63 protein-coding genes and 1 riboswitch (1 of these 64 cut by a window edge) are annotated in these 56,917 nt (G+C 41.7%); of the genes, 22 read left to right on the top strand and 41 right to left on the bottom strand.

The features are described 5' to 3' along the window. From dapD to TY49_RS09165, 3 genes are all read right to left on the bottom strand, one after another. On the bottom strand, positions 1–456 hold the 5' portion of the coding sequence (dapD, locus tag TY49_RS09175) for a 2,3,4,5-tetrahydropyridine-2,6-dicarboxylate N-acetyltransferase (protein WP_041965609.1). 255 nt of this gene lie to the left of the window's left edge; only the first 456 of its 711 coding nucleotides appear in the window; it begins with the start codon at positions 454–456; its stop codon lies beyond the left edge, outside the window. A 148-nt stretch (positions 457–604) separates the two neighbouring features. Next, positions 605–1,498 (bottom strand): transcriptional regulator CcpC, encoded by an 894-nt coding sequence (gene ccpC / locus TY49_RS09170; protein WP_041965608.1) that lies wholly within the window; start codon positions 1,496–1,498, stop codon positions 605–607. 76 nt (positions 1,499–1,574) lie between these two features. After that, entirely contained in the window at positions 1,575–3,059 is a 1,485-nt protein-coding gene (locus tag TY49_RS09165; RefSeq protein ID WP_232310423.1) for an MDR family MFS transporter, read from the bottom strand. An 87-nt stretch (positions 3,060–3,146) separates the two neighbouring features. Between TY49_RS09165 and TY49_RS09160 the strand changes: the two genes are divergently transcribed. Beyond that, positions 3,147–3,332 carry a hypothetical protein gene (locus tag TY49_RS09160; protein ID WP_041965606.1) on the top strand — a complete coding sequence of 62 codons (186 nt, stop codon included), beginning with the start codon at positions 3,147–3,149 and terminating at the stop codon, positions 3,330–3,332. A 77-nt stretch (positions 3,333–3,409) separates the two neighbouring features. Here the strand turns inward: TY49_RS09160 and cbpB are convergent, their stop codons facing one another. Beyond that, positions 3,410–3,856 (bottom strand): cyclic-di-AMP-binding protein CbpB, encoded by a 447-nt coding sequence (gene cbpB, locus TY49_RS09155; protein ID WP_041965605.1) that lies wholly within the window; start codon positions 3,854–3,856, stop codon positions 3,410–3,412. 155 nt (positions 3,857–4,011) lie between these two features. Next, a complete protein-coding gene (locus tag TY49_RS09150; RefSeq protein WP_041965604.1) occupies positions 4,012–4,248 on the bottom strand; it encodes a YkuJ family protein in 237 nt (78 codons plus the stop codon). Positions 4,249–4,431: 183 nt separating this feature from the next. Here TY49_RS09150 and TY49_RS09145 point away from each other — a divergent pair, with 183 nt between their 5' ends. Next, positions 4,432–5,394, top strand: coding sequence for an MBL fold metallo-hydrolase (locus TY49_RS09145; protein ID WP_041965603.1), 963 nt, complete (start codon positions 4,432–4,434; stop codon positions 5,392–5,394). Between the two features lies 1 nt (position 5,395). After that, entirely contained in the window at positions 5,396–5,635 is a 240-nt protein-coding gene (locus TY49_RS09140; RefSeq protein WP_041965602.1) for a glutaredoxin family protein, read from the top strand. A 239-nt stretch (positions 5,636–5,874) separates the two neighbouring features. Here TY49_RS09140 and TY49_RS09135 read toward each other — a convergent pair whose 3' ends face one another. From TY49_RS09135 to TY49_RS09125, 3 genes are all read right to left on the bottom strand, one after another. Beyond that, on the bottom strand, positions 5,875–6,546 hold the full coding sequence (locus TY49_RS09135) for a DUF3993 domain-containing protein (protein ID WP_052442143.1): 672 nt from the start codon (positions 6,544–6,546) through the stop codon (positions 5,875–5,877). A 286-nt stretch (positions 6,547–6,832) separates the two neighbouring features. Continuing rightward, entirely contained in the window at positions 6,833–7,078 is a 246-nt protein-coding gene (locus TY49_RS09130; RefSeq protein WP_052442142.1) for a hypothetical protein, read from the bottom strand. A gap of 73 nt (positions 7,079–7,151) precedes the next feature. After that, positions 7,152–8,360 carry an EAL domain-containing protein gene (locus TY49_RS09125; protein ID WP_041965601.1) on the bottom strand — a complete coding sequence of 403 codons (1,209 nt, stop codon included), beginning with the start codon at positions 8,358–8,360 and terminating at the stop codon, positions 7,152–7,154. Between the two features lie 195 nt (positions 8,361–8,555). Here TY49_RS09125 and TY49_RS09120 point away from each other — a divergent pair, with 195 nt between their 5' ends. Then, a complete protein-coding gene (locus tag TY49_RS09120) occupies positions 8,556–9,347 on the top strand; it encodes a C39 family peptidase (RefSeq protein ID WP_041965600.1) in 792 nt (263 codons plus the stop codon). Positions 9,348–9,484: 137 nt separating this feature from the next. On the opposite strand, the gene TY49_RS09115 is transcribed toward TY49_RS09120, so the two are convergent. Then, a complete protein-coding gene (locus TY49_RS09115) occupies positions 9,485–9,709 on the bottom strand; it encodes a hypothetical protein (RefSeq protein WP_041965599.1) in 225 nt (74 codons plus the stop codon). Positions 9,710–9,885: 176 nt separating this feature from the next. Between TY49_RS09115 and TY49_RS09110 the strand changes: the two genes are divergently transcribed. After that, positions 9,886–10,767, top strand: coding sequence for a metallophosphoesterase (locus TY49_RS09110; protein WP_041965598.1), 882 nt, complete (start codon positions 9,886–9,888; stop codon positions 10,765–10,767). On the opposite strand, the gene TY49_RS09105 is transcribed toward TY49_RS09110, so the two are convergent. Further along, positions 10,768–12,444, bottom strand: a complete 1,677-nt coding sequence (locus TY49_RS09105; RefSeq protein ID WP_041965597.1) for an EAL domain-containing protein — start codon at positions 12,442–12,444, stop codon at positions 10,768–10,770. Next, entirely contained in the window at positions 12,441–12,884 is a 444-nt protein-coding gene (locus tag TY49_RS09100) for a PAS domain-containing protein (protein WP_198135603.1), read from the bottom strand. The genes TY49_RS09105 and TY49_RS09100 overlap by 4 nt, the downstream gene beginning before the upstream one ends. Positions 12,885–13,087: 203 nt before the next feature. Here TY49_RS09100 and TY49_RS09095 point away from each other — a divergent pair, with 203 nt between their 5' ends. Together TY49_RS09095 and TY49_RS09090 are read left to right on the top strand one after the other, a co-directional pair. Then, positions 13,088–13,585 carry a L,D-transpeptidase family protein gene (locus TY49_RS09095; RefSeq protein ID WP_041965595.1) on the top strand — a complete coding sequence of 166 codons (498 nt, stop codon included), beginning with the start codon at positions 13,088–13,090 and terminating at the stop codon, positions 13,583–13,585. Between the two features lie 104 nt (positions 13,586–13,689). After that, a complete protein-coding gene (locus tag TY49_RS09090) occupies positions 13,690–14,160 on the top strand; it encodes a YkyB family protein (protein WP_041965594.1) in 471 nt (156 codons plus the stop codon). Positions 14,161–14,192: 32 nt separating this feature from the next. Here the strand turns inward: TY49_RS09090 and TY49_RS09085 are convergent, their stop codons facing one another. Further along, on the bottom strand, positions 14,193–15,095 hold the full coding sequence (locus tag TY49_RS09085) for a chemotaxis protein (protein ID WP_041965593.1): 903 nt from the start codon (positions 15,093–15,095) through the stop codon (positions 14,193–14,195). 210 nt (positions 15,096–15,305) lie between these two features. Continuing rightward, positions 15,306–15,776, bottom strand: coding sequence for a DinB family protein (locus TY49_RS09080; protein WP_156972646.1), 471 nt, complete (start codon positions 15,774–15,776; stop codon positions 15,306–15,308). Between the two features lie 141 nt (positions 15,777–15,917). Here TY49_RS09080 and TY49_RS09075 point away from each other — a divergent pair, with 141 nt between their 5' ends. After that, positions 15,918–17,063, top strand: coding sequence for an aminotransferase A (locus TY49_RS09075; RefSeq protein WP_041965592.1), 1,146 nt, complete (start codon positions 15,918–15,920; stop codon positions 17,061–17,063). A gap of 40 nt (positions 17,064–17,103) precedes the next feature. Here TY49_RS09075 and TY49_RS24955 read toward each other — a convergent pair whose 3' ends face one another. Together TY49_RS24955 and TY49_RS09070 are read right to left on the bottom strand one after the other, a co-directional pair. Beyond that, positions 17,104–17,280, bottom strand: coding sequence for a hypothetical protein (locus TY49_RS24955; RefSeq protein ID WP_192473589.1), 177 nt, complete (start codon positions 17,278–17,280; stop codon positions 17,104–17,106). A gap of 62 nt (positions 17,281–17,342) precedes the next feature. Beyond that, on the bottom strand, positions 17,343–18,224 hold the full coding sequence (locus tag TY49_RS09070) for an NAD(P)-dependent oxidoreductase (RefSeq protein ID WP_041965591.1): 882 nt from the start codon (positions 18,222–18,224) through the stop codon (positions 17,343–17,345). 278 nt (positions 18,225–18,502) lie between these two features. Between TY49_RS09070 and TY49_RS09065 the strand changes: the two genes are divergently transcribed. Further along, complete coding sequence (locus TY49_RS09065; RefSeq protein ID WP_041965590.1) at positions 18,503–19,168, top strand: GNAT family N-acetyltransferase; 666 nt, start codon at positions 18,503–18,505, stop codon at positions 19,166–19,168. Between the two features lie 421 nt (positions 19,169–19,589). Here TY49_RS09065 and ptsP read toward each other — a convergent pair whose 3' ends face one another. The 8 genes from ptsP to ykzS all read right to left on the bottom strand — a co-directional run bounded on the left by ptsP (position 19,590) and on the right by ykzS (position 25,897). Then, positions 19,590–21,305, bottom strand: a complete 1,716-nt coding sequence (ptsP, locus tag TY49_RS09060; protein ID WP_041965589.1) for a phosphoenolpyruvate--protein phosphotransferase — start codon at positions 21,303–21,305, stop codon at positions 19,590–19,592. Beyond that, positions 21,305–21,571 (bottom strand): phosphocarrier protein HPr, encoded by a 267-nt coding sequence (locus tag TY49_RS09055; protein ID WP_041965588.1) that lies wholly within the window; start codon positions 21,569–21,571, stop codon positions 21,305–21,307. The genes ptsP and TY49_RS09055 overlap by 1 nt, the downstream gene beginning before the upstream one ends. 314 nt (positions 21,572–21,885) lie before the next feature. Beyond that, positions 21,886–22,851: a hypothetical protein gene (locus TY49_RS09050; protein ID WP_156972645.1), complete on the bottom strand. Its 966-nt coding sequence runs from the start codon at positions 22,849–22,851 to the stop codon at positions 21,886–21,888. Further along, positions 22,844–23,155, bottom strand: a complete 312-nt coding sequence (locus tag TY49_RS24600) for a hypothetical protein (protein ID WP_156972644.1) — start codon at positions 23,153–23,155, stop codon at positions 22,844–22,846. The genes TY49_RS09050 and TY49_RS24600 overlap by 8 nt, the downstream gene beginning before the upstream one ends. Continuing rightward, complete coding sequence (locus TY49_RS09045) at positions 23,139–24,335, bottom strand: DUF58 domain-containing protein (protein ID WP_041965586.1); 1,197 nt, start codon at positions 24,333–24,335, stop codon at positions 23,139–23,141. Before TY49_RS09045 ends, TY49_RS24600 begins: the two co-directional genes overlap by 17 nt. A gap of 4 nt (positions 24,336–24,339) precedes the next feature. After that, entirely contained in the window at positions 24,340–25,284 is a 945-nt protein-coding gene (locus TY49_RS09040; protein WP_041965585.1) for an AAA family ATPase, read from the bottom strand. Between the two features lie 142 nt (positions 25,285–25,426). Next, entirely contained in the window at positions 25,427–25,600 is a 174-nt protein-coding gene (locus TY49_RS24220; protein WP_084135437.1) for an aspartyl-phosphate phosphatase Spo0E family protein, read from the bottom strand. A 93-nt stretch (positions 25,601–25,693) separates the two neighbouring features. Continuing rightward, on the bottom strand, positions 25,694–25,897 hold the full coding sequence (gene ykzS / locus TY49_RS09035) for a protein YkzS (RefSeq protein WP_439646160.1): 204 nt from the start codon (positions 25,895–25,897) through the stop codon (positions 25,694–25,696). Positions 25,898–26,180: 283 nt separating this feature from the next. On the opposite strand from ykzS, the gene TY49_RS09030 reads away from it, so the two are divergent. Further along, positions 26,181–26,369 carry a YkvS family protein gene (locus tag TY49_RS09030; RefSeq protein ID WP_041965583.1) on the top strand — a complete coding sequence of 63 codons (189 nt, stop codon included), beginning with the start codon at positions 26,181–26,183 and terminating at the stop codon, positions 26,367–26,369. A gap of 198 nt (positions 26,370–26,567) precedes the next feature. Here the strand turns inward: TY49_RS09030 and TY49_RS25230 are convergent, their stop codons facing one another. Next, a complete protein-coding gene (locus TY49_RS25230; RefSeq protein ID WP_225650320.1) occupies positions 26,568–26,684 on the bottom strand; it encodes a DUF6254 family protein in 117 nt (38 codons plus the stop codon). 127 nt (positions 26,685–26,811) lie between these two features. Between TY49_RS25230 and TY49_RS09025 the strand changes: the two genes are divergently transcribed. Together TY49_RS09025 and TY49_RS09020 are read left to right on the top strand one after the other, a co-directional pair. Beyond that, a complete protein-coding gene (locus TY49_RS09025) occupies positions 26,812–27,423 on the top strand; it encodes a CPBP family intramembrane glutamic endopeptidase (RefSeq protein WP_041965582.1) in 612 nt (203 codons plus the stop codon). 181 nt (positions 27,424–27,604) lie between these two features. After that, positions 27,605–28,258, top strand: a complete 654-nt coding sequence (locus TY49_RS09020) for a DUF8580 domain-containing lipoprotein (protein WP_041965581.1) — start codon at positions 27,605–27,607, stop codon at positions 28,256–28,258. A 24-nt stretch (positions 28,259–28,282) separates the two neighbouring features. Here the strand turns inward: TY49_RS09020 and TY49_RS09015 are convergent, their stop codons facing one another. Continuing rightward, the gene (locus TY49_RS09015; protein WP_041965580.1) at positions 28,283–29,326 is read right to left on the bottom strand and encodes a YkvI family membrane protein; all 1,044 of its coding nucleotides are present in this window, start codon (positions 29,324–29,326) and stop codon (positions 28,283–28,285) included. Between the two features lie 232 nt (positions 29,327–29,558). Between TY49_RS09015 and TY49_RS09010 the strand changes: the two genes are divergently transcribed. Continuing rightward, positions 29,559–31,712 carry an ATP-dependent Clp protease ATP-binding subunit gene (locus TY49_RS09010; RefSeq protein WP_041965579.1) on the top strand — a complete coding sequence of 718 codons (2,154 nt, stop codon included), beginning with the start codon at positions 29,559–29,561 and terminating at the stop codon, positions 31,710–31,712. A gap of 231 nt (positions 31,713–31,943) precedes the next feature. Beyond that, positions 31,944–34,970, top strand: a complete 3,027-nt coding sequence (locus TY49_RS09005) for an efflux RND transporter permease subunit (RefSeq protein ID WP_041965578.1) — start codon at positions 31,944–31,946, stop codon at positions 34,968–34,970. Positions 34,971–35,347: 377 nt separating this feature from the next. Here the strand turns inward: TY49_RS09005 and TY49_RS09000 are convergent, their stop codons facing one another. Continuing rightward, positions 35,348–37,042, bottom strand: a complete 1,695-nt coding sequence (locus TY49_RS09000) for a M3 family oligoendopeptidase (protein ID WP_041965577.1) — start codon at positions 37,040–37,042, stop codon at positions 35,348–35,350. A 150-nt stretch (positions 37,043–37,192) separates the two neighbouring features. Then, complete coding sequence (locus TY49_RS08995; protein WP_041965576.1) at positions 37,193–37,630, bottom strand: MarR family winged helix-turn-helix transcriptional regulator; 438 nt, start codon at positions 37,628–37,630, stop codon at positions 37,193–37,195. Between the two features lie 516 nt (positions 37,631–38,146). On the opposite strand from TY49_RS08995, the gene TY49_RS08985 reads away from it, so the two are divergent. The 3 genes from TY49_RS08985 (at position 38,147) to TY49_RS08975 (ending at position 39,860) form a co-directional block, all read left to right on the top strand. Continuing rightward, positions 38,147–38,716 (top strand): LemA family protein, encoded by a 570-nt coding sequence (locus tag TY49_RS08985; RefSeq protein ID WP_041965627.1) that lies wholly within the window; start codon positions 38,147–38,149, stop codon positions 38,714–38,716. 2 nt (positions 38,717–38,718) lie between these two features. Then, a complete protein-coding gene (locus tag TY49_RS08980) occupies positions 38,719–39,453 on the top strand; it encodes a TPM domain-containing protein (protein WP_041965574.1) in 735 nt (244 codons plus the stop codon). Between the two features lie 221 nt (positions 39,454–39,674). Then, positions 39,675–39,860, top strand: a complete 186-nt coding sequence (locus TY49_RS08975; RefSeq protein WP_041965573.1) for a hypothetical protein — start codon at positions 39,675–39,677, stop codon at positions 39,858–39,860. On the opposite strand, the gene TY49_RS08970 is transcribed toward TY49_RS08975, so the two are convergent. Further along, positions 39,857–40,849, bottom strand: coding sequence for a phosphotransferase enzyme family protein (locus tag TY49_RS08970; RefSeq protein ID WP_041965572.1), 993 nt, complete (start codon positions 40,847–40,849; stop codon positions 39,857–39,859). The genes TY49_RS08975 and TY49_RS08970 overlap by 4 nt on opposite strands. A 141-nt stretch (positions 40,850–40,990) precedes the next feature. Between TY49_RS08970 and TY49_RS08965 the strand changes: the two genes are divergently transcribed. Together TY49_RS08965 and TY49_RS08960 are read left to right on the top strand one after the other, a co-directional pair. After that, positions 40,991–42,226 (top strand): MFS transporter, encoded by a 1,236-nt coding sequence (locus tag TY49_RS08965; protein ID WP_041965571.1) that lies wholly within the window; start codon positions 40,991–40,993, stop codon positions 42,224–42,226. Positions 42,227–42,392: 166 nt separating this feature from the next. After that, complete coding sequence (locus TY49_RS08960; RefSeq protein ID WP_023615119.1) at positions 42,393–42,587, top strand: hypothetical protein; 195 nt, start codon at positions 42,393–42,395, stop codon at positions 42,585–42,587. A gap of 52 nt (positions 42,588–42,639) precedes the next feature. Here the strand turns inward: TY49_RS08960 and TY49_RS08955 are convergent, their stop codons facing one another. Beyond that, entirely contained in the window at positions 42,640–43,167 is a 528-nt protein-coding gene (locus TY49_RS08955; protein WP_052442140.1) for a hemerythrin domain-containing protein, read from the bottom strand. Positions 43,168–43,383: 216 nt separating this feature from the next. Between TY49_RS08955 and TY49_RS08950 the strand changes: the two genes are divergently transcribed. Next, entirely contained in the window at positions 43,384–43,719 is a 336-nt protein-coding gene (locus TY49_RS08950; protein ID WP_041965570.1) for a hypothetical protein, read from the top strand. 290 nt (positions 43,720–44,009) lie between these two features. Here TY49_RS08950 and TY49_RS08945 read toward each other — a convergent pair whose 3' ends face one another. The 9 genes from TY49_RS08945 to mtnW form a co-directional block, all read right to left on the bottom strand. After that, positions 44,010–44,294 (bottom strand): ferredoxin family protein, encoded by a 285-nt coding sequence (locus tag TY49_RS08945; protein WP_023615122.1) that lies wholly within the window; start codon positions 44,292–44,294, stop codon positions 44,010–44,012. After that, positions 44,294–45,589, bottom strand: a complete 1,296-nt coding sequence (locus tag TY49_RS08940) for an FAD-dependent oxidoreductase (RefSeq protein WP_041965569.1) — start codon at positions 45,587–45,589, stop codon at positions 44,294–44,296. The genes TY49_RS08945 and TY49_RS08940 overlap by 1 nt, the downstream gene beginning before the upstream one ends. Beyond that, entirely contained in the window at positions 45,582–46,607 is a 1,026-nt protein-coding gene (locus TY49_RS08935; protein WP_041965568.1) for an electron transfer flavoprotein subunit alpha/FixB family protein, read from the bottom strand. Before TY49_RS08935 ends, TY49_RS08940 begins: the two co-directional genes overlap by 8 nt. Before the next feature lie 26 nt (positions 46,608–46,633). Next, the gene (locus TY49_RS08930; protein WP_041965567.1) at positions 46,634–47,461 is read right to left on the bottom strand and encodes an electron transfer flavoprotein subunit beta/FixA family protein; all 828 of its coding nucleotides are present in this window, start codon (positions 47,459–47,461) and stop codon (positions 46,634–46,636) included. Positions 47,462–47,937: 476 nt separating this feature from the next. Then, complete coding sequence (locus tag TY49_RS08925) at positions 47,938–48,183, bottom strand: aspartyl-phosphate phosphatase Spo0E family protein (RefSeq protein WP_041965566.1); 246 nt, start codon at positions 48,181–48,183, stop codon at positions 47,938–47,940. A gap of 155 nt (positions 48,184–48,338) precedes the next feature. Beyond that, a complete protein-coding gene (locus tag TY49_RS08920) occupies positions 48,339–48,872 on the bottom strand; it encodes a 1,2-dihydroxy-3-keto-5-methylthiopentene dioxygenase (protein ID WP_041965565.1) in 534 nt (177 codons plus the stop codon). Between the two features lie 63 nt (positions 48,873–48,935). Beyond that, the gene (locus TY49_RS08915) at positions 48,936–49,571 is read right to left on the bottom strand and encodes a methylthioribulose 1-phosphate dehydratase (RefSeq protein ID WP_041965564.1); all 636 of its coding nucleotides are present in this window, start codon (positions 49,569–49,571) and stop codon (positions 48,936–48,938) included. After that, positions 49,568–50,230 (bottom strand): 2-hydroxy-3-keto-5-methylthiopentenyl-1-phosphate phosphatase, encoded by a 663-nt coding sequence (locus TY49_RS08910; RefSeq protein WP_041965563.1) that lies wholly within the window; start codon positions 50,228–50,230, stop codon positions 49,568–49,570. Before TY49_RS08910 ends, TY49_RS08915 begins: the two co-directional genes overlap by 4 nt. After that, positions 50,227–51,450 carry a 2,3-diketo-5-methylthiopentyl-1-phosphate enolase gene (gene mtnW / locus TY49_RS08905; RefSeq protein ID WP_041965562.1) on the bottom strand — a complete coding sequence of 408 codons (1,224 nt, stop codon included), beginning with the start codon at positions 51,448–51,450 and terminating at the stop codon, positions 50,227–50,229. The genes TY49_RS08910 and mtnW overlap by 4 nt, the downstream gene beginning before the upstream one ends. A gap of 127 nt (positions 51,451–51,577) precedes the next feature. Here mtnW and TY49_RS24595 point away from each other — a divergent pair, with 127 nt between their 5' ends. Further along, positions 51,578–51,715, top strand: coding sequence for a hypothetical protein (locus tag TY49_RS24595; RefSeq protein WP_156972643.1), 138 nt, complete (start codon positions 51,578–51,580; stop codon positions 51,713–51,715). A gap of 119 nt (positions 51,716–51,834) precedes the next feature. Continuing rightward, positions 51,835–51,944: riboswitch (SAM riboswitch) on the bottom strand. Between the two features lie 86 nt (positions 51,945–52,030). Here the strand turns inward: TY49_RS24595 and TY49_RS08900 are convergent. Further along, positions 52,031–53,200, bottom strand: a complete 1,170-nt coding sequence (locus TY49_RS08900) for a pyridoxal phosphate-dependent aminotransferase (protein ID WP_041965561.1) — start codon at positions 53,198–53,200, stop codon at positions 52,031–52,033. A 127-nt stretch (positions 53,201–53,327) separates the two neighbouring features. Between TY49_RS08900 and TY49_RS08895 the strand changes: the two genes are divergently transcribed. Beyond that, positions 53,328–54,110 carry a carbon-nitrogen family hydrolase gene (locus TY49_RS08895; RefSeq protein ID WP_041965625.1) on the top strand — a complete coding sequence of 261 codons (783 nt, stop codon included), beginning with the start codon at positions 53,328–53,330 and terminating at the stop codon, positions 54,108–54,110. Between the two features lie 64 nt (positions 54,111–54,174). On the opposite strand, the gene TY49_RS08890 is transcribed toward TY49_RS08895, so the two are convergent. Next, positions 54,175–54,759 (bottom strand): DUF2087 domain-containing protein, encoded by a 585-nt coding sequence (locus TY49_RS08890; protein ID WP_041965560.1) that lies wholly within the window; start codon positions 54,757–54,759, stop codon positions 54,175–54,177. Positions 54,760–55,123: 364 nt separating this feature from the next. Further along, the gene (locus tag TY49_RS08885; protein ID WP_232310422.1) at positions 55,124–56,707 is read right to left on the bottom strand and encodes a PAS domain-containing sensor histidine kinase; all 1,584 of its coding nucleotides are present in this window, start codon (positions 56,705–56,707) and stop codon (positions 55,124–55,126) included. Positions 56,708–56,917: the final 210 nt, after the last annotated feature.

Genomic DNA, 56,917 nt, shown 5'->3' with positions numbered 1-56,917 from the left:
AGAACCTGCACCGATGTGGCAGTTCTTTCCGACTGTTGCACGTCCGCCAAGTACAACGTTCATATCGATCATAGTACCTTCGCCTACAACAGCCCCAATATTAATTGAAGCACCCATCATAATAACAGCATTATCACCGATTTCCACCTGGTCCCTGATGATCGCACCAGGTTCAATACGAGCCCTGATATTTTTCATGTCGAGCAATGGAATAGCTGAATTTCTGCGGTCATTTTCAACGACATAATCTTCAATCTTAGCCTGGTTAGCTTCGATTGCCGGATTGATTTCAGCCCACTCACCGAAAATAACGCCAGTATTGCCTGTAATGAAAGTCTTTGAATTTTCACCAAAGTCGATTCCTTCCAGGTCACCTTTAATATATACCTTTACTGGAGTGGCTTTTTTGCTATTTTGAATAAACGAAATAATTTCATTAGCATCCATCATTTTCATAAACTATTCCTCCAATTATGTATGTATTCGCAGCCTCTTCCCGTTAACAAGTTGCTCTTAAATAGAATTAATGTGCTAAAGCAACAGCGCGGAAACAGCCTTTTCTAAAAATTACTTTAACAAACAAAAGTTTTTAAAACAAGAAAAACTATTTATCTGTTTTCTTGGATTCAACAATATGTTCTTTGACGATGTCAATGAAGGCCTGGACTTGCTTTAACCGGAAGGCTGATTCATATCCAAGAAGCCAGGTATCCCTTCCCAAGGGTTCATTGTTTTCGTCGTGCAGCGGGACTTTAAAAATATCCTTTTCCGCCCCATTAAGTGTTATTGCCGGAAGGATTGCGTAGCCGATGCCGTTAAAGGTCATTTGTTTGCAGGTTTCAATCTGGTCTACAATGATCGTCCTTTTTGGCGCTGTCTGGAATTGCCGTAACCACCAATCCTGGATTTCCTGGTAGTAGTTAGAATCACTTTTAAACTGGATAAACGGCCGGTCTGTATCCAATACTTGTTCAGGGCTCGTAATTTCCGTATCCACCAAATACAGGCTGTCCTTAAATAAATGGATTTTGACACCCTTCCAGTCTGGTGTGCCTCTGATAATTCCGATGTGCACCTGATCTTCATATAGTGCCTTTGAAATTTCACTGCTCCACCCAGTAACAAGCGAAATTTTCGCTTGAGGGTAACGATTTACATATTTCTTCAATACCTGTGGCAGCCAATTTTGACCGACAATCGAAGCGACAGCTATTTTAAGGGTTCCATACACCTCTGAATTTAATGCATGGATTGATTCCCTGGCTTTTTCCTCTCTGGCAATTGTCTCATTGACAAATTGGATTACAACCTCTCCAGAAGGAGTTAAAGTCAGCCCTTTTTGGGACCGGAGGAAAAGCTTGGTACCCCAATCCTTCTCAAGCGATTGAAGTCGCTGTGACAAAGCTGGCTGGGATACAAATAACCTCTCCGCGGCCTTCCTCATATTCATTTCCTGCGCAAGCACAGATAATAGGTGAAACTCTGAAATAGATGACATAACTGAACCTCTTGATAAGATTTTCTTATATTATAAATGAAATTTCATCTTTTTACATTATAGAAAAAACTGCAGATTACTCTGCAGTCTTTTCCTTTTTAGGCAGGAATAATATGAACAGCAAACTTATAATAGCAAAAATGAATACGACAATGTAAACCGAATGAAGGGCATTTGTCAACGCATCCTGAAGCATTGTCTTCAACTCTGCAGGAAGCTTCATCCGTTCTGATTCATTGAGCAGGACATTGGCAGTATCTATCGTGAGATCCTGTTCTTCTGCACCATTCTTTTTCATATAGCTCAAGATGCTGCTATTAAGTACTCCACCTAGCAAGGCAGCTCCCACTGTATTGCCCAGGTTTCTCATGAACATATTGGCTGCCGTTGCGATTCCTCTTTGCTGCCAGGCAACTGTACTTTGGATGGAAACAATGAATGCCGTACTAGTAAGACCCATCCCCACTCCAACGAAAAACGACCCTGCTGCAGCCCATAATGGACCTGCTTCAGGCTTCAGGGTGACGAATAGAATACTTCCGAGAATCAATGCCGCACCACCAAATAAAGAAGTCTTGCGATAGCCGATGCTTAACAGCAGGCGACCGCTTACAGCCGCTGCAATTGGCCAACCTATTGACATGGCCGTCAAGGTGAAGCCAGCTACAATTGGGGACCTCTCCATGACCCCCTGTACAAAGGCAGGCAAAAAGCTTGAAATACCAATCAGCATCACACCGGTTGTCAAAGAAGTCATATTCGCAATGAATATGGAACGTTCACGCCAAATATTAAATGGCATCATCGGCTCTTCTGCCCTTCTCTCTTGAAGTATAAAGAGGATCAAGGTCAGAACACTCAAGCCGGTCAGGCCGATCGTTTTTGGAGATGTCCACGCCCAATTTGCTCCCGCTTCGACAAGGACAATCATCAGTGAACTTATCGCCACAGTAAGGAGCACTGCTCCAGGATAATCAATCTTATGCTTCTTTTTCTCAATATCTTCATGAAGATAGAGCCAGAGACCCGCGATTGCAAGGATACCGAGTGGAACGTTGATCCAAAAAACATATCTCCAGCTTGCATATTCCACTAGCAAGCCTCCAAGCGCCGGTCCCGAAACAGCGGAAATTCCCCATACACTGGAGAGATACCCTTGAATCTTAGCTCTTTCTTCCCTTGAATAGATATCTCCGACAATTGTAGTCGCAATCGGCATGACTGCACCAGCTCCAAAACCCTGTATGAACCGGTATAGAATTAGCATTTCCATGGTTTCGGCCGTCCCTGATAGGATCGAACCGATCAAGAAAACGATAATTCCAAATGTTAATATCGGTTTCCTGCCAAATAAATCGGATAATTTCCCATAGATAAGAACAGTAACTGCATTCATAAGCAAATACGCAGAGAAAACCCAGCTATATAGCGCAAAACCGCCCAGATCGCCGACTATTGCCGGCATAGCAGTAGAAACAATCGTTCCTTCAACAGCTCCCATAAACATGGCGAGCATAACCGTCGCCAGGACAAAAGAGCGTTTCGTTACCCTCTTGTTCATTTTTTGTTCCGCTTGTCCCATTATTCACCTCTAAAAGAAAAGCGCAAGCGCCTTGCTCAGCCCCGACAAGCGCTGGAGGGCCGACCTTTGAAGTCGTTCTTTGACTTCATTGGGCGGACAGAAATCGAAATGTATAGCCGACTGTCCAGAAACGCAGAAACTGGAGACTCCGACAAAGAAGCGCTTTTTGCTTCTGCCGGCGGAGTTGAAGTTTCGGAGTTTCTAGGAGGCGACACTAGACATGCGACTCGAGGGGCTAGGCGTTGGAGCTAGACACTAATCAAAGTAATAAAGCTTTATCTTTCTTATACAGTAAAAAATTCAGCCCCCGTAACCGGGAGCTGCATGATCTAATTTTTATTATACCTTTTAACTTGCTTGCTTAATTTCAGCAATACGGTCCGTCTTGTCAGAATACCTTCAAAAATTCCTGAATCATCTTCTATACAGAGAAAAGGGTGATCTACAAGAAGGTCTAAGGAGGATTGAAGAGTTGAGTGGATGTTGATTCTTGGTATTTTCGAATTCATAGCTTCTTCGACTCGTTTTTTCTCAAGCTGCTCAAACTCGATTCTCTCCAGGCCAAGAATTGAATCCATTATAATAGGTGTACTGATTAAACCCATCAGACGATAATGAGGATCAAGGACAGGAATCGCAGTATACCCACTCTTTGTTAAAACAAGAAGAGCATGCTCAAGGCTATTGCCGACTTGGACATGGGCTACGCGTTCAGAAGGTATCATCACGTCTCTAATTGACACTTCCAAAAACTCACCGTTGTAAAGACTAATCATGGCGAAAACTCCCTAATATGGATTTCTTTCCATTACATTTTATCACAAAACGAATGGAGGCGCTTTTATTTAGTTTGCTTCAAGAAAACGAGGATATTAAATAAAGAATTCAAAACAAAAAAGGACCACAGAAGGGTCCCGTTGAAAATTGCGAACTACTGAATGAGATCAAAGATCTCGATTGTAATCATATCAATATTGTCGAATTGATATTTTTTAGGCTTTTCCTTGTCAGTGTATACTTCCAATTCGTATGTTTCAGTTTTTGGATGGTATGTAACCTGGCATTTGCGCTCTCCATTCACTTCAAAAAAGCGTTGAGCAGGTTCTCCTCCATTGGACTGCTCTTGCAGATTCTTTAAACGAGTGACTATTCCCTGAAGCTGTGACATTATGCTCCCTCTCCTTTCAAAACAAAAACCAATAACTTATAAATAGATTTTGCAATTGGCCTATTTATATCCATGTAAAATGATTTCAGAATTTTCTATACACAATTCTTTACATGTCAATATTAACAGAATAAAATAATGTCAGACGATGTACAAGTAAAAGCTTTGAAAAGGAGTGATTTTTTGAAAAAACCATTGAAACTATCCGAAAATGTCTATCTAATCGATGATTTTGATTTAAATATGGCGGAACGCACTGGTACATATGTATTGGCGGAAGAAAAGGTGACGCTTATTGAAACATCCGCAAGTCCGTCCATTCCCTATATCCTTGAAGGCTTAAAAACACTAGGTGTATCTCCGGCCGATATCTCATACATAATCGTCACACATATACACCTCGACCATGCAGGCGGAGCGGGATTGATGCTCCAGCATTGCCCAAACGCAAAGGTAATCGTACATCCAAAGGGTGCCAGACATTTAGCTGACCCTTCAAGACTGATTATGGGAGCAAAGGCTGTATATGGTGAAAAGTTTTCACAGCTATTTGACCCAATCGTTGCGATTCCCGAAGAGCGACTGGTGGTTAAAGGCGACGGCGACACACTAAAAATCAGCGAGACACTGACACTTGAATTTTTAGATACACCAGGCCATGCAAACCACCACTTCAGTATCTTTCACCCGCTAACAAAAGGGATTTTCTCTGGTGACACTGCCGGTATTTTTTATCCGCAGCTTGATCGCGAAGGCATAAAATTCTACCTGCCTACGACCTCACCCAACCAGTTTGATCCGGAAAAGATGCTTCGTTCCATAAGCCGTTTTAAGGAACTCGGGATAGAGCGAATTTATTTTGGACATTATGGCATGTCAGAAAATCCATCTGAAGCTTTCAGGCAAGTGGAGAGTTGGCTTGAAGTTTTCGTTGAAGAAGCAAAACAGGTAGTCCTTGAGGAAAAGGATCCAGAAAAGCAAGTTGAGTACATTACACAGAAACTTTATGATAAGATTAAAACTCACTTGACCCAGCTGGGACTGCCAGATCAGCATCCGATAAATGAACTGCTATATCTCGATATAAATGTGAGCGCCATGGGACTAGCGCATTATTTAAACAAGAATACTGGAGGAACCCATTAAAATGAACGACATCATAGTGTACACCCAGAACGATTGCCCTCCCTGCCAAATCATTAAAATGTTCCTTAGTGAATACGGCTTTTCCTATACAGAAAAAAATATCAACGAAGATGTAAAAAGCAGGCAGGAACTTACCGAAATTTACAACTCCTACTCCACACCAACCATCGTGATTGGAGAAGCAGTCATCACAGGCTTTGACCTTGAGAAGTTGAAAAAGGTTTTAGATATCAAAGAATAAAAATTAAAGCGTGAAATCTAATATCAGATTTCACGCTTAATCATTTTTATAATAGGCTCTTTTCTTATACTTCGTTGCTATTGACTACAAAATAGTATTGAATGACCTATATTTCTTCACAAAATTAAAGCTTATTATGAGAAAAGAGCTTGCACACTTAATACCGACCTATAAAATAGCCTTTTATCACGTTAAAATCGGCTTTAGGATTTCAACAACAATTTTTTACGAAAACAGCCTTATAATAACCCGAACAACAATGTCCTGCTCTCATTCTTGAAGATTACACCTAACTCCATGAACGTCTTCAGCGTTGAGAAATTCGGTCCAAATACCATTTTCCCGATCGTCGACTTTTCTTCGTCCTTAGGGTTTGCAGCATGATGCTGCTCCTTTGCCTTTTCCGGATAGGCTTTATTGATCACTTCCTGTGGAACCTCATCATACAGGTAATCAGCTACCTTCCAATTACCAGTCTCTTTAACGAGCTTCAAGCCTTCATAATGATCTTCATAGCTTACAGGTCCTTCCGTATTGCCAGGGAAAAACTCGACTACATAAATTTCATTCTCCATTTCCACGACTTTTGTTTTTTCTGAAAAGGCGTAAAAAGGAATATAATATAGAGCAAAATCCGTTCCATAAGTCTGGTACTCATTTTCCTGTCCTACCACATTCTCTTCTATGAATCGGGATTTATAGTCCTCTGTAAAATAAGGATCCAGTATTCCTTCAATTTCCTCCATTGTCCTGCTTTTTTCACTTAAGGAAACCTGTGAATCAAATGCCTTTCCGAGGAATGCGAAAACTTCTTCTCTGCCATCCAAATCAGAATTTGCATATGCGTTGGCCGGTACCAAAAATAATAAAAACGATAAAATCAAAAATAATAGCTTTAATTGCTTGTCCATTTTCTCCCCCTCCTTCATGATGACTAGTAAATACAATTTTACCAACATTTACCCTATTTGATTACGAAATTCATTCGTAAAATAACCTCAACATCTGACAGGAAAACTTGTTTTACAATTTCAATTTACCCTTATCTGACTCGAACTAACGCATATGTTAAAAAAATTGTAGTTTTATCAGGTAACTTTTCATTTTTACCAAAGGCTCTTTTCTAAAACTCTGTTGCTATTGAACACAAAATTGGAGTGAATTACCCTTACAAAAAAAATAACCCCCGTTTGGAGGTTAATATCCAGTTCCTGTGGTAACCGCAAAATAAACGACGAACAACAGGGCTATGGAGAGAACGATTATATATGTCAAAAAAATTGGGTTGCGGATATAAGCGTGCTCCTGGACAGTGCCAGGGATCTGGGAATCCAGATTGCCTTGAGCCCTCTTCTGTCCCTTTCCGAAAGTCCAGGTATAGAAAAGGCCAGCAACCAGCACCCCTGCACCTGCCAGTAAAAGCATTGTAGTATATATGCTCAAGTTAAATCCCCCTTGTAGAAGGCTGTATATATAAATTGTGCATATTCCGTTTTACTATGCTCTTTTCGGCTTGTTAAAATAACCCTTCACGTTGATTAAGAAAGGATGCGCTCAAATCAACAAATAAAAATTCTGTTCCGTTTAAAGGCAGCGAAAACGTCCGAATGACCTCCCCTGTTTCAATATCACTGTAGCGGTCTGACAAGATTCCTTTTTTTCCTGTCCTCATTCTAATGATATTCTCGAGGAAGTAAGGTCTCCAACTCCAGTTTTTACCCTCGTATTTTGGCTGCAGCAGCCACTGATCTCCTGTTTTATAAAGGTTCGGCGATAGCTGGAAACCATCTTCGTCACATATATACATCCGGAAGGCAATTCCATCAAGGCTGTCTCCAAGGGTCATGAGGAACTCGCTTGGATTTTGCCATTTTTTATTGCGGTTTATCAGTTCCTGGAACTTTGTGTGCAACTCGATTCTCAAGTCAAAAAAAGAATGAAGCCGTTTCTTCTCGGATAGAATGAACCCATGAATTTCAGACTTTAATTTTTCCCTCAGGATATCCTTTTCAACTAATCCCCTTTGAGGTTTAATCAGATAAAACCCTTGATAAAATCTTCCTCCGTTCTTCCAGGCAAACTGCAGCTGGTAAGGAGTTTCGATGTTTTCAAACAATAGGGTTGCGCCAATTTTGCGCGCGAGAATGGATAAAGAATGGAGGACATCGAGATAAGCAGGACCAGAGTTATTGGACCTAAGAGAGGACATATCAATTTTTAGGATTTCAGGTTCAATCCCTGCTATGCGCTCAAAATAGCTGCTTTCATTGCCGACTTTATCCATCGCGATTTTAATCCCAAAGGATTTGTAGTAGTTGATTAGATGCTCTATATGACCCTGTTCGTTGGAAACAGAAATTTCAAGAACAATTTGCTCAGGTTTGAATCCCTTTTCCTGGTACGAAAGTATCAATTGTAAAAAGCCTTCTCCATCATCCATCATTAATAATCCTGCATTCCTGTTTATAAACCATAAAAGCTCCTGTTCCCCTGCTTGAGAGGCAACTTCCATCGCTTTGGTAAAAACGGCATTTTCAACTTCGATCCGATACTCTTCCGGGATGGTATCATCCTGAAAAAAAGACCCAAGACTTATATCATCAATTCCGTTATTAAACCGGCCCAAAACTTCATACCCAATGATTTTATGCTCATCTGCATTAAAAATCGGCTGAAAAAAAGGAACGACATGTTCAAGGTTAGTTAAAATATCCAGTGCATCCAATTCAAACAGAAACCTCCCTTCAAAATGCTACTGCTTGCAAATACAATTAACGATCATTTTACTACTCATTAATGTGATATGAATGATTTTACCATAATATGAGTATTCCCTCAGTTACACTGTTTCCATTTTCCTCATGTCATAAAATCATCTTATTAACCAAAAAATAAGATAGGCTTTTGGAAGGATGATGACATGAAAACGTGGCATTTCATCGGCATTCTTCTTCCATTGCTTGGATGCAGCCACGGCTCGCCCGCCGAAAATGAAGCACAAATTCAGAGAACATTAAATGAACCAATCATCACGAATGAAAGTCCTGAGCCAATTCAGGATATGGCGGTCCCAAACCTTATTCAAAAACATGAAAAACGACAGCAACAACAAAAAAGCAAAGCGTTAATGAACGTACCTTTGATCAAACAAAATCCAGAGTTAAAATACGGTTGTGAAGTAACCAGCCTGGCTATGATGCTGAAATATGCCGGAGCTGATACAGATAAAATGAAGCTTTTCACCGAGATAAAGAAAGATAATGATCCTTTGAAGAGATCAGCAAACGGTGATATTTTGAGCTGGGGGAATCCTGCAGAAGGTTTTGTTGGAGATATGACCGGAAAGCAGGCAGGTTACGCGGTCTTCGATAAACCAATGATTGATTTAATTAATCGGTATTTACCAGGCAGAGCCGTCAATTTGACAGGCAAAGATTTTAGCGAAGTACTTGAGCATGTATCTGCTGGTTATCCAGCAGTTGTATGGACTACCGGCGATTATCGACTGCCAGATCGGTGGGAAACCTGGACGCATGGGAATGAGGTCATTAAAACGCCACTAGACCTTCACGCAGTCGTCCTGGTCGGTTTCAATGAAACAACGGTCTACTTGAACGACCCTCTGTCTGGCCGAAAACAGGTGCCAGTAAACAAGACTCGCTTTATAGAAACATGGAAAGCGATGCAATCAAGAGCAGTCAGTTACCGATAAAATATTGGATAAGGTTGGATTTTATTCCGGCCTTGTCTTTTTTATTATTAAGAGTGGTCGACTCAAAAGTCTCCCGAGCGGGCTGCCCGGAGGAAAGCCGATTCAGGCGAAAACAGGCAACAACTAATGTAACTCTTTTAATTTTCTCTTCTCTTTTTTTCAAGTGATTTGTGAAGCTTTACAAGCGAATGGACGATGGTCCTTTTCTTATTAAAACCTTTGGCGGTAGCATTTTCGCCATCAAAGACAGCTACTGCATTCCCCCATGTTCCTAAACGATTAAAACCATGAACAAAAACCTTTATATGTCCATTTTTTACGGGAATAAATATCATTTCCATCCTAATATCATAATCATCCATCAACAACACCTCAAATTCATTTACCTATAAAGGACTTGTCATATTTCCTTTCTCTTCCCTTTTAAAATTAATTAAAAACATCATGATTCAGGACCTTTCCCTAAAATGGCACTTCTAATATCCTTGTTTGTTTGCTAGTATAGTAGAGAAAATTCGGGAATAGGTTGGTATTTTTCATGTCTGAACAAATCACTCGGAGGACTTTTATTAAAAGAGCAGTTGGAACTTTGTTGACTGCTGGAGGACTCGGCACAGGGAGCTATTTTTATGCCCGTGAAGTCGAACCCCGCATGCTTGATATTACCCGTCATACTATTAAAAATGCCGCGTTGCCATCCGGGTTTGATGGAGTCAGGGTCATTCAGTTCAGCGATACCCATATCGGATTCCAGTATACAATGGAACAGCTGAAGCAATTGATTACCAAAATCAATAAACTGAAGCCTGACCTGATTGTTTTCACTGGGGATTTACTTGACGACCCCCGACACTTCACTGAAAAAAACAAGCTTATTTCCATGTTGAGCAACCTGGATGCCCCGCTAGGAAAGTTTGCCGTGTATGGTAACCATGACCATGGGGGATACGGGTCAGATCTATATAAACAAATTATGGAGCAATCAGGATTCACATTATTACTGAACACCTCAGCTAACATCAAGCTTCTCGATGGCAGTTCGATATGGATTGCCGGAATCGATGATGCTATGCTCGGTAAACCTGATCTGAATGCGTCCATGGCCAAAATACCAACTAACTCATATACAATCCTTTTATCCCATGCCCCAGACAAAGCAGAAGAAGCAGCACAATTCCCAATTCAAATGCAGATGAGCGGACATAGCCATGGAGGACAGATCCAAGTTCCCTTTTACGGCCCATTGGTTACCCCGCCTTTTGCCGAAAAATATGTGGAGGGCTTTTATACTGTTGGCCCCAACGACGGTCTGACTCTATATGTGAATCGCGGTCTTGGAACGACCAGGCTTCCTTTCAGGTTTTTGTCCCAGCCTGAACTTGCGATTTTTACCTTAAAAAGTGAAAAAACAAGCAGCTGATCAGCTGCTTGTTTTTGGTTTCAGGATGAACTTTTCCTCCGCTTCCTGCGCTCTTAATGGTCTGGCAAAAAAGAACCCCTGTGCTTTTTCACAATCGGCATTTGTAAGGAAATCAACCTGGCTCTGCTCCTCGACACCCTCGGCAATCACTTCCATTCCAAGACTGTTGCCCAAGTGGATGATCGTTGTTATGATTGCGGCATCCTTGCCGTTATACTTTATATCTCTTATAAAACTTTGGTCAATTTTCAATACATCGATAGGAAACTGTTTCAAATAACTAAGCGATGAATAACCAGTGCCAAAATCGTCTACGGAAATTTTGATTCCCAAGTCCTTTAACCGCTTTAGGATTGGGATCGTCTCCTTTGTATCCTGCATTGCTCCCTCTGTAATTTCAATTTCAAGAAGACAAGGATCAATATTGTACTTCTCTATCGAACTCTTGATAACCCGCACTAAGTCCAGCTGCATGAATTGCTTAGGAGATATATTGATAGCGATTCTGATTGGCTTTCCGGTCTTCTCCGTCCATTCCTGGATTTGCCTGCATGCCCCGTCAATTACCCAGTTGCCAATCGGTATAATCAATCCAGTGTCCTCTGCAAGAGGGATGAATTCGGCTGGTGAAATAAAGCCAAATTCACTGTTGTGCCAGCGCAGCAATGCCTCGAAGCTTGATATTTCATTGGTAAGCAGATTGATCTGCGGCTGGTAATAGAGTTCTAGTTCGTCCCGTTCGATTGCTTTTCGCAAATGAGCCTCGAGCGCTATGATATTTACCCCGGTAGACTGCATGTCTGAGCGATAAAATTGATAATGGGCCTTTCCTTTTTCTTTTACGCTATATAGAGCTTCATCAGCATATTTAATCAGTGTTTCAGCATCCTTCCCGTCATTCGGGAAAAGACTGATACCAATACTCGGAGTAATATAGTACTCCTGAGAATTAAAATAAAAAGATTCATTGAACCTGAATAAAACTTTTTGCGCAAACTCCCCCGCACTTTGTCTGTCTGTTTTTTCCAAAAGAATGATAAATTCATCGCCGCCCTGTCTGTAAACAGTACAGTTTTCTTTTTGGATGTCGATCAATCGATGTGCTACCTGCTTCAAAATCTGGTCACCAACAAGATGTCCAAGTGTATCGTTCAAATACTTGAAACGATCTATATCCAGAAACAGAAGGGCAAATTCAGTCTTTTGCTTTTTTTTATTTTTGACAAGACTATCCAGTTGATCAAGGAGGGCACGTCTGTTGCGCAATCCAGTCAGCTGGTCATGAAATGCCATGTACTTAATCAGTTCTGTGCTTTTTGCCTGCTCGGAAAGATCTCTGATAATGATATACATACCCTTTATTTCAGAATGAATTACGATCGGAATTGTCTTTAAATGGACTGTCAGGAATTTTCCTTTTCGGTGCATGAACCGACAATCGAGCGATTCTTTTGCATTACCCATTTTCGTATCGGATAAGACTTCCTGAAAGGGAGGCAGGTCATTTTCACATATTAAGCTCGTGATTCTCTTCGATTTTAACTGTTTGACAGTATAGCCTGTCAATAATTGAGCGGCCGGGTTGACATCAAGGATCTTCCCCTTTAAATCAATTGAAAAAACAGCATCCAGATTATGGTCAATGAGCGAACGATATCGTTGCTCGCTATCAATCAATCTATTTTTTCTTTAAAATTCTCTGTTATATCCCTAGTTACCGCTACAACATATTTTACTTCCCCGTCTTCATCCTTGATGGGGGTCAAAAGCGTCTCTCCAAGAACCTGATTGTCATTATCCAAGTCTACTTCATCATGGAAAACGACTTCCACGCCCTCATTTACTGCCTTAATGTATTGTTTTTTCAATGGATTCAGATGGTTTAGAGGCAGGACCTCATCCATCGTCCTTCCTATATCACTTACAGCCATCCCTGCATGGAGCAGACCATTCTCATTGGCAAATAAATAACGCAATTGGTAACCCGGTTCGACCTGCATAATAAAAACAAGATCTTTTACATGTTTAAAGATGATATCTGAAATCATCTGTTCTATTTTTGTCGAAGCAGAAACGCCTCTTCTTTTAGTTAATCTTGATTGCTTCATCTGATTCATCAAACCATCCTCATTCCAGAAGTACAAAAGTACCTGGTCCATGATTGCGAACTAGTTTTATATTCCTATTTTACCCTTTAAAATAAGGAAAAACGATACTATTTTTTAAAAATTTACAATCTTTCGCTAAAAAACGACAAAAGATACTCAAAAGGTGCCCTCTCCAATCATCCAGCATAGACTGCATTAGAGGAGGAGATTCCATGTATCACATTGTTAAAAGAGGAGAAACGCTAGCGGTGATTGCCGCTAATTATCGCAGGCCGCTTCAACAACTCCTTGCGGCCAATCCTGGTATCACGAATCCTGCACTAATCTATCCTGGCCAGCGAATCGCAATTCCGGGACTTCCAGATCCAGCTTCAATTCCTTATTCGATTTCCGTTTCACTGGGCAACAGAAGGCTTACACTTTTTCAATCAGGCACGCTGATAAAATCCTATCCTGTTGGCATCGGGAAAATGCTGACGCGAACCCCCGTTGGCGAATATGTGATTGTGAACAGAGAACCTAATCCCGGCGGCCCATACGGCTCCATGTGGTTGTCGTTATCAAAACTTGGATATGGTATTCATGGAACAAATAATCCTGCTTCGATCGGCAAAGCCGTTTCGAAAGGATGTATACGGATGCATAACAAAGATGTGCTTGAGTTGGCACGACAAGTTCCCAATGGAACTAGAGTCAGAATCACCCGATAGTTCTCTTTTAAAAGGCTTCTATTTCTCAATCAGCCAAATTAAGGGTATAATGAAAATAGTTTAAAAAAAGACTTGTTTAACAAAAATGAAAGGAGCCTAACCCATTGAATAATGAAAGGAACAAGATCCCCTCACTCCGTCCAACGATCGAGAACCTCTCACAAGCAATCTTCACTGTGAACCGTCATGCCAAGACTGCTCCCAATCCGAAGTTTTTATATCAGTTAAAACATGATGCGATAAAAAAAATGCTGCGTGAAGGCAAAGCTAAAAAAACAGGACTCCATTTTTCAAACAACCCGAGAAACAGCCAGCAGCAATCAGACGTACTAGTGGTTTGCGGTGATTACACATTCCATATCCCGCCGACTAAACAGGATTTTGAGCAGCTTCCCCACTTAGGAAAACTCGATCAGTCAGTGAGGAACCCAAGAGCAACTATTTCCTTGACCACCGCGAAAAGGTTATTGTCAGCCTACACAGGATTGAAAGAATCCACCGAAACAGCCGGAGCAGGCAAGACGAGGAAATATGCGAAACCCGTATTCAAGAAGCTTGGAGAACGCTATCCTTAAAAGAAAGCTGATAACCAGCTTTCTTTTTTTGTTTATAAAATCAATTCGTCTATTTTCAGGACCAATTCATTTATCTCTGGCTTGCTGATCTGGGCATCTGCTCCGACCACACTACCCTTATGGCGCAGCTCATTCGTGATTAACGAAGAAAAAATGATAACTGGAAGTTTTTCCAGAACCGGATGTTCTTTTATTCTCTTTGTCAGGTGATGACCATCCATCTGCGGCATTTCTATGTCTGTGATCACAAGCTGTACTGCCTGTGAAAAAACGTCAGTATTCTCTGCCAGGTGTTCAAGATATGTAATGGCATCCTGTCCATTCTCGAAAAATTCAAGGTACTGGAATCCAGCTTCACTCAAAGTGTCATGAAGCATTTTTCTTAACATCGCAGAATCTTCCGCAATCACGATTTTCTTCAAAGATCGCTCCCTCGGACCAAGTTTCTTGACATCGCTGACCTTGATTCCAGAATCAGGATTGATCTCAAGAAGGATTTTTTCAAAGTCCAGGAAAAGTACCATTTCTCCGCCTAACTTGATTACTCCGATTATTTGGCTCTCCTGTCCCTGATACATTTCTGACGGCTTCTCAATTTGAGCCCAGGAGATGCGGTGAATTTGCGAAACGGTATGGACATGGAAAACTGTCTTCATCTGATTGAATTCCGCGACGATCAACTTGTCCTGCTGTGGATTTGTTGACTCCTTTAGACCCAGCGCAGCAGCGACATTGATGACCGGCAGCACTTCTCCCCTAAGTTCCATGATTCCCTCAACAAATGGATGGGCGTTCGGAATTGCCACTACAGGTACAGGATTGAGGATTTCTTTAACTTTCATGACATTTATCGCAAATTTATTCTGGCCAATGCCGAACTCGACAATTTCCAGTTCATTCGTGCCTGATTCTAATAAAATACTGCTATCATTCATAATGTTCTTCCTTCTCTATATAAAATTAGTACTATATACCTCTTATCGGCACGACTATTTAAACTGTTTAGTCAAAGACTTGAGAATCAAGGTGCTTCAAACTAAAAATGTTCTATTGTCACGAAAACGGCAAAACCCGTTGGAGAATTTACAAACCAGGTTCCAAGACCAAATAAAAAAGCAAACCGAAAGCTCGGTTTGCCATGTAAATTAATTTACCAATGTCCTGCCTAATGATGCATCTACTTGCTTTTGATGATGAAGGTCGTGCTGGATAAAATCGATGAAATATTCCCCAACCGTCATATGGTGTTCGGAAATTTTAAATGACACAGCCAACTTGTCATTGTCCATTTCTTCAAGCATCTTTTGGAATTCCCCTCGAACAGAAAGAAGGCCAACGAGAATCTCTTCTTTTGTGGTACTTTCTGCGTATTCATGTGCTCGTTCGTTGACACTTTGAAAATCAGGGTAGGAAGGCAACTCAGCTCCTTCTTTGAAATAAGGGAACCTTTCCTTTAATGAGTATTGATCCCAGAAAAGTAGATGCGACACAACCGCGGCCACCGACCATTTCCCATCCCCTAAAGGCTTATTCCATTCAGCATCTGACAGGCCCTTGAGCGAATGAATCCATCCATCAAATTCTTTATAATGTTGTCTCATCTCTTCCAAATTCAATTGAATCTCTCCTTATAGTTATTACTTAAAAATAATATTCGCCATTCAATCTAAATAACCTTTTTGACCGGGAGGACGAATTTTACATCTTTCTCATTCATCATGGTAAAATAGTGATATTCAATCGGAGGGATGAAAGACGTGGAGCATTTAATTAACAATAGGGTAAAAAATATAGAAATCTCGGGAATCAGGAAATTCTTTAATATGGTGGCAGATGTGAAAGACATGGTTTCCTTGACCATAGGCCAGCCTGACTTTCCGACACCTGAACATGTCAAAGAAGCCGGCAAGAAAGCGATAGATGATAACATCACTACATATACCCATAACGCTGGACTAATCCAGCTAAGGGAGGCTGCGGCGGACTTTTACCGCAAAAAATATAATGTCGATTATTCATCAGAACATGAAGCGATTATTACTGTAGGAGCAAGTGAGGCTATTGATATAACTTTCAGGACCATTCTTGAAGAAGGATGTGAAGTCATCATCCCAGGGCCTGTTTACCCAGGGTATGAACCAATTATCAAACTTTGCGGTGCTATACCGGTCTATGCGGATATCAGGAATACACAATTCAGGATGACTGCCGAGTTGATTGATAGCCTGATCACCGACAAAACAAGGTGTATCGTCCTCCCATATCCTTCAAATCCGACCGGGATCAGCTTGAATGAAGAGGAATTGAAAGAAATTGCACAGCTACTAAAAGACAGGGAAATCTTTGTCCTAGCAGATGAAATCTACAGTGAGCTTGTTTATGAGCAGCAGCATGTTTCAATTGCCCAGTTCATGAAAGAAAAAACCATTGTTATCAATGGACTATCCAAATCTCACTCGATGACCGGCTGGCGGATAGGGATGCTATTTGCGCCTGAATATCTTGCAAAACATATTCTGAAAGTGCATCAATACAATGTGACATGTGCAACTTCGATTTCACAAATGGCTGCTTTAGAGGCGTTGACAGCCGGGATTGATGACGCATTGCCAATGAAGCAGGAGTATGCTTCAAGGCGGGATTATGTATTCAACAGGCTACAGTCCATGGGACTTGATGTAATCAAGCCTGATGGCGCGTTTTACTTTTTTGTCAAAATTCCGGCATCAAATATTTCATCATTTGATTTTTGTATGGAATTGGTCAATGAAGCGAAGCTGGCAGTGGTTCCAGGGAGTGCATTCTCTGAATTAGGAGAAGGATATTTCAGACTTTCCTACGCGTACTCAACCGATACACTAAAAGAAGGGCTCGATCGTTTGGAAAGTTATTTGCGGAAGTAAAGTGGAAAGCCGTTCCTAAATCGGCAGGAACGGCTTTTTATTATCCCTTGTATTTCCCGTTATTCTTTGAAGCTTTCTCTTTTTTCGCCTTATCCTTATGGATTTTATTGGTTGCTGCACTTCCAATTTCATGTGAAAACTCAGAATCAATTACAGCAGAGTCAAAACCCTTTTTGTTCTTTTGCTGCGGGTCGTTCTTTTTCGTCCTTTTAGCCATAAAAATCCCCTCCTTTAGGTTTTAGTATCCTTTCCTGGTGAGGGGTCTATGACTAGAAAATATTATGATTGTTTCCAGTACTTATAAAGTGCCTGTGTACCGCTGTTTTCTTCGCCTTTTTCCGCGATTTGCTCATATAGCGACAACGCCAAAGAAAGTCCTGGTACTTGCATGTCCATACGCTTCGCTTCATCCAGGGCGATTTTCATGTCCTTGATAAAGTGCTTGATGTAAAACCCGGGCTCGAAATTGCCATCAATCATCCTTGGTGCCAGATTGGAAAGCGACCAACTGCCTGCAGCACCCGTCGATATGCTCTTTAATACGGTTTCAGGATCAAGGCCAGATTTTTCTGCATAGATAATCGCTTCGCACACACCGATCATATTGGAAGCAATCGCAATTTGGTTGCACATTTTCGTGTGCTGACCTGCACCAGCCTCACCCTGATGAACAATATTAGTGCCAAGGATATTGAGCAAGGGCTCTACCTGAAGAAAAGCCTCATCATCGCCACCTGCCATGATAGCAAGCCTTGCTTCACGGGCACCGATGTCCCCCCCGGAAACAGGCGCATCAATTGCATGAACCTCCTTCTCTTTTGCCTTTTCATAAATCTCTTTTGCAAGGGAAGGAGTCGAGGTTGTCATATCAATTAAATAACTGCCTGGCTTGGCATTCGCGATGAGACCGTTCTCCCCCAAATAAACCTCTTTCACGTCTGATGGATAGCCAACGATCGTAAAAACAACATCTGCCTTCTGTGCTACATCACGCGGTGATTCTGACCATACCGCTCCTTTATCCAGCAGATCAGAAGCCTTATCCTTTGTTCTGGTGTATACGGTGAGCTGATAACCCGCATCGAGCAGATGGCCCGCCATACTTTTCCCCATAACTCCTGTACCAATAAAGCCAATAACCGTATCTTCTTTAGACAGCATATGTACTCCTTCTTCCCTTTTCAATTTTAGTTATATTTTAACATTAGACATAACAAAAGGCCGAGAATTTACTCCTCGGCCTCCAGAACGATCTACCATTTTATGCGCAATATTATTTTACCCTTCCTGCAATAGTTCTAAACCTATTTTTGACTAAACCATTAATAGGCAACAACTAGAATCTTCATTGAGGAACATGCTTTTTTACGTTTAACGATTTGACCTTACGTTCCCAATCTTTTTATACTGTGCTTATACTATATTTTCGAGGTGCGGATATGTTTTATAAAGAGCTTTATGTTTACGAAAGCAACAAACCAGTAAAAGCCACCATCAGAAACTACAAAAAAGCTGATTTTGACCAGTTGATCCAGGTACAAAAGGAAGCCTTTCCCCCGCCGTTTCCAGAAGAACTCTTGTGGAATACCGAACAACTGACCAATCATATTAGCTTATTTCCGGATGGTGCACTCTGCGTGGAAATCGGTGGCAGAATCGCCGGTTCCATAACTGGCTTGATTGTTCATTTAGACGATGGTGACGAAGACCATTCATGGGCAGAAGTAACTGATAACGGCTATATACGGAATCATGACCCGGAGGGCAATACTCTCTACATTGTCGACATATGCATAAGCCCTGCTTATCGCAAACTTGGTCTTGGAAAATGGATGATGCAATCTATGTATGAGAGCGTTGTGCAATTGGGGCTCGAACGGCTTTTGGGCGGTGGCCGGATGCCAGGTTATCACATACAGTCCGCAGACATGTCCATTGCCCAGTATGTAGAAAAAGTGCTGCAAGGTGAATTGAAGGACCCTGTCGTTTCATTTTTACTGCGCTGCGGCCGTACACCGGTCAAACCAGTAGCAAATTACCTTGAGGATGATGAATCCTTGAATTATGGAATGCTGATGGAATGGAAGAATCCTTTTAAAGTTTAGAAGCTGCCGGGCGAGGCAGCTTTTTGTTTTTACAGCCTTTTTGTTTTTACAGCCTTAGAGGACCGTACTGAGGACTTTCTGAACCTGTCCGAATGAAGTTTCTCATACTTCGGACAGCTTTCCTCTGTTTTTCTCCAAACCTGTCTGAAGTTGCTCTTACTTCGGACAGCTTTCCTGCGGTTTACTCCAAACCTGTCCGAACTTGGGCTGATTTCTGAGAGTTTTTCTGCTTTTCCTCGACTCTTCCATCCTTTTTTAATTGCGCTAAAGGCTTTAAAGCACAAAAAAATGCCGGCTGATAAACAGCCGGCCAAATCTGGGGGAAAATGAGAATGATTAGCTTACTTTCAGTCTAACCAAAGTGCTTACTCATATATACCCGCCCTATATAGGTTAAAACATCTTTTATATTACAATTATGTTACAAAGAAATTGCCTGGTTTACTGCTTCAACCACTTCTTCTGTTGTACTCATGTTCAACACATCAGAAGCAAGCTTCTCCATATCTGCTTTGTTCAAGTTCCTGATCAATGAGCGTGCTTTCAGAATCGAAGAGGCACTCATCGAGAACTCGTCAAGGCCAAGGCCAAGCAGGATTGGAATCGCCGTTTCGTCTCCGGCCATTTCTCCACACATTCCAGCCCATTTGCCTTCCTTATGTGCAGCATCAATGACCATTTTTACGAGACGAAGGATTGATGGGTTGTATGGCTGGTACAGGTATGATACTTGCTGGTTCATCCTGTCCGCTGCCATTGTGTATTGAATCAAGTCATTTGTTCCGATGCTGAAGAAGTCGACTTCCTTAGCGAATTGGTCTGCAAGGACTGCAGTGGAAGGAATCTCAACCATGATGCCAAGCTCGATATGTTCAGCAACCTCGATGCCTTCCTCAACCAATTTCGCCTTTTCTTCTTCAAGCATTGCTTTCGCTTCCCTGAACTCATTAAGAGTAGCGATCATCGGGAACATAACCTTCAAATTGCCATGCACACTCGCACGTAAAAGAGCACGCAATTGTGTGCGGAAAATTTCCACTTCCTCAAGGCAAAGACGGATTGCCCTGAAGCCAAGGAATGGATTCATTTCTTTAGGCAGATTCAAATATGGAAGTTCTTTGTCTCCGCCGATATCCAAAGTACGGACAACAACTGGCTTGCCTTCCATGCCTTCAAGCACTGCCTTATACGCAGTGTACTGTTCCTCTTCAGTAGGGAGCTGATCTCTGTCCATATATAGGAACTCAGTCCGATAGAGGCCTACTGCCTCGCCGCCATTTTCAACTACACCCTTTAAATCCTTAGGTGTACCAATATTTGCGGCAAGTTCTACATGATGGCCATCAGCTGTTACCGATTTTTCATTAACAAGCTTAGCCCATTCAGCCTTTTGTTTTTCGAAGTCTTCTTGAACCTTTTTATAAGCTTCAAGCACTTCAGGAGTTGGATTGAAATGTACTTCACCCTTCAATCCGTCAACTACGACGATATCCCCGTTGTTGATTTCTTCCGTAGCTGTCTTCGTCCCTACGACTGCAGGAATTTCCATTGAACGAGCCATAATGGCCGAATGAGAGGTACGGCCCCCGATATTCGTTGTAAAGCCTTTTACAAACTGGCGATTCAATTGAGCAGTATCTGAAGGAGTCAAATCCTCCGCCACGATAACTACTTCTTCCGCAATCAAGCTAGGGTTGGGAATCTGGATTCCCAAAAGGTGTGCCAATACACGCTTTGTTACGTCGCGGATATCAGCCGCTCGCTCTTTCATATATTCATTGTCCATGGATTCGAACATGCCAATGAACATATCAGCTGTTTCTTTCAATGCCTGTTCCGCATTGACATTTTCAGTTTTGATTTTATCTTCGATGGGTGAAATTAATTCTGGATCGCTCAGTACTAGAAGGTGCGCATCAAAAATCGCTGCTTTATCAGCACCTAATGCCGTTCCGGCATGATCGCGGATCTTTTCAAGCTCAGCTTTTGAAGTCTGAAGTGCTGACTGGAAACGCGCAATTTCTTCAGCTGGAGCTTCTATTGTTCTTTTTTCAAAAGAAAAATCCGGTTCAACAAGCTTATAGGCTTTCGCGATTGCAATGCCGTTTGAAGCGGCAATTCCCTGGAGAAAGCCCATTATTCAGCTAAACCTTCTTTTTTAAGAGCTTCTTCCAGTGTGTTAAGAGCATCTTGCTCGTCGCTTCCTTCAGCGAAGATTGTGATATCTGCTCCCTGTCCGATTCCTAATGACATTACACCCATGATTGACTTAAGGTTAACCTTTTTTTCTTTATATTCTAAGTGGATTTCTGAATCGAACTTGCTTGCAGCCTGTACAAGCATCGTAGCAGGACGTGCGTGAATTCCTGTTTCAGCAACAACCTTGAATTGTTTTTGTACCATACTATATCATTCTCCTTTTAAATAGATGATTAAGATGACCATACATGATGCCTTCCAAACTAAATGGTTCAATTCAGCGAAAGGTCAAAACTTTAGGCCGCTAAAATGATATTTGTATTTTACCCATTTGTATTGTTCTTTCACACCATATATTGTTTCCAATCATTTCCGCAGAAATCAGAATTGGCATCCCACACAAAAGAATAGCATTTTGGATAGGCTTAGACAATGAAAAAACCTTGATTTTTAAAGGTTTAGAGCATTTTTTTCAGTAAAACGTTTTCATTTTATCGAAATTGTGACAAAAACATATTTTATCGCCTGAAGATGTTCTTTATGTTATCTTTCAACCCTGTTTTGCCCTCTTCCTTCTGTAATTTTTCCAATGTATTGAATTGTTTTTTTATTTCTTTGATTTCAGCCTTGAACCACCCATTCATTTTTTCATCCAAATGCTCGCCATACCTGACCCATTCGTATACCTGGATGGTCCGCAGGTCATATTGGATGCCAAGTCTGTCGAACCATTCCCTGACATCTTCATGATGAAGCCTTCCCAGCTCCTTTTTATGGGCATATTTTTCGAGTTGAAAGATTTCCTTTCTTATAAGGTTGTCTGGTACTGCTGTCCGCATTCTTGTCAGCAGCCCGCTGCTTGCTGAACCCTCAATGGGAGTTGTGGTAACGAATCCTGATTGTACCGCTTCTTCCTCGGACTGCCTCCTAAATAAATTGGATTTTTTATATATAAAGTAAAAAGCAAATCCAATTATTACTGCGAACAGGATAGGTCCCCAAAAATTCGGATCGAAAACCTGCCTGGACTGTTCAAAAGGTATGTTATTTTCCGTATTGGGCAATTGCCCGGAGAATGCTTTATTTGCCCGGACTTGCATACCAGGAGAAGCAATCCAGGAAAAAAAAGGATATAACAGAAGAGAGAGTGTCCAGCCTATCACCTGCAAAACAATAAAGAAAATTTCTTTCAGAATGCCTCTTCCAAACGTTAATACCGAAACCAGGAGCAATATAAACCCCAGCAGCTTCGAGTAGGTGACAGCAAATCTATTTTTCGAGCCTAGTTCAACATCCATCCACTTGAGCAAAAATTGCCCCGATAATATAAACAGCAACTGAAAGATTAAAAGGAACACGATTTGGATTAAATAGGACCCGCCATAAAAATAAGCAAGCGGTGAAACGAACACCCCAATCAGAAATGTGACGACAAGCCAAACACTTTCCGAATGACTTGTAGAATCCTGATGGAAATTAAGCACCCTCCAAAAAATCAATATTGCCATAATCCCTATATAAAAGTGCTCCAGATTGCTCAAGCTGCCTGCCATGAAAAGAAGAGGCATGATTACCAGAAAAAACAAAGGCTTTGCAAGATGTGGCTTTAGCTCCAATAATACCGTAAAAAGTATTGAGGCTGCGGCAGCCGTTCCCATGGTTGCCAGTAAAGGCATTTGTTGGGAAGATAGCAAATGAAATATCACAAATATGAGGCTTGCAAAGGTCCATTCTATATAAAAACGAAAAAAGACATTTAAAACCCTGCTTTTCATTTGCCAGCCACATCCTTCAACTTCATTTTCAGTGGTTCCAGGAAGGCATTTTCGGTATGCATTTGCAACTCTAATAATTGAACTCCCTCTCTTATCCATTCCTGAATATATCCATCTGATCCTGTTGTACGAATCCCTGCATGTATCATGGTTGGTGCAATCGGTAAATGCCTTTTATAAAAAAATAGCACCTGCTCATGTGGAATAGTTGGTGAATGGAAGTCCGCAATTGCCAATAAATCAAGCAGCTTTTGCAGATGATCCTTGCCCGACCCTAATGGCAGATAAGTAAATGGTGTGAATCCTGCAGACCTGACATTCATGCATAGCGAGAAGGGAATATTCCGCTTATGAAAAAAGTAAGCCATTTCTGCTGTGCTGCTCATCAAAAATTCCAGCTTGCTAGTCACTGAAAAGCCGTCACTAACATTTATGAAAAGAACCGCACCTGCCTCATTGATCCGCTCATACTCTTTCGTTTGTAATGTCATTTTCCTTGCACTTGCTTTCCAGTTGATTCTATTGAAGCTGTCTGTCGGCAGATAATCTCTTGTTCCGATTGGGCCCATATTATCTTCAAACAGTGAGAAATTGGATGGATTGTGTCCAGGCTTAACTGATTTATGTTTATCGATATTGCGCACTGAAATAGCCTTAGGATAGACGAGTGCCTCTATGTTGATAACGTCAGAGAACTCGAGAATCGTATCGCCGAACCCAAAGAAATGTGGGATATGGAGCTCCATTTTTCTAATTTTTGATAACCCCCGCTTTTCAGCTATAAAAGGAATTTTGATGTCGACTTTTTCTTGTTGTCCCATCGAAAATGGCAGACTTACATCAACTCTGGAGGAATGGATATGATACTCGCCTGAAACAGGGACAACAGCACTGTCAAAATAGATGGAGAGATTGCCTTTCATGATCGGCAGACCTTGATTAAGGAACTGAAGGCTCCACTCCCCTTTGTCTCCGATAAAAAAACGATTTCGCTTGCGGCTGTTATCAAAAAACAAACCTTCGCCAATATGTTTCAGATAATAAGAATTACCTGCTGCAATAAAAATAATCATCAGTCCGGCTCCAAACATCAGCCAGGAATTTATGTAAAAGCTTGCAATCAGTAAAAGGATTCCGAGAAAAGCCAATATCGAGAGAAAACGGTCCTCAATGACGATTTTTTTCCATTGCATTGGCTTATACCTCAACTTCAACCGGAAGCGGAATAGATTCCAGCAAATCCTCGACTACTTTTTCTGGTGTCATCGTCAGCGAAGCCTCCGCAGATAGATAAATTCTGTGTCCTAACACAAAAGGCGCCATCTCCTTCACATCATTTGGAACTACATAGCTGCGCCCCTTTATAAGTGCCCTTCCTTGAGCAGCCTTTACTAAAGCAAGCGTTCCCCGAGGGCTGATCCCTAATTCTATAGAAGGATGATTCCTTGTTTTGCGGGTGATTTGCAATAGATACTCTTCGACCACCTCAGTTAACTTTACATTCTTGAGTTCCTCCTTTATAGAATTAATATCCTCCTCACTTATTACGGAGTTAACTTCTGTCGTTGCAGTCCCAAACCGATGTTTTTTAATCATTTCCCTCTCTTCATTTACTTCTGGATACCCAAGAGATAGCTTAATAAAGAAACGGTCCATCTGTGCAACCGGAAGCTGGAATGTCCCCTGCTGTGATTCCACCGGGTTCTGGGTTGCGATAACGAGGAAAGGGGATTTCAATGAAATCGTATGGCCATCAATCGTTACCTGGTTTTCCTCCATCGCCTCTAGCAGGCTTGATTGCGTCCGTGGTGTTGCACGGTTAATTTCATCTGCCAGAAGAATATTAGTGACAATTGGACCAGGTTTTAATTCGAATTCCTGAAGCTTCGGATTGAAAAACTGGATACCGGTAATATCACTAGGCAAAACATCCGGTGTAAATTGGATCCTTGAAAAAAGACCGCTTATACCTCTTGCAAATGTTTTAGCAAGCAATGTTTTTCCCGTTCCTGGCACACTTTCCATCAAAATATGGCCATTATTCAAAAGCGCGATTACCATCATCTCTACCTCATGCTCTCGTCCGACCACATTTTTACTAATTTCTATTTTTAACTGCTCTAGTTTATTTACCAATTCCATTCCTTTTTCCTCCCCTTGTGAGTGACTCTTGTTTTCTCTCTATAAAAGGCTTATGAAAAGTTTAACACCACATCATAAAAAAGTGAATTTTCAACCAATTTTATCCAAATAAAAAGGAACACTTTTTTAGTGCTCCCGCAATTTATTTTGAGAAAATATGTAGTTCTTCCTGAATAATATTTAAAAGCTTATCAAGTTCCTGGCTTGCTGATATTGTTTGAACGCTTAGAAACCCTGTTTCCCTTGCTGATGAAATCATCTCTCTTCGTTTATGTTCGATTTCTTCCATTATTTTTTCAGGGTACACAGTTTCCATCAGCGATCACCTCATCAGTCTGTGTTAATATTTTACTACTATTCCACTAATAGGGATAGTAAAATTTACCTTAGTACACAGTTTTTTCTCAGTTTAGCTCCTCGCCTCATCGATATATCTAAAAATGACATCTCCGCCTCTTTGGGCGATGCCGCTGAAGTGTTTAAAGTCATCCCTTTTTACAAGAAATTCACGAAATTCCATAAAATCCTGTTTCGAGACAAAGATTTCTTCCACTTCTTTATTTCTCAAACTTTCCAGCATTCGGACAGCCTGTTCTTTATCCAAATAAACCACCTCTGTTTCTTAAGCTAAAACTATTTTATCTCCTATTACTCAATTTGCAAAACCCAACTGTTTCAAGATTTGTAAAATGGGAAATGAATTACGAGAACATTTTAAATTTCCGCTAGATGGAAATATGATTATTCTATATAATAGATAATATAATTGAATTTTCTAACTTTTATAAAATGAAAATTTCGTGAACATTTGAAATTTAATACGATTTTCCTTTACGCTAGGTAAAAATTAAGGCAAAATGTTAGTAATTCGAAATATAACGAAGGAGCGAGTTTATTTGAAGAAAGCCGATGTTGGAAATGTAATCGAATTCAAAGAAGGATTGCAAGGTGTTGTAGAAAAGGTCAATGAAAACTCGGTTATTGTTGATTTAACATATATGAACAATTTCCGGGATCTAGAGCTCGATCAACGCACTGTCATAAATCATAAAAACTATAAGATTGTTAAAGACACAGCCTATTAATCTAGAAAGCGCAAGCGGCTTGCTCAGCCCCGACAAGCGCTGGAGGGCCGAACATTGAAGTCGCTCTTTGACTTCATTGAGCGGACCGAAGCGACTCGAGGGGCTAGGCGCTAGAGCTAGAAACTGTTCTTATTGTAATAGTTTTTAATTTAATTTAATTTAAAAATACCAAAAGCAGCCTCAGCTGCTTTTTCTTCTTTATTCCTTATTTTCCTTGCCAGCAAGTTCCTTAAAGGATTTTACTTTTCCATGCGGGTGCTGGTCCTGCTTTCGTACAGTCCAATTGCGCTCCCTCTCGCGCTTTGATTCTGACATGATCTTCCCTCCATTCATAATTTCGTTCATTATTACCATGCCCCATCTGGAAGAAATCTTTTCCTTACAAATTTAATGAATTATTTGGTACAATAAATTTTGTTTCTGGAAAGGGGTTTTATGAAAAATGAAAAATTGGATGGCGGATCGCAGATTAATTCTTGGTATTTTGATCGCTCATCTTCTACTATTTTTTACCTTCGAGGATAAAGACGTATTCTGGTATATATTCACAGCTTCGATGCTGGTTCTGATCAGTTATTCCATTATAAACGAAGAAATCGAGGACGATACATCCACACTAACTTATTTAACGCTAGGAGTTGCTTCAGGTCTCGGTTTATTTGGCCTCTTTTGGCTCGGAAGCTTCCTGATCGAGATGCTCAATCTACCTTTCGCCAATCAAATCTCGCGTCTGTACAGTAGGTTCTCACCTGAATTATTCTGGCATTATCTCGTCTTGGTGTTAATTCTGGCTCCCGGTGAAGAAATCTTTTGGCGGGGCTTTATCCAAAAACGACTTAGCAAATACTTTAGTGTAAAAATGTCGATTGGTCTGTCAGTAATATTATATGCTTCCGTCCATCTCTATTCCGGGGAGTTCATTCTTGTGCTAGCAGCAATGATCGCTGGTCTGGCGTGGAGTATTTTATATGCTTGGAAACGAAGCATGCCACTCGTTATCGTCTCTCACATCGTCTTTGATTTATTATTATTTGTTTTCATTCCTCTAAGCTAAGGTAAACTTTGAACCTTTAAAATGACCCATGCCAATCATCGGCTTATGGGTCATTTTTATTATTGTCCAATCTGCCTGTCCATTATATTTTTGTAAGTGCGACAAGTATTGTAACTTTCGTTATTATATTCCGTCTAAAAATGTAGAAATCACCATACGAAATAACAGGGGGCAATTAGAAATGAACAAATTAGCAAAGTCATTTGCAATTATCGGATTATCTGCATTATTCGTTGCAGGCTGTGGTTCTCCCGAAGAATCTGAGTCAACAGACAAAGCACCTGCAGCCCAGCCGGCTGCTGCGCCAGAAAAAAATGAAGACCAAAAGAAAACAGAGCAGGAGAAAGATACTGAAGCGGGCTTAATTCGCATTATGGAGCAAAACATTGCTTATACAGTGAATGGCGAACAAAAGGAAGAAACTGCTTTCTTGAAATACAATGATAATCAACACTACTCCATGTATGTTATGCCTGAATATGAATTGTCGGCAGAGGAACCTAACAAAGATGTACTGATGTGGACTGAAGACGACAGTGTGTTCATGAGGATAGAATTGCTTCCAGCTGACGCAGAGTGGGCTTTAGTAGAAGAAAATTCAAAAGCACAACTAGCCGCTGTTGGCCCCGAGGTAAAAGAAGCACAAACACCCGAAGACCCATTCTTCAACAATACTTGGGCAATGGAAACTAAAAGTGGATCAGACATCGTCACTACTTATTTAATTAAAAATGAGGAACAACCTTTAAAGCTGACTCTATTCACAAAAGAAAATGCTGACCACCGCAACGCATTCCTGGAAATGGCCAAGACGATTATGAAAGAGAATAAATAAAGAAGGGGCTGCTCCCCTTCTTTTTTATTTATTCACATTAACTGGTTTCATCCATAACAACACTATAAAGATTAAACTGATATAGCCAAAAACTGGGTACAAGATTGAAAGAAGTGTTCCATAATCGATCAAGCTGATGAAATAACAGATTAAGAAGAGCAGTGAGACAACGAGCAGGCTAGGCAGCTTGATATATTTTTTAATCTGCCTTTCTAGCCCAAAAATATTTCCGATTACAGATGTGAAGATTTCACCATATACAATCAGGACAAAAATCCAGTAGAGACCAGCAGCTAGCTGCTTCATGACGACTGCCATCGGTATTTCAAATGTTTCGAACCCAGGGAGCATGATTAAGGTCAAATGACTTGAAATCAGGATTAAAGTCAGCGCAATCCCACCGAGGATTCCTCCCCATTTTACAGTATTATCGTCTTTCATCTCTGCTGCAACAGGAACCAGTACTGCCTGGGCAAGCGACAGGTTCAGGGCTGTATAAGAAAACGGACCAATGACCGCCTTCCAGCCATCCTCTGCATATGGAATAAAAACGACCTGCTCTATGAATCCAGGCAACCTGACTGACAGGAAAAATAAAATAAGACTGAACAAGATCATCATCGGCACAACAAAGGTATTAACAGCAAAAACGCCCTTCAACCCAACGACCATAACGGCAAGTGACAATGCAATCGTGATAAAGATTCCAAGTGATTTTGTCAATCCAAGCTGCTCCTCAAAAACTGCCCCTGCACCTGAAAGCATAACAGCACAAACACCAAGCAGCATAAAAAGCATCATGATATTAATGATTCTCCCAAAAAACTTCCCAAATAAATGTACATTCATTTCTTCATAAGATTGGGCCCCGATAGCTGCTGCGATGCGCATTAATTTTGCACCAAGATATGTAAGAATGTATCCCGCCATGAAAACTCCAATCAATCCAAATATGCCAAAGCGGGAAAAGAATTCAACGATTTCCCTCCCCGTCGCAAAGCCGGCTCCCACAACAGTACCAACATAAACAGCAGCGATTTGAAAGGCAGCACCCCAATTCGTCTTCAAATCGTTCCCCTCCCTCCTTTTCAATATATGTAAGGATAGACAAACCATGACGAGCTTTTTTTAAAAGGGAATTTTAACGATAATGTTTACTAAAAATTACCACAATCAAAATTGTTGAAAGTCAAATAAGGTCAAATTATAATAAAGTTAAATTGATCAAAGATAGTCAAAGTCAAAACAAAAACCTTTGATCATTTTAAATAGAAATTATATTTCTGAAGGAGGAATTTAAATGCTTTGTCAAAATTGCCAGGAGAAACACGCAAATATCCAGTTGAGAGTAAATTTAAACGGTAACCAGAAGCATTTAATGCTCTGCGAAGATTGCTACCAAACAGAAAAAGAGAAATTAGGTGCTTCCTTTGGCAATCCGATGTCCGGATTTCCCGGCTTTGACGGCTCGCCTTTTTCCGATATGTTCAAACAGTTTTCAGGCAATATGAATAACCAACCCCCTAACCATAACCCGGCAGCTGCTACGAAAACGGCTGGCGGAGGAAATGGCTTTATCGATCAATATGGGAGAAATTTGACCCAAATCGCAAAGACCGGCTTGATTGATCCGGTAATTGGACGAGATGAAGAAGTAAAACGAGTGATCGAGATTTTAAATAGAAGAAACAAAAATAACCCTGTGCTTATTGGTGAACCTGGTGTGGGTAAAACAGCAATTGCTGAAGGGCTCGCTCTAAAGATTATTGAAGGTGCTGTTCCAGATAAGCTGAAGAACAAGGAAGTTTATCTTTTAGATGTAGCCTCTATGGTTTCCAATACAGGAATTCGCGGGCAATTTGAGGAGAGAATGAAACAGCTTATTTCTGAATTACAGGCTCGTAAAAATATCATTCTGTTCATTGATGAAATCCACCAGCTTGTTGGTGCAGGGTCTGCCGAAGGATCCATGGATGCAGGCAATATCCTGAAGCCAGCACTTGCCCGCGGTGAACTGCAAGTAGTTGGTGCGACAACTCTGAAGGAATATCGTCAGATTGAAAAGGATGCAGCTCTCGAGAGACGCTTTCAGCCAGTACATGTCTTGGAGCCAACTGTTAATGAGGCTGTCGAAATCCTGAAAGGAATCCAGTCCAAGTACGAAGATTTCCATCAGGTTTCCTTTTCAGAAGAAACAATCAAGGCATGTGTACAGCTATCACATCGTTATATCCAGGATCGCTTCCTTCCTGACAAAGCAATCGATTTAATGGATGAAGCCGGTTCCAAGCTTAACCTAATTTCTGACTATACAGATAAAAATGATGCCGAAAGCCGCCTTGCTGAAATCGCCAGGGAAAAGGAAGAGGCATTGAAGCAGGAAGACTATGAAACAGCTGCAAAGCTTCGTGACGAGGAAGCAACGCTGGAAAAAGCATTAAACGACAATGGTCATGCAGTGCGCCCTGTTGTTACAATCCAGCATATCCAGGAAATCATCGAGAAGAAGACTGGAATTCCTGTCGGCAAGCTTCAGGAGGACGAACAAGCAAGGTTGAAGAACCTTGTTGTCAACCTTAATGGCAAAGTGATCGGCCAGGAGGAAGCTGTGCAAAAAGTAGCGAAGGCCATCCGCCGCAGCCGTGCTGGTCTGAAATCAAAGAACCGCCCGATTGGATCCTTCCTATTTGTGGGACCAACAGGTGTTGGTAAAACGGAACTGACCAAAACATTGGCAGAAGAGCTTTTTGGATCTAAAGATGCCATGGTTCGTCTCGACATGAGTGAATATATGGAAAAGCACAGTGTTTCGAAGCTGATTGGTTCGCCCCCAGGATATGTAGGCCATGATGAAGCTGGCCAGCTGACCGAAAAGCTTCGTCGCAACCCGTACAGCATAATTCTATTGGATGAAATCGAAAAAGCTCATCCAGATGTCCAGCACATGTTCCTGCAGATTCTTGAGGATGGCCGTTTGACTGATAGCCAGGGTCGCACTGTAAGCTTCAAGGACACTGTCATCATCATGACAAGCAATGCTGGAGTCGGACATAAAACAATCAAGGTCGGATTTGATCAGAACACAGCAGTCAATGAATCAAGTATCCTTGAATCCCTTGGCGGCTTCTTCAAGCCAGAATTCCTGAACCGCTTCGACAGCATCATCGAGTTCAAGGCACTTGAAAAAGAGCATCTTCTTCAAATTGTGGACTTGATGCTTGTTGAACTGAAGAATACACTTTCAGAGCAGAACATTAGCCTTGAGGTGGAAACTGAAATTAAGGAAAAGCTTGCTGAGCTTGGATACCACCCTGCGTTTGGCGCACGCCCTCTGCGTCGCTCGATTCAGGAAAAGCTCGAGGATTCCATCGCGGACTTCATACTTGAAGAGCCCGATGCAGTTGAATTACAAGCAATCTTTGAGAATGAGGAAATTGTTATTAAACGAAAATAATAGCTTTTGAGGTTCGGAGTGAATCCGGACCTTTTTTATGCCCTTTTCACCTTTGTTGTTGCACACCTATCTTAGAATTTTTTGTAAAGAGTCCCAGTGCAGGTTAAACTTTGTCACAAATTAACAATCAATGCGAAAAATCTATTTAAAATTTTTACAGTTTAAAAATGAAATGTACATAGAAGACATATAGAATAAGAGCATAACTTTGAAAGAAATGAGGTAAACCTAATGGGTTTTTTGACAAAATTCAGTCTTAAAAATGCTTTTGCTGTTTTTATCATCTCCTTTTTATTGATACTCGGCGGACTGTATTCCTTCACTCGCCTGAAGGTCGATTTACTGCCGAATATCGAGTTTCCACAACTTTCTGTTGAAGTCATTTATCCCGGGGCATCGCCTCAGGATATAAATGAGCAAGTGACAGAGAAGCTAGAAACCAAATTCAAAGGAATTGATGGGATCAAGAAACTGCAGAGTTCTTCATTTGAAAGCATCTCAATCATCAATCTTGAATTCCCTTTTGATACCGAACTGGATGATGCAGAACAGCAGGTCAATTCCTTTATCAAGGAGGCTGGACTTCCTGAAAATGTACAGACAAGTGTAAACCGATTTTCATTTGGTACATTCCCGATTTTCAATATTTCTCTTTTTGCGAAAGGGAATCAGGACCTTGAAAAGCTTGTGAACGATGAGATTATCCCTGAACTGAATAAAATCCAGGGCATAAACAGTGTATCAGTTGGCGGTATGACCGAAGATATCCTCCAAATTACCGTTGACCAGGAAAAGGCTGCACAGCTTGCCTTAAGCTTGAATGAGATTAAAGAAAGTATTAATGCCAAGAAATTCAGTTTTCCTGCTGGCAACCTGAATGAAAATGAAATCCAGGTACCAGTAAGGGTACAGGAAAAAATTGAAGAAATCGATGAACTCGAAAATCTGGTGATCCAGTCCAAATTTGTGCCAGATGCACCACCAGTTAAACTCGGTGATATTGCCTCGATCGAGGTTGTAGCCGAAAAGCCGGAAATCACCCGCTACAATGAGAAAGAATCATTGTCGATGGCCATTACGAAAAAGCAGGATGCAAATACGGTCGAAGTGGCGGAGAGGGTTTTAGCGGTCATCAATAGCTTTGACGACCGTCTCGAATACGCGATTGGTTTCGATTCTGCGGAAGGAATTGAAAAATCGGTAAATACCCTGGTAAAGGAAGGATTGCTCGGAGCCCTGTTCGCTTCAATCGCTGTTCTGATCTTCCTCAGGAACTTTAGAGCGACAATTATTGCCATTGTATCGATTCCACTGTCACTATTGATTTCGTCAATCTTTTTGAACCAGCTTGATATTTCATTGAACATCATGACACTTGGCGGTATGGCTGTGGCCGTTGGCCGGGTGGTCGATGATAGTATCGTAGTTATTGAGAACATCTTCCGCAGAGTCCGCAAAGCGAACAAAGATATGACAGATGAATTGATTCAGGATTCCACTAAGGAAATTCTGAAGGCGATCACTTCATCCACAATAACCACGGTTGTAGTATTTTTGCCGTTAGGACTTGTCGGAGGAATTACCGGGGAATTCTTCCTTCCTTTTGCTCTAACGATTGTATTTTCTTTGCTTGCGTCATTAATTGTAGCCGTTACTATCGTTCCAATACTGGCAAAATTCTCATTCAAGAAGGTGCCAAAGGAAGAAAAGGTAGGTGCGTTGCAGAGAGCATATGCATCTTCAATCAAATGGTCCCTGAACCATAAAGCTCTTGTCATCTTCCTTTCCATTGCCCTGTTAGCGGGCTCCGGATTCCTTGTCAAAGGCCTTGGTTTCACCTTTATCCCTAATGAAGAGCAAAAGCTGCTAGTGGCTACTTTCCAGCTGCCCTCTTCTACTTCACTCGAAAAGACAAATGAAGTCTCTTTGAAGGTCGAGAACATGTTCGCAGAGCAAAAAGAAATTAATGATGTTACCGTTGGAATCGGCAGCCGGGATTTCCAGACTGGTCTCAAACGCCAAAACCAGGCGAACTACTTTATCAGTCTTGGAGATGGTGTAAGTGTTTCCGAGTTTATACCTGAGCTTGAGAAAGAGATGGAGGAAATCGTTCTATCAATCGAGCCAGACGCAAAAATCGGCATCCAGGAACAATCTACAGGCGGTCCGCCATCCAATAATAATGTCAACATTGACTTGTACTCTACTGATCTGGCCGTCTTGCAGGACGCGGCTGCCAGGGTAGAAGAATACATGATGAAACAGGAAGACTTAAAATATGTTTCTAACAATTTTTCCGAAAAACAAAAGCAAATTATTGTAGACATCGACCCTGAAAAATCTGCTCAATTAGGGATTTCAGGATTCCAGATTCTTGGTACAATCACTGATAAAACAAAGCCCGTTGACGCTGGCATTATGAAACTCGGTGGTGAAGAACGTCGAGTTGCCATAACCTATGATGAAAAATCCGAAACAATCGAAGACCTAAAAAACACGATGATTTTCACACAACAAGGACCTGTTCCAATCACTGAAATCGCCAATATCACTGAAACGGAAGCATTCACTTCAATCCAGAAATTAGATGGCAAGATATTTGCCCGAGTTTCTGCACAAATTGATTCAAATGATATTAGAGCTGTTTCGAATGCCGTTATTGATGGTGTCCAAAATGACATTGAACTGCCTGATGGTGTGTCCCTTGAGGGCGGAGGCGGAAGTGATGAGACAGTTGAAACATTCACTCAGCTAGGAATTGCGATGGTCGTGGCCATCGGGCTTGTCTATCTGACAATGCTGATTACATTCGGTCAGGCAAGGATTCCGTTCATCATTCTGTCATCGTTGATTTTCGTTCCAATCGGCTCTTTGCTGGGACTGTGGATTGCCGATGAACCAATGTCAGTAAGCGTAATGATTGGGCTGCTGATGCTGATCGGAATCGTTACGACCAATGCGATTGTCATGGTCGACCGAATTGGCCAGAACCGTACAGAGAAAGGTATGCCAATCCGTGAGGCGCTTATTGAAGCCGGAATCACAAGGCTCCGTCCCATCCTGATGACAGCCTTTGCGACGATCGCTGCATTGATCCCACTGGCGCTTACCACTTCATCTGGCACCTTGATTTCAAAAGGGCTGGCAGTAACCGTAATCGGAGGGCTGACCTCATCCACCCTTTTGACATTGATTTTGATTCCTGTTATTTATGAAGTATTTTTCTTCCGACAGGTGAAAAAAGAACGCAGTTCATAATGAAAAAGCCCGCATCTGCATGCGGGCTTTTTGAATGAGAAGCTGAGAACACCTTTTGTTCAATTGGTGACCAATATTCGAATATATTCTTTATAATGGTCACCAATAGGGGGTATTGGTGACCTAAGATCCTCGAAATCTCAAATAGTGGGCACCAATAGGGGCTATTGGCGCTCTAAAATTCTCAAAATTTCGTAAAGTGGTCACCAATAAGAGCTATTGGCGCCCTAAAATTCTAAGAATCTCGAAAAGTGGTCACCAATAAGAGCACCTTTCATCTCTAACAAAGAGATACAAAAAAACTGCAGACAAACTGGATTTCCATCAAGTTTGTCTGCAGTCTGAAGCGAAGGCACTACAAGCTTCGCTTTTACTATTTACAGCTTGCTATCGTCAACAGAATCAAGCCAGCTCTCGATTTCGCCAATTACTGACTCAACACAGCCTTCTTCAAATGGGGAAATAAGGTTTGCTTCCTTGACTAGGTCAGTGAAAGCCATGCTTCCTCCCAGCTTGCACAGGTTAGCATAATCTTTCCATGCTTCTTCCTGATTGTCTCTTGAACGCTTCCAGAATTGGAATGCACAAATTTGTGCAAGCGTGTAATCGATGTAGTAGAAAGGCGAGTTATAGATATGGCCCTGTCGCTGCCAGAATCCCCCTTCTTCTAAATAAGTATTTCCATCATAATCTTTATGCGGGAGATACTTCTTTTCGATTTCTCGCCATTGCTGCTTTCTTTCTGCAGGTGTTGCTTCAGGGTTTTCATAAACCCAGTGCTGGAATTCGTCAACAGAAACTCCGTATGGCATGAATAGCAAGCCGCTGCTTAAGTGCGAGAATTTATATTTATCGGTATCCTCTTTGAAGAACAGTTCCATCCATGGCCATGTGAAGAATTCCATGCTCATTGAGTGGATTTCGCAAGCCTCATAAGTTGGCCAATTATATTCCGGAATTTCAAAATGACGGCTTGAATATACCTGGAAGGCGTGCCCAGCTTCATGCGTCAGGACATCAATATCACCTGAGGTTCCGTTAAAATTCGAGAATATGAATGGTGACTTATAGTTTTCAATGTATGTGCAATATCCTCCGCCCGCTTTACCTTTCTTTGCAACCAGGTCCATCAGATTGTTCTCATTCATGTAACGGAAAAATTCACCCGTCTCAGGTGACAACTCATCATACATTTTCTGACCGTTTTCAATGATCCACTCAGGACTTCCCTTTGGTGCTGCATTACCGGTTTTGAAATCGAATGGCTCATCATAGTATTTTAACTCATTGATATCAATTCGGTTCTTCTGACGTTCCTTAAGCTTTGACGCAACCGGAACAATGTATTTGTGGACCTGGTCCCTGAATGCTGCTACCATTCTGCTGTCATAGTCAGTACGGAACATTCGGTAGTATGCCAACTCAACAAAATTACTGTAGCCAAGTTTGTGGGCCATCTCTGTCCTGACTTTTACAAGCTCATCATAGATGCGGTCAAATTCTTCTCCGTGCTCAGAGAAGAATGCGAATTTGGCTTCACTTGCTTTCTTTCTTGTTTCACGGTCTTTAGACTCGGTAAAAGGATCAAGCTGCGCAAGAGTACGCTCTTCGCCTTCGAACATGATTTTTGCTGAAGCAACAAGCTTTGTATATTCAGTTGATAGCTTATTTTCCTTCTGCATCAAAGGAACTATTTCTGGTGAAAACTGTTTTAACTGAGCTTCAGCCAAAGCGAATAGCTGACGTCCCCATTTTGATTCAAGCTCATCTCGGTAAGGAGATGAAACAAGTGCTTCATAATATTTTGTTACCAATCCCTCTACCTGTGGCGCGAGTTCATCCAGGAAATCCTGTTCCTGCTTATAGAATTCATCCTCGGTATCGATTGAATGGCGAATATAGCAAAGGTTGAACATGGTACCAACATCATTACGCAAATCGTTGATTCCATTCATCGCAATGCTTTGCTCCTCAACAGATCCAGCATTTTTGAATTGTTCCAGCAGATTATCGAATTTGGCAGTTACCTCATCCAAATTCGGGCGCGTATATGTATATTGCTCAAATTTCATGGTATTGCCCCCTTTATCTTTATAAGGGATGTATGTTTATCCCCATCCCTATCCTATTCTACGGATATTCCCTATTTTCCTTTTAATTACTTGTTCTTTTCGTCAACTTTTCCGAAAAAAAAACAATAAAAAAAACGGCTTTTGCCGTTTTTAATATTTGCTTACAGAAAGGCCCAGCTTTTTTAACAATTCAATTGCTGAGTCTTTTTCATCATCATTAAGGCTGTCCATCAATTCATGAATCAACGCGCTGTGTTCAGGAAAAATTTCTTCTATCAATTTTTTTCCATCATCAGAAATTTTAGCATATGTTACCCTGCGGTCTTTTGGGCAGGCTACTCTATTTAAGTATCCCTTTTCTTCAAGTTTATCGACGACATAGGTAATACTTCCGCTTGCCAGCAGTATCTTTCCCCCGATTTGCTGCAATGGCTGTTCACCCTTGTGGTATAGAAGCTCAAGAACAGCAAATTCAGTCGGGTTGAGACCATTTTTTTGGATGACCTTGTTCACCTTTTCATTAACAGCCCTGTATGCTCTCGACAATACAATAAATAACTTTAAAGATTTTTCTCTCTCATTGTTCATACAATTTCATTCCTTTACCTTAAACGACTAATCCATAACTAGAGTATATCTGAATTTGTTGTTTTTATCAGTATTTCCCTTAATTTTATAAGAAAAACTAATTAATGTCTTTAAACAAGGCTGTTGACTTTCGTTCCAGGCGCTTCGCTTTCCGCGGGAAGAATATGAAAAAGACATACTGCCGTCTTTTTCATATTCTTCCTTGGGGCTAGCGGTGAGCCTCCTCGGAGCAAGCTCCTGCGGGGCCTCACCTGTCCAGCTGATCCCGCAGGACATTGATTAAGCTTCCTTGAACCCGCCCACGCACGATGAAAATGCGTTAGCATTTTCGGAGGAGTCTACGCGCCTTCCACTACAATCAACAGGTTTTCAATAATAAATAAAGAGGTTCAAGTGGAAAAATTAAAAGATAAGGTTCCGAGGCAAGAGATTATCAATAGCCCGAAGTTTAAAACCATCTCCATTGAGGGAAAAATACGGGCATCAACATACAACAAAGAATTAGGAGTGGCTAGAATGAAAAAAGGTTTAGGAATTGTTATCGGCTTATTAGTCATATTAGGAATTTTCATCATGATGGGAGTTGGCAGTTACAATAACTTCGTTGCCGAAGAAGAAAATGTCAATAATGCATATGCTCAGGTAGAGAACCAGCTCCAGAGAAGGCTCGACTTGATCCCCAACCTTGTCAACTCAGTCAAGGGGTATGCAGCTCATGAAAAAGAAGTCATACAATCCATTTCAGATGCACGCGCAAGATTAGCCGGAGCGAACACACCAGAGGAACAGGCAACTGCTAATGCCGAGTTGTCAAGCGCGTTAAGCCGCTTGCTTGTGGTTGTTGAGAATTACCCAAATCTTAAGGCGGACAAGCAGTTCACTCAACTGATGGATGAGCTTGCAGGAACTGAAAACAGATTGGCTGTGGCAAGGAAGGATTATAATGACCAGGTATCCGTTTATAACAGGAAAGTAAAGCAATTTCCAGGTGCCATTATTGCTAACATAACAGGTTTTGATGAGAAGGAATACTTCCAGGCGGACCCTCAGGCACAGGAAGCTCCTGAGGTTGATTTTGGAGGCTGACGATGAACCAAAAAAGATTCCCTGGCCTTGCTGCAATACTTGGCATCCTGCTATTGCTGCTTCCGGCCGGGGCAATCGCGGCACCAAATGAGATACCTGACCCAGTTGGTGATATTTATGTCCAGGATTTCGCTAATGTTTTAAGCGAGAATGAGGAAATACAATTAAAAAACATTGGAAGATCGATTGACGACCAGACTACTTCCCAGATTGCGGTCCTTACCGTTGACTCGATCGGTGAGTCAAGCATAGAAGAATACTCTGTCGAAGCTTACCGTAAATTTGGGCTTGGAACGGAAGAAAACGATAATGGCGTGCTGCTAGTAATTGCTATGCAGGAAAAGAAAATCAGGATCGAAGTTGGTTATGGACTTGAGGGAACTATCCCCGACGGCAAATCTGGGCGAATCCTTGATGAATATGCGATTCCACATTTGCAAAATGACCAGCCAAACCTTGCTGTCATGAATACGTACCAAGCGCTTGCCAACGAAGTCTCAGGTACAAATGAATTCGGGGGTGCTCCGCGTGATGTCAAGCAGCAGCAGGACTTGCCTATACCGTCCTGGCTGCTCATTATCATCGTAATCGGCGTCGTGGTCCTCGATTTTATGTTCTTCGGAGGCACCCTTACCTACCTGTTGTTATCGATCATTTCGAGAGGCGGCGGTGGTGGCGGTCCGCGTGGAGGTGGCGGCGGCTCATCCGGAGGGGGAGGTGCCAGCCGCGGTTGGTAATAAGAAAAGCAGAAGCGTCTCGAGGGGCTAGGCGCTGGAGTTGGACAAAGAATAGCAGAAGCGCCTTGGTCAGCCCCGACTAGCGAAGGAGCTGGACATTTTACAAGGAAAAATATATCCCCATCTTCAAAACAAACACACCAGCAGCAAATTGCTCTGGTGTGTTTGTATTACATATTCCATAAACATACATAATAGAAAATAAAAGCAGGTGAGAATACATGTACCCGCAATATATCCGCTACTTTCTGATTATCTCTATAATCACAGATATTGCTCTGATTGCCTATCTAAGTACGCTAATTGATGAAATTGGTTTCTTTTTCTTCTTCCTGTTGGTCATTCTTCTATTGAGTGGAACCTATTTACTTTATACCGTTCATAAAAGAAACAATCGAAACCCTTAATCGATATTCACAATCGGCTTTTTGTTCCTGATTCTGTCTGCGATTTCCTCCATCATCACCTGTAATTTTTCGTCCCTGTCCTCTGGGGCGATTTTTTTATGTAGGACTGCGTATAGAAGAATATCCCGAAGCATCAAAAACAATGGGACTTGCTCATTCCAGCCTTCTGGCAGCTGGTTCTCTTTTTGGTATCCTTCGATAAAAGCCTCTAGAAATAACTTCCCAAAGCGGCTACGCTCTTCTTCCTCGCTGGCAGGGATTCGATATATGATTGAATAGTACAGAGGGATCGCAATATCTGAAGCGAACCAATGGTAACTCGCATCATCGAAGTCGAATACGTGAATCAGTTCTCCATCATAAAAAAAATTACCGGAATGAATATCACCATGGATGATGCCGTAATTATCCACATTTTTCGGTAAAGCTGAAATCGCGGCAATCACTTCATTCGCGTTTTCTATTAACACCCCCTCGTCAGAAGGATAATATTTTTCAACTGATAGAAGTTCGTCCTCATCCCAGCTGCTGCGTGCTTTTATGCCCGAAGACGGCTTATAGGATTTTGTGGCATGATGCATCCTTCCTGTCGTTTCCCCCCATTTCTTGAACAGCTCCCCATTATATTCATCAGAACGGACACTGACTGCCTTCCCCCTTGCCTTTGCATATAAGCAGCCATAAAACCCACTATTATCTGCTGCCAGAATTTCTTCTACAAGGTATCCTCGTGTCGAGGGAAAAACTTCTGGGACAGACAGACCTTTGCTGTTTAAATGCCTCATCCAGTCCAATTCGGACAGAACCTCATCCTTGCTCCTGTGGGAACTATGCGTAAGCCTCATTATATAGGGATGACCATTAATATAAGTTTCATAAACATAATTCTCAAAATCACCAAGCTTTTTAACTTCTCTCTCCAAGCCGAAACGCTCCAAAAAATTGTGTAAAATCTCCTGGGTCATCAATGAACTCACAGCTTTTTCCATACGGTTGTCCCCCTAGTTAAATAATCTGTATTTTCTAAATTATATTAGACCATATATTTCAATAGAAAAGCTATTTTTATCTCGTGACTTTTTTGTAAAATGATATGTAGGAAACCGAAATAATTTTAGAAGGAGACAATCATGACCCAATCAGCTGCCGCCGTCAGGACGAAACCGCAGAATCAAAACGATACTGCGTATAAGATACTCTTCATCATCGGGTTAGTACATTTATTGAATGATTCCATCCAATCTGTCATTCCTGCAATGTTCCCAATACTTGAAAAATCAATGGGTCTTTCATTCACCCAATTAGGGATGATTGCCTTTTCATTGAATATCGTTTCTTCCATTCTTCAGCCTTTGATAGGGATGGCAACCGATAAAAAGCCAATGCCTTATGCCCTTCCGCTTGGTTTGACTTCGACGATGTTCGGTGTTCTTGGACTGGCATTCGCTCCGAGCTTTGAGTTTGTTATTCTTTCAGTTTTATTCATTGGTCTTGGGTCAGCTGTTTTCCATCCAGAAGGTTCCAGGGTTGCCTATATGGCAGCTGGACCGCGCAGGGGATTGGCACAGTCCATTTATCAGGTCGGGGGCAATTCCGGCCAGGCACTTGCCCCGCTGATTACAGCGCTCATTCTCGTACCACTCGGTCAATTCGGAGCAGTTTGGTTTACGCTTGTAGCTGCAATCGCCGTTGGTCTGCTTTTATATATCGCAGCCTGGTACAGCCGAAAATTGGATTATGAAAAAATAGCCGCCAAAGCCAAACAATCTAGCAAACAAGTAAACAAGGGGATTTCAAAAAATATCAAAATGGCGCTTGTCCTGATTTTATTTTTGATTTTTGCCCGATCCTGGTATATTTCAGGTATGACGAACTTCTATGCATTTTATGCAATCGATAAATATGGCATTTCGATTAAGGAGGCGCAAATTTTCCTGTTTGCATTCCTGGTTGCAGGTGCTTTCGGCACTTTTTTCGGAGGCCCGCTCGCAGACCGTTTCGGCAAGAAAAACATTATTTTTCTTTCGATGATCGCTACTGCGCCACTTTCCGCAATCATTCCATTTATGCCATATGTAGTTGCATTCGCTTTGCTGACGATAAGCGGATTCATCCTGATGTCGAGCTTTTCTGTTACGGTGGTATATGCCCAGGAGCTGGTTCCCGGTAAAATTGGGACAATGGCTGGGCTGACAGTAGGTCTCGCATTCGGAATGGGCGCCATTGGTTCTGTGGGACTCGGGTATCTTGCTGACTTGATTGGTTTGCCATTGATGATCATCAGTGTAGGATTCCTTCCCTTCCTCGGAATATTGACCATGCTCCTTCCACAAGATGAAAAACTTGCTGAATGGAATAATTCATAGAAGGCTTTTTTCGAGGATACGTCTAAACAAGGTTGCGATAAGTAGTTGAGAAAGCAACAAAGTTTACGAAAAGATCCTAACAAAAATATTCCATTTGCATATTTATGTTTAGGCATGCTCCTGTTAAGGAAAAAAAGAAAATGAAGATAAAAGAAGGGAGATCATCATGTCTAAGTTTAAGATTAACTATTTTTTTGAAAAAGATTTTAAAGTGTCACGACCAATCGAGGTAGAAAACATTTCAGAAGCCATCCAGGATGCAAAAGATCAAGAAGGCCAGATTGAATTCACTGGTGAAGATAATGTTTTTTATAGATTCGATACGAAAGACATTAAGCTTGTAACGATTACAGAAGCTTAATTTATATACAGAAAGGGTGAAGCTTTAATGGCTTCACCCTTTTTAGTTACTTTTAAATTATTTTTATACGCGCTGCCAGCTCTTGCTTCTCTTCCTCGCTGAACATATTCTCTGCCATGGGGAAAAGGATGCTTTCTTCTTTAGCGAAATGGCTCACCAGTGTGTAGTTAGCATTTTTTATCATTTGAGCATTTTCAATCATTTTCTCATTTGTAAAACCTGTTGTCCCATCCTTTGTATTGTGGAGGAAGGTTCCAATGAAGCGCTTTGCCTGATCATGTTCATATTCCATTACTGCAATCGGTCCCATTTCCCTGCCAATATAAACTGCCATCATCTCAAACAATACGCCTTCTTCCCGCTCCGAATGCGGTTCAAGCTCAGCAAGGAACTCAATGACCAGTTCTCTCAACTTCGAGAAGTATTCCTCCATTTGCTCCCCTTCCTCAATCTTTACTGAAATATTTAAAAGGTTCGCCAGCCTCTCCAATAAAGGTGGATGTTCATTTTTTAATTGTTGAAGACCTGCACTTAATGTAAAACTTGAATCCTGGTTGATACCACTCATACAGCCTGTCATCCTAATCGGCCTCCTATTTGTTTTGATAGTTTCATTATAGAAAGTGATCGTATTCCAGGTTGTGATAGGAATCACAATTACAATAAATTTGAGAAAATGTGAAGAAAGAATGACACTTTGTTAAACTTTCTAAAAATTTTAACAATTAAACTTCAAATATTATAAATCCTTACATATAATGAATTTATAGCTTAAAGGAAAAGGAGTGAATTTACATTGCAAAATAATTTGTATCGCGATTTTTACAAAAAGGCACTTATGCCAGCCGGGCTCAGTGACAAGAAAGCCTTCCTTGATATCCAGCCTGACATGCTGCATACTCATTTACTGATTGGACTTCAGGGCCACCCAGAAGATGGCCGGGAATTTTACCATTGGAACGTTACGATATATAAATCAGATTCATCCGGAATCTATGATGCTGGCAAACCAGTATATGCTTCAACTCTGTATGATCGGTTTGATGAAGCTGTTGAGGCAGCGCGGAATATAGAAAAAGAGATCCTTAGTGACCAGCTTCACGCAGTGTGCCAGCAAGAAAAAATCAGTTAATCCCCCTCATTTATTCCTCTCTTGAAAAGCTCCACCCTTTTTTGAACCCATTTGTGAATTAACTTACATATGATGAATATAGAATAATTGTTAGTTTCAATTTCTTAAGAGTATTATCCCTTCATCCTCATTCAAGTCATATCCGGACATTTTCTGAACCTTTTAGTCAAGCCACGATTATTCAGGCATTTAATGGACCAGGTTTCGTTTTCATTTCATTTTTCTTCGCATTTACAACAGCAAAAAGACCGACGAACAACATCTGTCCCCCAGTCTCTTCTTGTAAACTATTAAGCTAGCCTGAATACAATTCCGTGTCCGCCTTTTGGATATTCCCATTTGATATTTTGGTATGGGCAGCCGATGCGGCAGCTGCCGCATTCGTGACAGCCTTCATAGCCTACCTGCATCCTCTTTCCTTCCCATTTGTATACTTCAGCCGGGCAGAATACTGTACAGAGTTTGTCAGGGCACTGAGTCATGCAGACGTCATGGTCCAATACTGTAAGATGCGATTTCGTGTCACACTTAAACCTTAAAAGAAATTGTTTTTCCTCGATGTTCGTCGTTGACATTATTTCACCGCCTTCCAGGCACGATAGATGTCTTGCATTACCTTAAAGGTTCCTTTTTCAGCCGTCACGCTGCGCATGATTTCCTTTTGTTTTTCTCTCTTAGGTGTTCCATCGACTGTGAAGAACTTGCTCATTGCTTTGTTCATCATTGGCAGGTATTCCTTGAAGTATTGTGGGTAAGTCTCAAAGGTATGTGCTGCATCCTTATATTTTTCAAGGTCCTTAATGATAAAGCTTCCGAATAATGCTTCCTTATATCGATTCAAGCTGTTCTCACTGAAGTCGTCATCTTTTTTGGCCTCAACGATGGCTTCCGCTGCCATTTGGCCTGAAGCCATCGCCATGTTCGAACCCTCACGGTGAATGGCATTAACTAGCTGGGCGGCATCGCCGACTACAAGCACACCGTTACCGGCAACCCTCGGCACAGAATTGAATCCTCCCTCAGGAATCAAGTGGGCCAGGTATTCTGCTGATTCCCCGCCCTCAAGATAAGGACGCACCATTGGATGTTTTTTCAGGTAATCAAGCAGCTCATATGGCTTCAATTTAGCTTTGATCATACTGGACAGTGTCGTTCCTACCCCGATGTTCAAACTTTCTTTGTTTGTATAAAGGAAGGCCGTACCCAGGTTGCCTTTTGTTGAGTCACCAAAAATCTCAATCGTAGTACCGTGATTTCCTTCAAGATTGAAGCGGTCATTGATTTTATCCTTCGGAAGATTGATTACTTCCATAACCGTCAGGGCAACTTCATCAGGGCGGAATTCCCTGTGGAAGCCAAGCTGCTTGGAAAGCAGGGAGTTGACTCCGTCTGCAAGGACAACAACATCTGCATATGCCTCTCCATCAGGACGATCGGTTCGCACTCCTATAACCTTACCATTTTCAACGATACATTCAGTAACAACTGTTTCGTTTATCAATAATGCACCCTGCTCAACCGCTTTCTGTGCGAACCATTGGTCAAATTGTGCACGCAGCACTGTAAAGTTATTATATGGTTCAGCTGCCCATTCAAGACCTTTGTAACCAAACTGGACAACGGATTCTTTATCCATCATCCAGAATCGCTGTTCAACAACTGGCCTTTCGAGAGGCGCTTCCTTCCAAAACTCCGGAATGATGTCTTCCATCTGTTTACGGTAAAGTACTCCACCCATTACGTTCTTTGAGCCTGGATATTCACCGCGCTCAATCAACAAAACTTTCAGTCCATTTTTCGCACAGTTATAAGCACATGAAGTTCCAGCAGGACCGGCTCCTACGACGATTACATCAAATTTTTCAGACATAGCTCATTTCCCCGCCCTTCTCTTTGCTGAGCTCTTTGAACTGCTTGATTAATTTCGGAACAATTTCCAATGCATCGCCGACAATGCCATATGTGGCAACATCGAAAATTGGAGCGTTCGCATCCTTGTTGATCGCGATGATCAGCTCAGAGTTTTTCATTCCTTCAACATGCTGGATTGCCCCTGAGATCCCGATGGCAAAGTAGATTTTCGGAGTGACAGTCTCGCCAGTCTGGCCAATTTGCTGCTCATGCTTCAGCCATCCTGCCTCAACGACATCCCTTGTTCCTCCCACACTTGCACCAATTACTTCCGCAAGCTCATGAATAAGCTGGAATCCCTGGATGTCTCCTAAACCTTTTCCGCCTGCCACGATGACATGGGCTTCTGAAAGGCTTGCTTTTTTTGTTACGTCCTTCACAATTTTAAGCACTTTAGTGCGCATATCTTCTTCACGAAGTTCTAATTCCTCTTCGATGATGACTCCCTTCCTGCCTTCATCGGTTTCTAGGGCTTTCATCACCTTCGGGCGTACCGTTGCCATTTGCGGCCTGTGCTTTTTACATAGAATGGTGGCCATGATATTTCCACCAAAAGCAGGACGGCTAGCCTCGAGCAATCTTTTCTCAACATCGACATCGAGCATTGTCGTATCAGCTGTCAAACCTGTACTTAAATCAGTTGCAACAGCACTCGCCAGGTCTTTTCCATTTGGCGTTGCTCCATAAAGGAAGATTTCCGGCTTATATTTTTCAGCCAGTGTACAGACACACTTCATATATGATTCAGTCCGATAATTCTTCAGGACCGGGTGATCAACGACATATACTTGATCTGCACCAGCATAGATAACTTCATTAGCTAATGGCATGACATCTTTCCCGAGCATTACTCCGGAAAGCGGAACTTCCAGCTTGTCTGCAAGCTTCCTTCCCGCACCCAGTAATTCCAGTGAAACACCTTCAATACTTCCATCATTTACTTCAATGAATACCCAGACTCCCTGGTTTTCTTCCATCCTGCTACTCCCCCTTTTAAATCGAATCAAGAGTTGGCTGTTTTTATTTTCAATAAATCTTTTCTTTCCATTAAAATTCCCATAAGCTGTTCTACCTGAGAATCAGTGCTTCCTTCAATTCTTTTCCCGCCTTCAAGCTTTGGCGGACTGAACATCTTGCCAACAATCGTTGGAGATCCTTTTAATCCCAACTGTGTCTTGTCAACATCCTCAAGATCATTCACAGACCAGATGACTGGCTCATATCGTGCTGCATTGATCATATTTGTAAGCGGTGCATACTCTATGTCATTAATCTCCTTTTCAACAGTGAGTAAGCAAGGGAGCTGTGATTGAATAACTTCGTATCCATCGATTTGCTTACGCTTGATATGAACATATTTTTCTTCTTTATTAACCTCTGAAACTTCAATAACATTCGTAATTGGCGGTATATCCAGCCTGCGGGCGATTCCTGGTCCTACTTGTCCAGTATCCCCATCAATCGCATGCTTCCCGCAAATAACAAGATCAATCGGATTATCCTTCGATATTTTTTCAAGCGCTTTGGAGAGCGCATAGCTTGTAGCCAGGGTATCTGCTCCTGCGAATGCCCTGTCTGAGATTAGATATCCCAGGTCTGCGCCAATTTCAACGCTCTTCTTTATAACTGCTACTGCCTGTGGCGGTCCCATTGAAAGAACGGAGATCGTTCCGCCGGTTTTATTCCTGATTTTTACTGCTTCCTGTACAGCGTGTGCGTCATAAGGGTTCAAAATTGCTGGTGCGCTTCGCCTGTCCAGAGTATTTGTCTTAGGATTGATTTTGATGATCTTTGTATCGGGCACTTGCTTGACACATACGACAATGTGCATACTCTCTTTTCCCCTCCTCAAAATGTAAAACTATTAACTTGTAAGCGGTTACTTTGGCAGTTAAAAAATAAAATGCTATGTAGTACGATATATGAATCGCATTACATGCATAGTACCAACAATTAAAAAAGTGGAAAGCAAAATTGTATTTCAAATGGTGAAAAATGAGGTTATGACATTGATGAACTTATAGTTGTCTACAATGGCAGTGCGTTGAACTGTAGATGATGATGGAGTGATTCGCATGATGATATAAAAACCTATCTATGTTAAAAATATATAAAATATAAATTTTAAAATATGATAAATATCACACAAAGCAACTTTCACGTGAAAATTTGAGCAAATTGTTAAATTATTGGCGGAGGGCCGGACAGAACTTGGGGGGATATTTGATTGAAGTCTTCTTTTAGAAACATTTTAGCCACCGCCGGTTTCCTGGCAGTGGCTAATTTTTTCGATATGATGGAATGTTATCACGCATGAGCTAAAATATATTGTTTCTTAGTCAGCAGAATCATTTGCCTAAATAAAACTTTTGCTTTTTGCCGCTGTATTTCCGTCTCTTTGCATAAAGTTTGATATTCATAAATTAGACGGTCTAGTTCCTGGCTTCGAAAGATCGTTTCCTCACTTGTGTATCCAGATTCCATTGCAGCAGCCACCATCAATTCCCTAGCGCGATCAATTTCCTTTAACAAAGTATTTTGCGAATGATACACTTCTATATCTCCTCTACTACTTTAATTCCTTAAATAAATAAAAGTTTACTTGAAGAATTATGGCAAATGCTTGTTTGATTGTAAATAGATTCGCAAAATAAGACAATATTCACCGCGAAAATTTTTTTCTTCGACAATGTTTGCGGTCATCATGATTACTGGCTGACTTTTTCCTCTTCGTAAATCGGAACCCAGCCTTCAGTTGTCACGAAAATTCTTACCGCAACTACCTGGCGGTCATCCTGGAGAGTGAAGTAATGACGAGTATTTTCAGGCACGGAGATCAGATCTCCTGGATTCAGGAACACTTCAAAAAATTCTCCGTCCTTGCCCTGGATGACAAATACTCCATGGCCGCTGACAATGAATCTTACTTCATCATCAGTGTGGTGGTGTTCCTGCTTGAAATTTGCAAGCAGCTGGTCAAGATTCGGTGTATTGTCAGACAGTGAAATGACGTCCTGAGCTTTATAGCCTCTGCGTGCAGATATGTCTTCAATCTCTGCTTTGAAGGCTTCCAAAATCTGCTGTTTTTCATCATCAGTTAAGAGGAACTTTTCCTGAAGGTTTGCTGGCAGCTTATTGATATCCCACTTTTCATAGATAACTTCTTGCGCGTTCAGAAATGCTTCTACCTGCTGCTCTTCTACAATTTTTTCCTGTGTGTTTTGCTTTACGATAAATGCCATGTGAATCTCTCCCTTTATATAATGTCTTTTATTTACTTAATGAGATTGCTCTAAGATCCTGATTTAAACTACCTTGAACAATTGGAATGGTTTGTGCTCGAGTAATCTTAACTGGTAACGGAATAAAAACTCAGTAGCTTCGAGAATTTTTTTAGCTTCAAATCCGTTCCTTCCCCAGACAGTGATGCCATGGTTACGGATCAAAACTGCCCCAGTGTCTCCTTCTACATGCTCCGAGAATGCTTTAGCAAGGGTTGGGATGTGCGAATAATTTGGAATAATGGGAATTTTGAGGACAGCATCTTCCTCCCATATGTTGAAAGCCTTAATTAGTTCCTGTCCCTGGAATTGCACCTCGCCCCTGTCTCCATAAACCTCGGAGATGACATTGTTATCAATCGTATGGACATGGAGGCTGCATCCAGCGTTTGTCTTCCTGTATACCTCTACATGGAGCAATGTTTCAGCAGAAGGCTTCAAATGCGTGTCCTCCACTGGACGGCCGAATAGGTCAACAAGCAAAAAGTCCTCATCAGTTCTTTTCCGCTTATCCTTTCCACTCGCCGTCACAAGGAATTGCACTGGGTCGCTGTTCACTTTAATCGCAAGGTTCCCGCTCGTTCCCATAAACCAATCACGCTCAGCCAGTTCAGCCTTTACATCCGCCAGTTCTTCCCACTTCGATTCTAAAATGCTCATCCTTTCACCCCTATTTCAGATTTAAGAGCTTCAATACAGTCATAAAATGTTTCAAATGATAGATGCCGAATCTCCCACTCTTCACATTTATCCTTCAAGTAATCTCTCGCCAGCACCAAGTCTGCTTGTTTTGCGGCTTCCAGATCGGTAACGGAGTCACCAATGACGATTTTATAATCTCCGCTTTGTTCTAACTTTCTCATGATGGATGGTTTGCAGCAGCCGCAATCATTTGAACATTGTTGATCGCAGCTGTTCGGCCATTTAATTTTGATTGTATTTCCTGAAAAATCAGAACTGTTACAGTAAACTCCTGCAATTGGGCCAAATTGTTGAATGATAGGTTCTATGAAAAAGTCAATTCCACCGCTTACGATGTATACAGGGATTCCTTCTTCACTGGCGTAATCCAGAAATTCCTGAAAACCAGGGCGTATCCTTGCATTCTTGACGGCAAACTCAATGATTTCTTCTCTAAGGTGGGCGGGAAGGAGGGAAAACATTTTCCCCACGCCTTCCCTTATGGAAATGGTGCGATCAAGCACCGCTTCCTTTAGTTCATCCCATCCTTCAGGGCCAAATTCATTCATGATCGCGATGATATTGTCCTTTTCGGTTACTGTTCCGTCGAAGTCACAAAAAATCACTGGCTGGCTCATTTTTCCACCGCCTCGGCTGAACCCCAAAGACCTATAGCAATTTTTAACTCTTCTTGCTCATGTGCGCCCTCTTCAAGCGTTTTTCCTTGAAGAACTGTTTCAATTGCCTGCCTGAATGCCTTGCCGCCCCCTTGTGCTCCACCAGGATGGCCATGTACGCCACCACCCGCATTAATGATTGAATCTACTCCGAAATCTCTTACAAGCAATGGCACCATTCCTGGATGGATACCTGCTGATGGAACCGGGAATGTCGTTTTGAATTGATCCACAGCAGTCAGTGCCTCGGCTATTGATATAGCCTGCTGCTTTTCGAGAGCCACACTTCCATAAGGTGACGGGAACAGCGAGAAGTCTGCTCCGGCATAGCGGAGTAATTTTCCCAGAAGCAAAGAATGTGAAAATCCATATTCTACAGCTGAAGTTAACGCACCACTTACAGCCGGGTGAGCCATGATCGGAATACCGATTTCGTCATCTTCCCTAAGTTCCTGCAAGACATCCAAACCGTAGGCGAACACATTGAACAACAGGGCGTCGGCTCCAAGCTCAGCCGCTCTTCTCGCTTTATCCCTAAGCTGTGTGGTTCTTCCTGTCAGGTTGGCAGCATATAAGGTTCTGTGTCCAGTAGATTCATATACTTCATCGAGAACCTGTTTCCCAAGAGCGATTCTCTTTTCAAAAGGAGTAAGTTCATTTTCAAACAGGATTTCATCATCCTTGATCAAATCAACTCCTCCAAGGCTCTGTTCTTTTAGCTGCTTTAACAGAAACTCCATGTCACGTCCGATGACACCCTTGAAGATGCTCATAAGCAATGGCCGGTCATAGACACCAAGCTTTCTCCTGATTCCCTCAATTCCAAAGCGCGGACCCGGGAATTCCTTTTTCAATTCATTTCCGAAATCAAGGTCTACCAGCTTTACCTTGCCATCAAGCGATAGTTTTCCAAATACAGTTGTCAGAATGGCTGGCAGGTCCGGTGAGAAATTGATGGCAGGATAAGCGATTTTAATTGTAGCCACTGTTTCTGAATTGGTGTCCAGGCCAGAACCTTCTACAGAAACAACTCTTCCCTTATGTTTTTTTAATTGTTTTTGGTCCAATTCAGGCAAATCCGTCCAGGATCCCACTGTCAAACCAAGCGCAATCCCCTCTGCTTTTTTCTCTGGATTATGTTTAGCATCGTGGACTATATATGTCGCTGTAATTTCACTCATGTAGATCAATCCTTTCAGTTAGAGAAGCGCAAGCGCCTTGTCCAGCCCCGACAAGCGTTGCCCGCCTAAAACGCCACGTCCTGTGGCTGGCGGGTCTAGCACATCGTGTGCCTCGGAGGGCCGACCAGTGAAGTCGTTCTTTGACTTCATTGGCGGACCGAAATCGAAAAGTATAGCCGACTGTCCAGAAACACAGAAACTGGAGACTCCGACAAAGAAGCGCTTTTTGCTTCTGCCGGCGGAGTTGAAGTTTCGGAGTTTCTAGGAGGCGACACTAGACAAACGATCGAGGGGCTAGGCGCTGGAGCTAGATATTAATCAAAGTACAAAAAATCAATAAAAAAACCTCTTCACAAAGAAGAGGTTAGAAAATACACTAAACTCTTCTCATCTTTCAGCTTTCGCTGCAAGAATTAGCACCGTGCCCAGCATAGTATGCTGGATCGGTTGCCGGGCTTCATCGGGCTCGTCCCTCCGCCTGCTCTTGATAAGAAAATAATTTAATCAAGTTATTTAATTGGTTAAAGTGAATTTATTAATTAGGATTATGTCAGGTTCATAAATCAATGTCAACTATTTTTTAAAAAATTTCCAAGCTTTCAATTCTGCTGACTGCTTCTTGCAATCTTTCCTCCGAGCTCAGCAAGCCAACCCTCACAAAGCCTTCTCCATGTTCTCCAAATCCTACACCTGGCGCAACTGCAATATGTGCTTTTTCAAGCAAGAAATCCGCGAATTCAACCGAAGTGAATTGTTCAGGAACCTTGAGCCAGGCAAAAAACGATCCTTTTGGAGCAGTGACGTGCCAGCCAATATTTTTCAGACCGTGAATAAGGACATTTCTTCTTGATTCGTATAAATCATTTAACTCAGCAACACATTCCTGCGGTCCTAGCAAAGCTTCTGCTGCAGCTTCCTGGACAGCACCAAACAAGCTAACATACATATGGTCCTGAAGCAAGTTAATTGCGGCAATCACGCTCTTGTTCCCCGCTGCAAAGCCAACACGCCATCCAGCCATATTATACGTTTTCGAGAGCGTATAAATCTCGATACCTACGTCTTTGGCACCCTCTGACTGTAAAAAGCTTTGCGGTCTCTTCCCGTCGAAGCCAATCGCTCCATACGCGAAATCGTGGACAACACAAATTTCATATCTTCGTGCCAGCTCAATTGTCTGATCAAAAAATTCCTGATGTGCCACTGCGCCTGTAGGATTATTTGGATAGTTGAGAAACATCAGTTTTGCTTGATCCAAATCCTCTGCACTTATTTCAGCATAATTAGGCAGAAAGTCATTCTCTTCTCTCAGTGGCATTGTCACCATCTTCGCCTTTGCAAGTTCGACTCCAGATAAGTAGTCAGGATAACCCGGGTCAGGAACAAGAATTGTGTCCCCAGGATTCAACAGGCATTGAGGAATTTCAACCAGGCCAGCCTTGCCGCCGAATAGGATGGCAATTTCCTCTTCTGGATCTAGATTGACTCCATATTCCCTTTTATAAAATGCTGCTGCAGCTTCTTTTAACGAGCTCAATCCCCTGAAGGGCGAATATTTATGATTAGCCGGATTTTCTCCAGCTTGCTTCAACTTTTCAACGATGTGCTGAGGTGTCGGTTGGTCAGGGTTGCCCTGTCCAAGATTTATAACGTCTGCCCCTTTTTCAGTATATGCACCCACTTTTTGCACGAGTGAAGCAAAGAACTGCTTGGGCAGGCTTTTAAGCAAATCTGATTGTGTAAATTCCATTTTCTCACCTGCTTAGGAAATATATTAGTAATTAAAAATATTTATTTGAAATTCTAGTCACAAATGATATAACGTAAATAGTAACTTGTAAAGATATAATTTTCAGAAAGTATGGCGGTGATGAATGATGAAATATAAAATAGCATGCCTGCAAATGGACATTGCCTTTGGGAATCCTGAACAAAATTACAAAAAAGCCTCCGACCTGATTCACCAGGCAAATGCTCAAAATCCTGATATCATTGTCCTTCCCGAGCTCTGGACTACCGGATATGATCTCGATAATTTAAAAGACACTGCAGAAGAAGAAGCACAAGAAGCCAAAGTGTTTTTCAAGGATGCAGCTGAGAAATACAATTCCCATTTTATTGGCGGCTCGGTTGCCAATAAAACCGAAGCAGGCATTGAGAATACACTGCTTGTATTCGACAAAAATGGTGAGCAGGCAGGAATATACAGCAAGCTCCACTTATTCAAGCTAATGGATGAACATCTATACCTGGCTGCTGGAAAGGAAAAAGGGGTATTTTCTTTAGATGGCCACAAATTCGCCGGGCTGATTTGCTATGATATTCGGTTCCCCGAATGGGTCCGTGCCCATGCACTCCATGGAGCCGAAGCGATGTTTGTTGTTGCTGAATGGCCAATCCAGCGCTTAGAACACTGGCGAGCATTGCTCATCGCCCGTGCGATTGAGAACCAATGCTTTGTTGTAGCCTGCAACCGGGCCGGCTCAGACCCTAACAATAAATTCGCTGGCCATTCCATGGTCATTGGCCCATGGGGTGACGTGATTGCAGAAGGTGGAGAAGGTGAGGAGATCCTTCTGGCAGAAATCGATCTTGACGAGGTTAAGGAAGCAAGAAGCAAGATTCCCATCTTCGCCGACCGCCGGCCAGAATTATATTAGTTTATATCACAGGAAAACCGCCCCAGAACAATCCTGAGGCGGTTTTAACTGTGTGTATTTTAAATCATTCCGGTTTAGCCCACATCTCTTCAGGGTTCAATTCATATATCGCATTTTCACGATACATGTAATGATTGATGATGAATTCCCTCCTGATTGTCGCATAATCCTCATGGAACTTTGTAATATATTCGTTCAGTTCCTTTTCTGGATATTTTTTTCCGGCTTTCAACCCTCGGACCATATATTCGAATACCATCAGCTTCTTCTTCCGTTGCGCCGGGATGTTCTTTAATTTACCGTCTTTTGTAAAGAAATTCTCAATAACCTTTTGTCTTTCGATATTCTGTTGTACCATTGCTTCCACCTCCCCTTCCTTTTTCTCAATTAACTTGCCAAGTGTTTTTGCCTGTTGCTTGATTAATGACTCATTTAAGTGAAAATATATCGTGTTTTTATCCCTGCGCTCGAAGATCACATTGATATCCCGCAATTTCTTGATATGATGTGTGATTGTCGGCGGGGTAAGGCCTAGTTTTCCGGCAATTGCCTGGCCATGAAGCGGCCCGTTTGCAAGCAAAGCCACTATTCTTAACCTTGTTGGGTCCCCCATTGCTTTATGAAAAGCAACAATTTTATCCAGTTGCATTAAACCACTCCACTCGATTAGATATTAATCTAATTAGTTATATATCTAATATAATACATTCTTCATTATTTTAAAAGGAAAATGAGAAAAAATTTTTTAAAAGAAATTACTGCGTTAGGTTTTAGAGACTGTTTCCAACAAAGCTTTTATCAAGGCTCTTTTCTCAATCTTTGGTGCTTTTGACTACAAAATAGGACTGAATGCCCCATTTTTATTCGCAAAGTTGATTCTTTATATGAGAAAAGAGCATGCAAACCTAATACCGACCTACAAAATGGCTTAATATTACGTTAAAATCGGCTTTAGGATTTTAACAATAATCTTTACGAAAACAGCCTTTATCAAAAAAAACGCCTGATTTAATTTAATCAGACATTTCCCTGGTTATTGGCAAATAAATATGAAAGTTTGTTCCGTCCCCGACCTTGCTCTCAATTTCAATTGTGCCACCATGTTCTTCAATGATTTTGAAGGTAACCATCAACCCGAGGCCTGTTCCTCTTTCCTTGGTTGTGTAAAAAGGTTCTCCAAGCTTTTTGATCTTTTCAGCAGGAATTCCTTCTCCTTCATCCTGGATGCATATATGTATCCTGTTTCCTGGTGCCTGGCTGACCGTCACACTAACTAAGCCGCCCTTAGGCATCACTTCTATCGCGTTTTTTATAATATTGATAAAGACCTTCTTTAGTTGATTAGGTTCACACAGGATTTTTGGCAAATCATCGTCATATAAAGTTTTAATTTGCACATCATGTAGCACAGCCTGCGCAGTAAGAAGGGCCGCCGTCTCATTCATTATTTTTGAAATATCGGTATTCTCATATTTTATTGACTGAGGTTTAGCCAAAATCAGGAACTCGTTGATGATCGAGTCGATTCTTTGGAGTTCAGTCTTGATTACCTGGAAGTATAACGAATACGCATCGCCTGTACTATTTTCGAGCAGCTGGATGAACCCTTTTAGCGCAGTCATTGGATTGCGGATTTCATGGGCAATACCCGCTGCCAGCTCTCCCAGCATATTAAGCGTATCTGATTTATGGAGCTGGGCTTCCATCTCTATTTTTTCAGTGATATTCCTGAAAACAATAAGATTCAAGCTGTCTATTAATTGGTGTTTGACAGTGTATTCAAAGTGCTTCATCCTGCCTTCTTCATACGGAATGGTAATTCTTCCATCTAGCCTGCCTTTTCGAAGCAGTGCTTGCACCTTTTCATCGATTAATTCTTCTGAAAGCCCAAGATTCATGAAAAGCTTCCGAAAGTTTTTCTCCTCCAGGTCTTCCGGCTTCAATTCCAGTTTTGCCATGCCAGAGGGGTTGATTTCATAGTGTTGGCAATTTTCATCCCAAAGAATCATTCCCTCAATCGAGCCCTCAAAAATCCTCCGAAATCGCTCTTCGCTTTTCCGAAGCTTTTGTTCCATATGGTAACGCTCACTTGCGTCACGAACAATAGTCATATGATAGCCGTCGCCCGCATTGAGCTTAACAGTAAATTCCAGCAGTCTCGTTTCTCCACTTGGCAGCAGAAAAAACGCTTCATCGCGCAGCGCGCCTTTTTCATTGATAATTTGTTTCATCTCGCTATATTTCTCATCTTTTTGATAAATGAAGTCCGAAATTTTATGCTTTAACATCTCTTCATTAGTGAGTCCGAAAATCTTGCAGGTTGCTTCGTTAGCAGCAATGATTCGTCCACACTTGCCCCAAAACACAATTCCATCCAATGTTTCGAGGAATAAGTTTTTTAACAAACCATCGTCTTTAATAAATCTTTCATCAAAACTTTTTGCTGGACCGTCAGCTGGGACCATTTGAACAGAACAGTCAGTGGCTGTCCGCTGATGCTTATTCTTCCACTCTATTAAAGAGGAATTTTCTCGTTCTAAAGCGGCTATTTTCTCTTTCAGTGCCTTAATCTCATCAGCTATGTTAGCACTACTCACCAGAAAGCCTCCTTGTCGGATTCCCATTTTTCTAGTAATTTCTACATAGATGGTAAAAATCCCTTTTAAATCGAGATTATTTCCTGCTGATCCTGCAAAATTTTCAGATAAACGAATGGTACCCTAATGGTGGACCCAACTGCTGCATAAGGGTATCTTTCTTGGCGAATGGTACCCTTATAGCGGCACAATCAGCTGCATAAGGGTATC

Origin of the sequence: Mesobacillus selenatarsenatis SF-1, from assembly GCF_000813125.1 — a bacterium.
Lineage (GTDB): Bacteria > Bacillota > Bacilli > Bacillales > Cytobacillaceae > Mesobacillus > Mesobacillus selenatarsenatis.
Note: the sequence above shows the minus strand (reverse complement) of the source record. Positions and strands in the feature narration are given on the sequence as shown.

Excerpts from the sequence above, each read along its gene's own strand:
- TY49_RS08985 (WP_041965627.1), top strand. The coding sequence starts at position 38,147 with ATGAAAAAAGGTTTAGGAATTGTTATCGGCTTATTAGTCATATTAGGA.
- TY49_RS08965 (WP_041965571.1), top strand. The coding sequence starts at position 40,991 with ATGACCCAATCAGCTGCCGCCGTCAGGACGAAACCGCAGAATCAAAAC.
- TY49_RS24220 (WP_084135437.1), bottom strand. The coding sequence starts at position 25,600 with ATGGAAACTGTGTACCCTGAAAAAATAATGGAAGAAATCGAACATAAA.
- mtnW (WP_041965562.1), bottom strand. The coding sequence starts at position 51,450 with ATGAGTGAAATTACAGCGACATATATAGTCCACGATGCTAAACATAAT.
- TY49_RS09095 (WP_041965595.1), top strand. The coding sequence starts at position 13,088 with ATGTATCACATTGTTAAAAGAGGAGAAACGCTAGCGGTGATTGCCGCT.
- TY49_RS09010 (WP_041965579.1), top strand. The coding sequence starts at position 29,559 with ATGCTTTGTCAAAATTGCCAGGAGAAACACGCAAATATCCAGTTGAGA.
- TY49_RS25230 (WP_225650320.1), bottom strand. The coding sequence starts at position 26,684 with ATGTCAGAATCAAAGCGCGAGAGGGAGCGCAATTGGACTGTACGAAAG.
- TY49_RS09065 (WP_041965590.1), top strand. The coding sequence starts at position 18,503 with ATGTTTTATAAAGAGCTTTATGTTTACGAAAGCAACAAACCAGTAAAA.
- TY49_RS08940 (WP_041965569.1), bottom strand. The coding sequence starts at position 45,589 with ATGTCTGAAAAATTTGATGTAATCGTCGTAGGAGCCGGTCCTGCTGGA.
- TY49_RS08910 (WP_041965563.1), bottom strand. The coding sequence starts at position 50,230 with ATGAGCCAGCCAGTGATTTTTTGTGACTTCGACGGAACAGTAACCGAA.
- TY49_RS09000 (WP_041965577.1), bottom strand. The coding sequence starts at position 37,042 with ATGAAATTTGAGCAATATACATATACGCGCCCGAATTTGGATGAGGTA.
- TY49_RS09140 (WP_041965602.1), top strand. The coding sequence starts at position 5,396 with ATGAACGACATCATAGTGTACACCCAGAACGATTGCCCTCCCTGCCAA.
- TY49_RS08955 (WP_052442140.1), bottom strand. The coding sequence starts at position 43,167 with ATGACAGGCTGTATGAGTGGTATCAACCAGGATTCAAGTTTTACATTA.
- TY49_RS09070 (WP_041965591.1), bottom strand. The coding sequence starts at position 18,224 with ATGCTGTCTAAAGAAGATACGGTTATTGGCTTTATTGGTACAGGAGTT.
- TY49_RS09045 (WP_041965586.1), bottom strand. The coding sequence starts at position 24,335 with ATGCAATGGAAAAAAATCGTCATTGAGGACCGTTTTCTCTCGATATTG.
- TY49_RS08900 (WP_041965561.1), bottom strand. The coding sequence starts at position 53,200 with ATGGAATTTACACAATCAGATTTGCTTAAAAGCCTGCCCAAGCAGTTC.
- TY49_RS09040 (WP_041965585.1), bottom strand. The coding sequence starts at position 25,284 with ATGGAATTGGTAAATAAACTAGAGCAGTTAAAAATAGAAATTAGTAAA.
- TY49_RS24955 (WP_192473589.1), bottom strand. The coding sequence starts at position 17,280 with ATGGCTAAAAGGACGAAAAAGAACGACCCGCAGCAAAAGAACAAAAAG.
- TY49_RS08960 (WP_023615119.1), top strand. The coding sequence starts at position 42,393 with ATGTCTAAGTTTAAGATTAACTATTTTTTTGAAAAAGATTTTAAAGTG.
- TY49_RS08915 (WP_041965564.1), bottom strand. The coding sequence starts at position 49,571 with ATGAGCATTTTAGAATCGAAGTGGGAAGAACTGGCGGATGTAAAGGCT.
- TY49_RS09020 (WP_041965581.1), top strand. The coding sequence starts at position 27,605 with ATGAACAAATTAGCAAAGTCATTTGCAATTATCGGATTATCTGCATTA.
- ccpC (WP_041965608.1), bottom strand. The coding sequence starts at position 1,498 with ATGTCATCTATTTCAGAGTTTCACCTATTATCTGTGCTTGCGCAGGAA.
- TY49_RS09120 (WP_041965600.1), top strand. The coding sequence starts at position 8,556 with ATGAAAACGTGGCATTTCATCGGCATTCTTCTTCCATTGCTTGGATGC.
- cbpB (WP_041965605.1), bottom strand. The coding sequence starts at position 3,856 with ATGATTAGTCTTTACAACGGTGAGTTTTTGGAAGTGTCAATTAGAGAC.
- TY49_RS08975 (WP_041965573.1), top strand. The coding sequence starts at position 39,675 with ATGTACCCGCAATATATCCGCTACTTTCTGATTATCTCTATAATCACA.
- TY49_RS08890 (WP_041965560.1), bottom strand. The coding sequence starts at position 54,759 with ATGCAACTGGATAAAATTGTTGCTTTTCATAAAGCAATGGGGGACCCA.
- TY49_RS09085 (WP_041965593.1), bottom strand. The coding sequence starts at position 15,095 with ATGAATGATAGCAGTATTTTATTAGAATCAGGCACGAATGAACTGGAA.
- TY49_RS08920 (WP_041965565.1), bottom strand. The coding sequence starts at position 48,872 with ATGGCATTTATCGTAAAGCAAAACACACAGGAAAAAATTGTAGAAGAG.
- TY49_RS08930 (WP_041965567.1), bottom strand. The coding sequence starts at position 47,461 with ATGCACATTGTCGTATGTGTCAAGCAAGTGCCCGATACAAAGATCATC.
- TY49_RS08945 (WP_023615122.1), bottom strand. The coding sequence starts at position 44,294 with ATGTCAACGACGAACATCGAGGAAAAACAATTTCTTTTAAGGTTTAAG.
- TY49_RS09150 (WP_041965604.1), bottom strand. The coding sequence starts at position 4,248 with ATGTCACAGCTTCAGGGAATAGTCACTCGTTTAAAGAATCTGCAAGAG.
- ptsP (WP_041965589.1), bottom strand. The coding sequence starts at position 21,305 with ATGGGCTTTCTCCAGGGAATTGCCGCTTCAAACGGCATTGCAATCGCG.
- TY49_RS09115 (WP_041965599.1), bottom strand. The coding sequence starts at position 9,709 with ATGGATGATTATGATATTAGGATGGAAATGATATTTATTCCCGTAAAA.
- TY49_RS08980 (WP_041965574.1), top strand. The coding sequence starts at position 38,719 with ATGAACCAAAAAAGATTCCCTGGCCTTGCTGCAATACTTGGCATCCTG.
- TY49_RS08895 (WP_041965625.1), top strand. The coding sequence starts at position 53,328 with ATGAAATATAAAATAGCATGCCTGCAAATGGACATTGCCTTTGGGAAT.
- TY49_RS09100 (WP_198135603.1), bottom strand. The coding sequence starts at position 12,884 with ATGAATCAGATGAAGCAATCAAGATTAACTAAAAGAAGAGGCGTTTCT.
- TY49_RS09110 (WP_041965598.1), top strand. The coding sequence starts at position 9,886 with ATGTCTGAACAAATCACTCGGAGGACTTTTATTAAAAGAGCAGTTGGA.
- TY49_RS08935 (WP_041965568.1), bottom strand. The coding sequence starts at position 46,607 with ATGGAAGAAAACCAGGGAGTCTGGGTATTCATTGAAGTAAATGATGGA.
- TY49_RS09025 (WP_041965582.1), top strand. The coding sequence starts at position 26,812 with ATGAAAAATTGGATGGCGGATCGCAGATTAATTCTTGGTATTTTGATC.
- TY49_RS08995 (WP_041965576.1), bottom strand. The coding sequence starts at position 37,630 with ATGAACAATGAGAGAGAAAAATCTTTAAAGTTATTTATTGTATTGTCG.
- TY49_RS24600 (WP_156972644.1), bottom strand. The coding sequence starts at position 23,155 with ATGTGGCTGGCAAATGAAAAGCAGGGTTTTAAATGTCTTTTTTCGTTT.
- TY49_RS09005 (WP_041965578.1), top strand. The coding sequence starts at position 31,944 with ATGGGTTTTTTGACAAAATTCAGTCTTAAAAATGCTTTTGCTGTTTTT.
- TY49_RS09055 (WP_041965588.1), bottom strand. The coding sequence starts at position 21,571 with ATGGTACAAAAACAATTCAAGGTTGTTGCTGAAACAGGAATTCACGCA.
- TY49_RS09165 (WP_232310423.1), bottom strand. The coding sequence starts at position 3,059 with ATGAACAAGAGGGTAACGAAACGCTCTTTTGTCCTGGCGACGGTTATG.
- TY49_RS08970 (WP_041965572.1), bottom strand. The coding sequence starts at position 40,849 with ATGGAAAAAGCTGTGAGTTCATTGATGACCCAGGAGATTTTACACAAT.
- TY49_RS09135 (WP_052442143.1), bottom strand. The coding sequence starts at position 6,546 with ATGGACAAGCAATTAAAGCTATTATTTTTGATTTTATCGTTTTTATTA.